Source organism: Streptomyces sp. NPDC058678, assembly GCF_042714835.1.
Classification (GTDB): Bacteria; Actinomycetota; Actinomycetes; order Streptomycetales; family Streptomycetaceae; genus Streptomyces.
Map to the genome: position 1 here is coordinate 116910 of NZ_JBHXSG010000008.1, position 57671 is coordinate 174580.

49 protein-coding genes and 1 tRNA gene (2 of these 50 cut by a window edge) are annotated in these 57671 nt (G+C 68.2%); 27 read left to right on the forward strand and 23 right to left on the reverse strand.

The window, feature by feature from the left end:
- Positions 1–88 carry the 5' portion of an HAD family hydrolase gene (locus ACFWWR_RS10800; RefSeq protein ID WP_383862359.1) on the reverse strand. Its footprint begins 545 nt before the window's first position, so only the first 88 of its 633 coding nucleotides appear in the window; the start codon lies at positions 86–88; the stop codon falls past the left edge of the window.
- A 193-nt stretch (positions 89–281) separates the two neighbouring features.
- On the opposite strand from ACFWWR_RS10800, the gene ACFWWR_RS10805 reads away from it, so the two are divergent.
- The gene (locus ACFWWR_RS10805; RefSeq protein ID WP_383862356.1) at positions 282–1148 is read left to right on the forward strand and encodes a GNAT family N-acetyltransferase; all 867 of its coding nucleotides are present in this window, start codon (positions 282–284) and stop codon (positions 1146–1148) included.
- Positions 1149–1250: 102 nt separating this feature from the next.
- Here the strand turns inward: ACFWWR_RS10805 and ACFWWR_RS10810 are convergent, their stop codons facing one another.
- Positions 1251–2459, reverse strand: a complete 1209-nt coding sequence (locus ACFWWR_RS10810) for an MFS transporter (RefSeq protein ID WP_383862353.1) — start codon at positions 2457–2459, stop codon at positions 1251–1253.
- Positions 2460–2582: 123 nt separating this feature from the next.
- Between ACFWWR_RS10810 and ACFWWR_RS10815 the strand changes: the two genes are divergently transcribed.
- Positions 2583–3035, forward strand: coding sequence for a GNAT family N-acetyltransferase (locus tag ACFWWR_RS10815; RefSeq protein WP_383862350.1), 453 nt, complete (start codon positions 2583–2585; stop codon positions 3033–3035).
- A gap of 90 nt (positions 3036–3125) precedes the next feature.
- On the opposite strand, the gene ACFWWR_RS10820 is transcribed toward ACFWWR_RS10815, so the two are convergent.
- Entirely contained in the window at positions 3126–4511 is a 1386-nt protein-coding gene (locus ACFWWR_RS10820) for a serine hydrolase domain-containing protein (protein WP_384302867.1), read from the reverse strand.
- 150 nt (positions 4512–4661) lie between these two features.
- Positions 4662–6140 carry a replicative DNA helicase gene (gene dnaB / locus ACFWWR_RS10825; RefSeq protein ID WP_383862344.1) on the reverse strand — a complete coding sequence of 493 codons (1479 nt, stop codon included), beginning with the start codon at positions 6138–6140 and terminating at the stop codon, positions 4662–4664.
- Between the two features lie 460 nt (positions 6141–6600).
- On the opposite strand from dnaB, the gene ACFWWR_RS10830 reads away from it, so the two are divergent.
- Positions 6601–7938, forward strand: a complete 1338-nt coding sequence (locus ACFWWR_RS10830) for an MATE family efflux transporter (RefSeq protein WP_383862341.1) — start codon at positions 6601–6603, stop codon at positions 7936–7938.
- 125 nt (positions 7939–8063) lie between these two features.
- On the opposite strand, the gene rplI is transcribed toward ACFWWR_RS10830, so the two are convergent.
- The 4 genes from rplI to rpsF form a co-directional block, all read right to left on the reverse strand.
- The gene (rplI, locus tag ACFWWR_RS10835) at positions 8064–8510 is read right to left on the reverse strand and encodes a 50S ribosomal protein L9 (protein WP_175433548.1); all 447 of its coding nucleotides are present in this window, start codon (positions 8508–8510) and stop codon (positions 8064–8066) included.
- Positions 8511–8528: 18 nt separating this feature from the next.
- Positions 8529–8765 carry a 30S ribosomal protein S18 gene (rpsR, locus tag ACFWWR_RS10840; RefSeq protein ID WP_003949403.1) on the reverse strand — a complete coding sequence of 79 codons (237 nt, stop codon included), beginning with the start codon at positions 8763–8765 and terminating at the stop codon, positions 8529–8531.
- Between the two features lie 57 nt (positions 8766–8822).
- On the reverse strand, positions 8823–9434 hold the full coding sequence (locus tag ACFWWR_RS10845; protein ID WP_384302869.1) for a single-stranded DNA-binding protein: 612 nt from the start codon (positions 9432–9434) through the stop codon (positions 8823–8825).
- A 77-nt stretch (positions 9435–9511) separates the two neighbouring features.
- Positions 9512–9802: a 30S ribosomal protein S6 gene (gene rpsF / locus ACFWWR_RS10850; RefSeq protein ID WP_005482942.1), complete on the reverse strand. Its 291-nt coding sequence runs from the start codon at positions 9800–9802 to the stop codon at positions 9512–9514.
- A 265-nt stretch (positions 9803–10067) separates the two neighbouring features.
- Between rpsF and ACFWWR_RS10855 the strand changes: the two genes are divergently transcribed.
- The 3 genes from ACFWWR_RS10855 (at position 10068) to ACFWWR_RS10865 (ending at position 12788) form a co-directional block, all read left to right on the forward strand.
- Positions 10068–10382, forward strand: coding sequence for a hypothetical protein (locus ACFWWR_RS10855; protein WP_383862335.1), 315 nt, complete (start codon positions 10068–10070; stop codon positions 10380–10382).
- A 178-nt stretch (positions 10383–10560) separates the two neighbouring features.
- On the forward strand, positions 10561–11682 hold the full coding sequence (gene femX / locus ACFWWR_RS10860; protein ID WP_384302871.1) for a peptidoglycan bridge formation glycyltransferase FemX: 1122 nt from the start codon (positions 10561–10563) through the stop codon (positions 11680–11682).
- Positions 11683–11756: 74 nt separating this feature from the next.
- On the forward strand, positions 11757–12788 hold the full coding sequence (locus ACFWWR_RS10865) for an alanine racemase (protein ID WP_383862329.1): 1032 nt from the start codon (positions 11757–11759) through the stop codon (positions 12786–12788).
- A gap of 102 nt (positions 12789–12890) precedes the next feature.
- Here the strand turns inward: ACFWWR_RS10865 and ACFWWR_RS10870 are convergent, their stop codons facing one another.
- Positions 12891–14420, reverse strand: a complete 1530-nt coding sequence (locus ACFWWR_RS10870; RefSeq protein ID WP_384302932.1) for a glycosyltransferase family 87 protein — start codon at positions 14418–14420, stop codon at positions 12891–12893.
- Between the two features lie 99 nt (positions 14421–14519).
- Entirely contained in the window at positions 14520–17222 is a 2703-nt protein-coding gene (locus ACFWWR_RS10875) for a transglycosylase domain-containing protein (RefSeq protein WP_383862326.1), read from the reverse strand.
- Between the two features lie 386 nt (positions 17223–17608).
- Here ACFWWR_RS10875 and ACFWWR_RS10880 point away from each other — a divergent pair, with 386 nt between their 5' ends.
- The 3 genes from ACFWWR_RS10880 (at position 17609) to ACFWWR_RS10890 (ending at position 20778) form a co-directional block, all read left to right on the forward strand.
- Positions 17609–18289: a PadR family transcriptional regulator gene (locus ACFWWR_RS10880; RefSeq protein WP_383862324.1), complete on the forward strand. Its 681-nt coding sequence runs from the start codon at positions 17609–17611 to the stop codon at positions 18287–18289.
- Positions 18290–18333: 44 nt separating this feature from the next.
- Positions 18334–19416, forward strand: a complete 1083-nt coding sequence (locus tag ACFWWR_RS10885; RefSeq protein ID WP_383862321.1) for an inositol-3-phosphate synthase — start codon at positions 18334–18336, stop codon at positions 19414–19416.
- A 102-nt stretch (positions 19417–19518) separates the two neighbouring features.
- Complete coding sequence (locus ACFWWR_RS10890; protein ID WP_384302873.1) at positions 19519–20778, forward strand: MFS transporter; 1260 nt, start codon at positions 19519–19521, stop codon at positions 20776–20778.
- A gap of 110 nt (positions 20779–20888) precedes the next feature.
- Here the strand turns inward: ACFWWR_RS10890 and ACFWWR_RS10895 are convergent, their stop codons facing one another.
- Entirely contained in the window at positions 20889–22331 is a 1443-nt protein-coding gene (locus ACFWWR_RS10895) for a CCA tRNA nucleotidyltransferase (RefSeq protein ID WP_383862316.1), read from the reverse strand.
- A 257-nt stretch (positions 22332–22588) separates the two neighbouring features.
- On the opposite strand from ACFWWR_RS10895, the gene ACFWWR_RS10900 reads away from it, so the two are divergent.
- The 7 genes from ACFWWR_RS10900 to trxA all read left to right on the forward strand — a co-directional run bounded on the left by ACFWWR_RS10900 (position 22589) and on the right by trxA (position 32295).
- Positions 22589–24982, forward strand: coding sequence for a DUF6049 family protein (locus tag ACFWWR_RS10900; protein ID WP_384302875.1), 2394 nt, complete (start codon positions 22589–22591; stop codon positions 24980–24982).
- A gap of 44 nt (positions 24983–25026) precedes the next feature.
- Positions 25027–27294 carry a murein biosynthesis integral membrane protein MurJ gene (gene murJ / locus ACFWWR_RS10905; protein ID WP_384302877.1) on the forward strand — a complete coding sequence of 756 codons (2268 nt, stop codon included), beginning with the start codon at positions 25027–25029 and terminating at the stop codon, positions 27292–27294.
- Positions 27295–27412: 118 nt separating this feature from the next.
- Positions 27413–29104: a protein kinase family protein gene (locus ACFWWR_RS10910; protein WP_383862307.1), complete on the forward strand. Its 1692-nt coding sequence runs from the start codon at positions 27413–27415 to the stop codon at positions 29102–29104.
- Positions 29105–29125: 21 nt separating this feature from the next.
- Positions 29126–29851, forward strand: a complete 726-nt coding sequence (gene sigM, locus ACFWWR_RS10915) for an RNA polymerase sigma factor SigM (protein WP_383862304.1) — start codon at positions 29126–29128, stop codon at positions 29849–29851.
- Positions 29848–30783 carry an anti-sigma factor family protein gene (locus ACFWWR_RS10920; RefSeq protein WP_383862301.1) on the forward strand — a complete coding sequence of 312 codons (936 nt, stop codon included), beginning with the start codon at positions 29848–29850 and terminating at the stop codon, positions 30781–30783. The genes sigM and ACFWWR_RS10920 overlap by 4 nt, the downstream gene beginning before the upstream one ends.
- 168 nt (positions 30784–30951) lie before the next feature.
- On the forward strand, positions 30952–31920 hold the full coding sequence (trxB, locus tag ACFWWR_RS10925; RefSeq protein WP_383862299.1) for a thioredoxin-disulfide reductase: 969 nt from the start codon (positions 30952–30954) through the stop codon (positions 31918–31920).
- Between the two features lie 42 nt (positions 31921–31962).
- Positions 31963–32295: a thioredoxin gene (gene trxA, locus ACFWWR_RS10930; protein WP_143641354.1), complete on the forward strand. Its 333-nt coding sequence runs from the start codon at positions 31963–31965 to the stop codon at positions 32293–32295.
- A 55-nt stretch (positions 32296–32350) separates the two neighbouring features.
- Here the strand turns inward: trxA and ACFWWR_RS10935 are convergent, their stop codons facing one another.
- The 9 genes from ACFWWR_RS10935 to rpmH all read right to left on the reverse strand — a co-directional run bounded on the left by ACFWWR_RS10935 (position 32351) and on the right by rpmH (position 39251).
- Positions 32351–32968: a GNAT family N-acetyltransferase gene (locus ACFWWR_RS10935; protein WP_383862295.1), complete on the reverse strand. Its 618-nt coding sequence runs from the start codon at positions 32966–32968 to the stop codon at positions 32351–32353.
- A gap of 321 nt (positions 32969–33289) precedes the next feature.
- Complete coding sequence (locus tag ACFWWR_RS10940) at positions 33290–34390, reverse strand: ParB/RepB/Spo0J family partition protein (RefSeq protein ID WP_383862292.1); 1101 nt, start codon at positions 34388–34390, stop codon at positions 33290–33292.
- Positions 34387–35460 (reverse strand): ParA family protein, encoded by a 1074-nt coding sequence (locus ACFWWR_RS10945; protein WP_217234975.1) that lies wholly within the window; start codon positions 35458–35460, stop codon positions 34387–34389. Before ACFWWR_RS10945 ends, ACFWWR_RS10940 begins: the two co-directional genes overlap by 4 nt.
- Positions 35461–35745: 285 nt before the next feature.
- Positions 35746–36462: a 16S rRNA (guanine(527)-N(7))-methyltransferase RsmG gene (rsmG, locus tag ACFWWR_RS10950; RefSeq protein ID WP_383862289.1), complete on the reverse strand. Its 717-nt coding sequence runs from the start codon at positions 36460–36462 to the stop codon at positions 35746–35748.
- A gap of 126 nt (positions 36463–36588) precedes the next feature.
- Positions 36589–37101: a protein jag gene (locus ACFWWR_RS10955; protein WP_383862286.1), complete on the reverse strand. Its 513-nt coding sequence runs from the start codon at positions 37099–37101 to the stop codon at positions 36589–36591.
- A gap of 15 nt (positions 37102–37116) precedes the next feature.
- Positions 37117–38367: a membrane protein insertase YidC gene (gene yidC, locus ACFWWR_RS10960; protein WP_383862283.1), complete on the reverse strand. Its 1251-nt coding sequence runs from the start codon at positions 38365–38367 to the stop codon at positions 37117–37119.
- A gap of 3 nt (positions 38368–38370) precedes the next feature.
- The gene (gene yidD / locus ACFWWR_RS10965) at positions 38371–38724 is read right to left on the reverse strand and encodes a membrane protein insertion efficiency factor YidD (RefSeq protein WP_383862280.1); all 354 of its coding nucleotides are present in this window, start codon (positions 38722–38724) and stop codon (positions 38371–38373) included.
- Entirely contained in the window at positions 38721–39092 is a 372-nt protein-coding gene (gene rnpA / locus ACFWWR_RS10970) for a ribonuclease P protein component (RefSeq protein WP_383862277.1), read from the reverse strand. The genes yidD and rnpA overlap by 4 nt, the downstream gene beginning before the upstream one ends.
- Before the next feature lie 21 nt (positions 39093–39113).
- Entirely contained in the window at positions 39114–39251 is a 138-nt protein-coding gene (gene rpmH / locus ACFWWR_RS10975; RefSeq protein WP_006381191.1) for a 50S ribosomal protein L34, read from the reverse strand.
- 372 nt (positions 39252–39623) lie between these two features.
- Between rpmH and dnaA the strand changes: the two genes are divergently transcribed.
- From dnaA to ACFWWR_RS11020, 9 genes are all read left to right on the forward strand, one after another.
- On the forward strand, positions 39624–41576 hold the full coding sequence (gene dnaA, locus ACFWWR_RS10980) for a chromosomal replication initiator protein DnaA (protein ID WP_383862274.1): 1953 nt from the start codon (positions 39624–39626) through the stop codon (positions 41574–41576).
- A gap of 943 nt (positions 41577–42519) precedes the next feature.
- Complete coding sequence (dnaN, locus tag ACFWWR_RS10985) at positions 42520–43650, forward strand: DNA polymerase III subunit beta (RefSeq protein WP_383862271.1); 1131 nt, start codon at positions 42520–42522, stop codon at positions 43648–43650.
- A 157-nt stretch (positions 43651–43807) separates the two neighbouring features.
- Positions 43808–44683 (forward strand): phosphogluconate dehydrogenase (NAD(+)-dependent, decarboxylating), encoded by an 876-nt coding sequence (gene gnd / locus ACFWWR_RS10990; protein ID WP_383862268.1) that lies wholly within the window; start codon positions 43808–43810, stop codon positions 44681–44683.
- Positions 44684–44774: 91 nt separating this feature from the next.
- Entirely contained in the window at positions 44775–45896 is a 1122-nt protein-coding gene (gene recF, locus ACFWWR_RS10995) for a DNA replication/repair protein RecF (protein ID WP_383862265.1), read from the forward strand.
- A complete protein-coding gene (locus ACFWWR_RS11000; RefSeq protein WP_384302879.1) occupies positions 45893–46429 on the forward strand; it encodes a DUF721 domain-containing protein in 537 nt (178 codons plus the stop codon). The genes recF and ACFWWR_RS11000 overlap by 4 nt, the downstream gene beginning before the upstream one ends.
- Before the next feature lie 409 nt (positions 46430–46838).
- Positions 46839–48914, forward strand: a complete 2076-nt coding sequence (gene gyrB / locus ACFWWR_RS11005; protein WP_383862260.1) for a DNA topoisomerase (ATP-hydrolyzing) subunit B — start codon at positions 46839–46841, stop codon at positions 48912–48914.
- 42 nt (positions 48915–48956) lie between these two features.
- On the forward strand, positions 48957–51551 hold the full coding sequence (gene gyrA / locus ACFWWR_RS11010) for a DNA gyrase subunit A (RefSeq protein ID WP_383862258.1): 2595 nt from the start codon (positions 48957–48959) through the stop codon (positions 51549–51551).
- A gap of 18 nt (positions 51552–51569) precedes the next feature.
- On the forward strand, positions 51570–52403 hold the full coding sequence (locus ACFWWR_RS11015) for a DUF3566 domain-containing protein (RefSeq protein ID WP_384302881.1): 834 nt from the start codon (positions 51570–51572) through the stop codon (positions 52401–52403).
- A gap of 111 nt (positions 52404–52514) precedes the next feature.
- Positions 52515–52591: transfer RNA gene (locus ACFWWR_RS11020), tRNA-Ile, on the forward strand.
- A gap of 79 nt (positions 52592–52670) precedes the next feature.
- On the opposite strand, the gene ACFWWR_RS11025 is transcribed toward ACFWWR_RS11020, so the two are convergent.
- Positions 52671–52892: a hypothetical protein gene (locus ACFWWR_RS11025; RefSeq protein WP_383862252.1), complete on the reverse strand. Its 222-nt coding sequence runs from the start codon at positions 52890–52892 to the stop codon at positions 52671–52673.
- 133 nt (positions 52893–53025) lie between these two features.
- On the reverse strand, positions 53026–53385 hold the full coding sequence (locus tag ACFWWR_RS11030; protein WP_383862249.1) for a DUF6344 domain-containing protein: 360 nt from the start codon (positions 53383–53385) through the stop codon (positions 53026–53028).
- A gap of 338 nt (positions 53386–53723) precedes the next feature.
- On the opposite strand from ACFWWR_RS11030, the gene ACFWWR_RS11035 reads away from it, so the two are divergent.
- Positions 53724–53852, forward strand: a complete 129-nt coding sequence (locus ACFWWR_RS11035) for a DLW-39 family protein (protein ID WP_003999697.1) — start codon at positions 53724–53726, stop codon at positions 53850–53852.
- A 223-nt stretch (positions 53853–54075) separates the two neighbouring features.
- Complete coding sequence (locus ACFWWR_RS11040) at positions 54076–55365, forward strand: hypothetical protein (protein ID WP_384302883.1); 1290 nt, start codon at positions 54076–54078, stop codon at positions 55363–55365.
- Between the two features lie 195 nt (positions 55366–55560).
- Here the strand turns inward: ACFWWR_RS11040 and ACFWWR_RS11045 are convergent, their stop codons facing one another.
- Positions 55561–57671: the 3' portion of a protein kinase gene (locus ACFWWR_RS11045; RefSeq protein WP_384302885.1), read on the reverse strand. The gene runs 28 nt beyond the window's last position; the window shows 2111 of its 2139 coding nt (coding positions 29–2139); its start codon lies off the right edge, out of view; its stop codon occupies positions 55561–55563.

Sequence of the window (57671 nt, forward strand, 5' to 3'; positions counted from 1 at the left end):
CCAGTCCGAGCTGCCGGGAGATCTCCACGGGCGCGGTGCTTCCGTGCAACAACGTGCCGTCGAGGTCGAACAGATGAAGTCTGGCCATGCCGCTGAGGCTAGCGGGATGCCTTTCCGGCTTGCGAAGTGGCCGCGGGACAGTCGCCGTTCGCCGATGTTTCACGTGAAACACCCAGCGCCTGCTCCCGAGCTGTGCAGTTGGCTATGACATGGCCAAAAGCTCGTTCCTCATCCCGGAAACGGGTGGACGTCGAGGGCGCCGGTCCGACAGCCTGACCTGCGTGCCGACTCCTTCCAACACCGCTCCGGCCATCCGCCGTCTGACGCGTCGCGACCTCACCGCCTGCGCCGACTTGTCCGAGGACCGGGGGTGGCCGCGCGAGGAGCACAAGTGGGGCTTCCTGCTCACGGCCGGGACGGGTTACGGCATCGACGACCCCGACGGCGGACTCGTCAGCGCCTGCGTGGTCACCGAATACGGACCGCAGGAGCAACCCGATCTCGGGGCCATCGGCATGGTGCTGGTCGCTGAACGGCATGCCCGTCGGGGCATCGGACGCCGGCTGATGCGCCACGTCGTCTCGGCGATGGGCACCACGCCCCTGACCCTGCACGCGACGCCGAACGGTCGACCCCTCTACGAGGAACTCGGCTTCAAGGCCACCGGCCGGGCCGAGATGCTGCGCGGACACTTCGCACCGGACAGCTCGCTTCCCGAGGTCGCCACCCGGGCGGCCACTGCCGAGGACCTCACTGCCATCCTCCGGCTCGACGAGGAGGTGTTCGGCGCCGATCGCACGCACATCATCGCCCGACTGCCTGCCTTCGCCGACCAGTTGCGCGTCGCCGAGGAGCACGGCCGGATCATCGGCTACGCAGCCGCCTGGCCCAACATGGACACGCACGTCGTGGGTCCGCTGATCGCCCGCGACACACGGACGGCGAAGGCGCTGATCGCCTCCCTGGCCGCCCACACCTCTCGCCCGCTGCGCACCGACATCGACGTACGGCACGAGGAACTGCTGGCATGGGCGAAGGATCGTGGTCTGACATCCGTCGCCTTCAACGCCGTCATGACGTACGGCATCGCGGAACTCCCCGGGGATTGGAGCCGACGGTTCGCGCCACTGACGGTGGCGGCGGGCTGAGGCCGGGCGGGGGCCGAGCTCCGATACCGCGACGCCGGCTCCCGGTGGGCCCGGGGACCGGCGTCGCCGTGTACAGCTGGTGGTCAGGGGCAGCCGTCCGACTCAGTGGGGAACGGCAGCCCGCTGGTCCGTCGGCACGCCCTCCGCGACCACCGTGCTGGGCGCGCTGCCTCGGCGTTCCAGAGCGGCCGACAGGAAGGCGAGGAGCAGCGCGGCCGCGGCGAGGGCGGCGCCGACCCAGTTGGGGGCGGTGTACCCGAGACCGGCCGAGATGACGAGACCGCCGAGCCAGGCGGACAGCGCGTTGCCGAGGTTGAAGGCACCGATGTTCACGGCCGACGCCAGTGTCGGGGCTCCGTGTGCCTGGTCGAGGACGCGCTTCTGCAGCGGCGGGACGGTGGCAAAGCCCAGGGCACCGATCAGCGCGATCGTGACGGCCGCCAGGGTCTTGTGGTGGGCGGTGAGCGTGAAGAGGGCGAGCACGACGGCCAGGGCGCCCAAGGAGACGCAGAGCATGGGCATCAGGGCGCGGTCGGCGTACTTGCCGCCGACGAGGTTGCCGCCGACCATGCCGAGGCCGAAGAGGACCAGGAGCCAGGTGACCGAGCCGTCGGCGAAGCCGGCCACCTTGGTCATCATCGGCGCGATGTAGGTGATGGCCGCGAAGACACCGCCGAATCCGAGGACGGTCATCGCCATCGCGAGCAGGACCTGCGCGTTCTTGAAGGCGGCCACTTCGTGGCGCAGGCTCACACCCTCCGTCCTCGGTATGTCGGGGACGAGCTTGGCGATGCCGAACAGACCGATCACGCCCAGAGCGGCGACGATCCAGAAGGTGACACGCCAGCCGACGGACTGCCCGACAAGCGTGCCGAGCGGGACACCGACCACGTTGGCGACAGTCAGTCCGGTGAACATCATCGCGATGGCTCCGGCCTTCTTGTCGGGGGCGACCAGGTCGGCCGCGACGACCGAGCCGATGCCGAAGAAGGCCCCGTGGGCGAGTGAGGCGATCACGCGGCCGATCAGCATGACGGCGAAGGCGGGTGCGAGGGCGGACAGCAGGTTGCCGACAATGAACAGGCCCATCAGCAGCATCAGCATCCGCTTGCGGGAAATCTTGGTACCGAGCACGGTCATCAGCGGGGCACCGAACATGACACCGAGCGCGTAGCCGGTCACCAGGAAGCCGGCGGTGGGGATGGAGACCCCGAAGTCGCCCGCGACCTCGGGCAGCAAGCCCATGATCACGAACTCCGTGGTGCCGATTCCGAAGGCCCCGATCGCGAGGGCGAGAAGCGCGAGCGGCATGGGGATGACACCTTCCCAGACGGTTGCAGGAGCGCGTTACACATCAACACATTAATTGCATACGCTCTATACATGCAAACGCCGACTATTTGGGGCCGCCTCGTCTCTGCATAGGGTTCGGCCATGGGAGATCTTGAGATACGGCCCGCCAAGGCGGAGGACATCCCGGCGATCGTCGCCATGCTCGCCGACGACCCCTTGGGTGCCCAACGTGAGTCGCCGGACGACCCGACCCCGTACCTGACGGCGCTGGAACGCCTCTCGGCCGACCCCAACCAGCATCTGATGGTCGCCGTTCGGGAAGGTCGCGTCGTGGGGACTCTCCAGCTCACGATCATTCCCGGGCTGTCCCGGCGCGGCTCCACGAGGTCGATCGTCGAAGGCGTACGCATCCACGCCGACGAGCGCGGCAGTGGCCTGGGGACGCAGCTCATCGAGTGGGCCATCGAGGAATCCCGCCGTCAAGGCTGCCAGTTGGTCCAGCTGACTTCGGACAACACCCGCACTGAGGCCCACCGCTTCTACGAGCGGCTCGGCTTCACGGCCTCGCACGTGGGCTTCAAGCTCCAGTTGTGACGTGACGCCCGGAGCGACATGCCGATCCGGGCGTGACATCACGAGGGGGCCTGTTTCACGTGAAACAGGCCGCCTCGCCGCGAGCGACGGTCAGCCGATGCCCCGCCAACCCTCGGCGTCCACCCCGCCGGGCAGGGAAGCCCCCTCGTCGTACGGCTGGCGCGTGAAGACGAACGACCCGAGGTCTAGATGGCTCACAGACCCGTCCGGGCGTCGTACGGCCTTCAGGAGCTCCCCTGCGTAGTAGCCCTCCAAGCCCGTCCAGGTTGCGTCACCGTTCGCCCGGAACCGCGAACGACGGCCGTTGCCCGAGAGAGGACCCAGCGTAACGAGCCCGTCGGCCGTCAGCCGCAGGGCGAAGGCATGCGTTCCCCAGTACCACTGGCCCACCAACTCGAGCTCGGCCGCATCGACTTCACGCAGGGGCTGCCATGGGTCGGGGAAGCGCGGCTCGGACTCGGCGACGATGCGTACGAGGTCTGCACCCACGGCCGACAGCAGCGGGCCGGAGGTGCAGTTGGCGAGCACCACCGCCGCGACGTCGTCCGCCACGCTGATGGTGAGGTTCGCGAGGAAGCCCGGCAGCGAACCGGAATGCCCCACGAGCAGCCGCCCGTCCCGGTGCTGGATATGCAGACCGAGCCCATAGGTGTCACCGTCCACGACATCCGCGGCCTCGGCAGGCGCCGCGGGTGTCCGCATCTCCAGCACGGTCGCGGCGCTCAGCACCTGATCGTCCCCCTTCGCCAGGAAGACGGCGAACTTCGCCAAGTCGCCAGTGGTGGACCAGAGTTGACCGGCCGGAGCCATCAGTCCAAGGTCCTCCGTGGGTTCGGGCAACATCACGTCGGCCCATGGGTGCACCGCCCAGCCACCGGCATGAGGAGCCAGGGGCCCCGTGCTCGTACGGTCGAGGCCAAGAGGCTCGAGCACCTCGCTGCGCAGCACCTCCTCCCACGGAGCCCCGCGCAGCTTCTCGACGAGCGCGCCCAGGAGGCTGTAGCCGGGGTTGGAGTAGTGGAAGCGACGGCCGGCCGGATGCCGGAAGGGCTGCTCCCCCAGTACGTCGGCGAGTTCGGGACGCAGGGACCCCGGGGTGCGCTCCCACCACGGCGCGGGGGACTCGGCCGCCAGCCCACTCGTGTGGGCGAGCAGTTCGGCGATCGTGGCCTCTCCCGCACCGGTCCCCGGCAGGTGCTTCTCCAGCGGGTCACTGAGGTCGAGCATGCCCTCGTCGCGCAGCCGCAGCACCAGAACGGCGGTGAAGGTCTTGGTGATCGACCCGATCCGGTACTGCACGTTCTCGTCGGGGCCGTGCCCCTCCACCGAGGTCCGCGAGCCGTGCCACACGGCCCGCCCATCCCGTACGACCGCCGCAACCAGCGAAGGCGCACGTCCTTCCGCCTGCGCCACGGCGATCCGGTGCGACAGTGCCCGGCGCGTGCCGGGAAGCAACTCTTCCTGAGATGTCGTCATGGCCCCAGTCCACCCCGCGGGGCACTCAGACGTCGAGCCTGAAGATTGCCGAGGCAGAGGGTTCTCATCATGCCGCCGTGGATGAACCGATCGGCGTCAGTGACGTTGTCGGCCACGTGCTCGACACATCAGGCTGGGCGCCCCCTGGGATCAGGTCTGCGCCATGTCCACGAAACGCGAGTAATGGCCCTGGAAGGCGACCGTGATCGTCGCCGTAGGTCCGTTACGGTGCTTGGCCACGATCAGATCGGCCTCGCCCGCGCGCGGGGATTCCTTCTCGTAGGCGTCCTCGCGATGCAGCAGGATGACCATGTCGGCGTCCTGCTCGATGGAACCGGACTCACGCAGGTCGGAGACCATGGGCTTCTTGTCCGTGCGCTGCTCGGGACCACGGTTCAGCTGGGACAGCGCGATGACCGGGACCTCCAGCTCCTTGGCCAGCAGCTTCAGGTTTCGCGACATGTCCGAGACCTCCTGCTGGCGGTTCTCCGCACGCTTCGAGCCGCCGGACTGCATGAGCTGGAGGTAGTCGATGACGACGAGCCTGATGTCGTTGCGCTGCTTGAGGCGACGGCACTTGGCGCGGATCTCCATCATCGACAGGTTCGGGGAGTCGTCGATGAAGAGCGGCGCGGCCGAGACGTCCGGCATCCGCCGGGCCAGGCGCGTCCAGTCCTCGTCCGTCATCGTGCCGGATCTCATGTGGTGCAGGGCAACGCGGGCCTCGGCGGACAGCAGGCGCATCGCGATCTCGTTGCGGCCCATTTCGAGGGAGAAGATGACGCTCGGCAGGTTGTTCTTGATCGACGCGGCCCTCGCGAAGTCCAGTGCGAGGGTGGACTTACCCATGGCGGGACGAGCAGCGATGACGATCATCTGCCCCGGGTGCAGGCCGTTGGTGAGTGAGTCGAAGTCCGTGAAGCCGGTGGGCACTCCGGTCATCTCACCGCTGCGCGAGCCGATCGCCTCGATCTCGTCGAGCGCACCCTCCATGATGTCGCCGAGGGGCAGGTAGTCCTCGCTGGTGCGCTGCTCCGTGACCGCGTAGATCTCCGCCTGGGCCCGGTTGACGATCTCGTCGACGTCGTCGTCGGCCGCGTATCCCATCTGCGTGATGCGGGTACCGGCCTCGACCAGGCGGCGCAGGACGGCGCGCTCGTGGACGATCTCCGCGTAGTACTCGGCGTTCGCCGCCGTCGGCACGGTCTGGACGAGGGTGTGCAGATACGACGCCCCGCCGACCTTGTTGATCTCGCCGCGCTTGGTGAGCTCGGCGGCGATCGTGATGGGGTCGGCCGGCTCCCCCTTGGCGTAGACGTCGAGGATCGCCTGGTAGATCGTCTCGTGCGCGGGCTTGTAGAAGTCGTGGCCCTTGAGGACCTCGACGACATCAGCGATGGCGTCCTTGGAAAGGAGCATGCCGCCCAGCACGGACTGCTCGGCGTCGAGATCCTGCGGCGGAACACGCTCGAAGGACGAACCGCCGCCCTCCCAAGCCCCGTTCTCCCCGCCTCGGTCGTGCTGCTCGTCACGGCTGCGGCCTACGTCGCCGCGACGTCGGGAGGCGGGCAGACGATCACTGGGACCGCTGTCGGCCCAGGGGTCGTCCAAGGGCTCGGAAATACTCACCGAGCCACCTCCTCCCGTCCGCAGAGCGGACCTTCGCCGTGCCCCTCTTTTCTACGGCACGCCACTGACAAATAAGACGCCCAACTCCGGTTCTGGCGCGTCGGCTTTGTGAGGGTTTCCAGGCCGACGGACGGAGTGGGCGCCGGTCCACGGTAGGCCCGCGGGCACCGTCAGCCAATCTGGTTATCCACAGGCCATGTGGACGACGGCCCGGATGCTGTGGAGAAGTCGGCAAAACCTGTGCACGACCCGGTGGACAGCCCTGTGAACAAGCTTCGGAACCTCGCACGGCGACTGTCCTGACCTGCCCTTTTTCCGTCCACCGGCTGTGCAGAAGAAAAACTTTCCCCGTCAGACCAAGATCACAGCGAACGGTGCACAGAAGAGCGCACGGAGCGACGGTGAGTAAGGGTCATATAGCGATTGCATCTCTTACCTGTGGACGATTAGATTGGTGCTCATGACACAGGCTCCCGCGACCCCCAAGGCCACCCGCCGCCGGCACGACCGAGAGATCGTCGCGCTGGCTGTACCGGCCTTCGGCGCGCTCGTCGCCGAGCCCCTCTTCGTCATGGCTGACAGCGCGATCGTGGGGCATCTGGGCACGGCCCAACTCGCCGGACTGGGCATCGCCTCAGCCCTCCTCGTGACCGCCGTCAGCATCTTCGTCTTCCTCGCCTACGCCACCACGGCCGCCGTCGCGCGCCGCGTCGGCGCGGGCGACCTCCAGGCCGCCATCCGCCAGGGCATGGACGGCATCTGGCTGGCGCTACTGCTCGGCGCTGCCGTCATCGCCACCGTCCTGCCCACGGCCCCGTCCGTCGTGGAACTCTTCGGCGCCTCCGACACCGCCGCCCCGTACGCGACCACCTATCTGCGGATCTCGGCCCTGGGCATTCCGGCCATGCTCGTCGTGCTCGCTGCCACCGGCGTCCTGCGCGGACTGCAGGACACGAAGACACCCCTTTACGTCGCCATCGCGGGCTTCATCGCCAACGCTGCCCTCAATGTGGGCCTCGTCTACGGCGCCGGCCTCGGCATCGCGGGCTCGGCCTGGGGCACCGTCATCGCGCAGTGTGGCATGGCCACCGCCTATCTCATGGTGGTGGTCCGCGGCGCCCGTAGGCACGGGGCGTCGCTGAGACCCGACGCCGCCGGGATCCGGTCCTCAGCACAGGCCGGCGTCCCCCTCCTGGTCCGCACGCTCTCTTTGCGGGCGATCCTGATGATCGCCACCGCTGTGGCAGCCCGCCTCGGCGACGCCGACATCGCGGCGCACCAGATCATCCTGTCGCTGTGGAGCCTGCTCGCGTTCGGGCTCGATGCCATCGCCATCGCCGGACAGGCCATCATCGGACGCTATCTCGGTGCCGACGACCCGGAAGGCGCCCGCAACGTCTGTCGTCGCATGGTGCAGTGGGGCATCGCAGTCGGCGTCCTGCTCGGCATACTGGTCGTGATCAGCCGCCCGGTGTTCCTTCCCCTGTTCACCAGCGACTCCGTGGTGAAGGACGCGGCCCTGCCCGCTCTGGTGATCGTCGCCCTTTCGCAGCCGATCTGCGGTGTCGTCTTCGTCCTGGACGGAGTTCTCATGGGCGCGGGCGACGGTCCATACCTGGCGTGGGCCATGTTGGTCACTCTCGCGGTCTTCATCCCGGCCGCCATCCTGGTTCCCGCTCTCGGTGGCGGGCTCACCGCCCTCTGGGCGGCCATGACACTGATGATGGCCGTGCGCATGCTGACGCTGTGGCTGCGCACCCGCTCCGGGCGGTGGCTGGTGACGGGTGCGACGCGCTGACTGTTTCACGTGAAACCGGCGTTTCACGTGAAACATGGACGCCCATGCCGGCCTGGACACGCGGAAGGGGCCGCACCCGGCTGGGTGCGGCCCCTTCTCTCAGCAGTGCAAGCCGAGTGCGGCGATCAGGCCGCGACGACCTCGATGTTGACCTTGGCGGCAACCTCGGGGTGCAGACGCACGGACGTCTCGTGGGCGCCCAGCGTCTTGATCGGCGAGCCGAGCTCGATGCGGCGCTTGTCGACCTCGGGGCCACCGGAAGCCTTGATCGCCGAAGCGACGTCGGCCGGGGTGACGGAACCGAAGAGACGACCGGCGTCGCCTGAGCGGACGGCCAGGCGAACCTTGACACCCTCGAGCTGGGCCTTCACAGCGTTGGCCTGCTCGATGGTCTGAATCTCGTGGATCTTGCGAGCACGACGAATCTGCTCGACGTCCTTCTCGCCACCCTTGGTCCAGCGAATCGCGAAGTTCCGCGGGATCAGGTAGTTGCGAGCGTAACCGTCCTTGACGTCGACGACGTCGCCCGCGGCACCGAGGCCGGAGACCTCGTGGGTGAGGATGATCTTCATGTTTCGGTCACCCTTCCCTTATCGCGCAGTGGAGGTGTAGGGCAGCAGCGCCATCTCACGGCTGTTCTTCACGGCCGTGGCGACGTCACGCTGATGCTGCGTGCAGTTGCCGGTCACGCGGCGGGCACGGATCTTGCCGCGGTCGGAAATGAACTTCCGCAGCATGTTCGTGTCCTTGTAGTCCACGTACGTGACCTTGTCCTTGCAGAATGCGCAGACCTTCTTCTTCGGCTTGCGCACAGGCGGCTTCGCCATGGTGTATCTCCTGTGTGATCAAGAAGTGTGGGTACGACCCACCCTCGGCCCGAAGGCCTAGAAGGGGGGCTCGTCCGAGTAGCCGCCGCCGGCGCCGCCGCCGCCGCCGCCGCCGGAGTTTCCACCCCAGCCGCCGCCACCGCCACCGCCCTGCTGGCCGCCGGCGGGAGCGCCGGTCGCCCACGGGTCGTCGGCAGGAGCACTGCCGCCGCCCTGCTGGCCGCCGCCGGAGCCACCGCCCCAGCTGCCACCACCCTGGGCGCCGCCACCGCCACCGCCGCTGAAACCACCCTGGCCACCGCGGCCGGCGGTCTTGGTGACCTTGGCCGTGGCACTGCGCAGGCTGGCGCCGACTTCCTCGACGTCCAGCTCGTAGACCGTGCGCTTGACGCCCTCACGGTCCTCGTAGGACCGCTGCTTCAGTCGGCCCTGCACGATGACGCGCATGCCTCGCTGGAGCGACTCGGCGACGTTCTCAGCCGCCTGACGCCAGACCGAGCAGGTCAGGAACAGGCTCTCGCCGTCCTTCCACTCGTTCGTCTGACGGTCGAAGGTGCGGGGGGTGGACGCGACACGGAACTTCGCGACCGCCGCACCGGAAGGGGTGAAGCGCAGCTCGGGGTCATCGACAAGATTGCCGACGACCGTGATGACGGTCTCGCCTGCCATGGGGGAACCTCTCGGCGGGTTTGCTGCTGGCTGCTGGTGCTGCTACTCGGAATCCGAGATCAGCTGAGCGGGAGAGCTCAGTGGGTCTCGGGACGGAGGACCTTGGTCCGGAGGACCGACTCGTTCAGGTTCATCTGGCGGTCGAGCTCCTTGACGACCGCAGGCTCGGCCTGCAGGTCGATGACCGAGTAGATGCCCTCAGGCTTCTTCTTGATCTCGTACGAGAGACGACGACGGCCCCAGGTGTCGACCTTCTCGACCTTTCCGTTGCCCTCACGGACGACGGAGAGGAAGTTCTCGATCAGGGGGGCGACAGCGCGCTCCTCCAGATCGGGGTCGAGGATGACCATCACCTCGTAGTGACGCATGTAGAACCCACCTCCTTTGGACTCAACGGCCACGGCAGTTCCGTGGCAGGAGGGTTGTGATGCGTACGCAACGGTATCGGCCGCCACTGACAATCGGGGGTCCCGAAGGGGAGTCCTTTGTCATGACGTGGGCAGACACCGGTACAGACGCTACAGACTACCCGTACAGCGGCTTCTGGTTGAAATCCGGCCGCCAGGACGGTCAATCTGTACACATCGGGTGTGTATGGCGCTACGATGCGCCGTCTTCCGCAGGAGGTGCCCTATGGCACAGGCAATGCGACCCAACACCGTCGGAGGCCTTTTCGCCACGGACGGCAAGCCCCATCCGCTCCAGGACACACTGCTCGCGGTGACTCTGGTGCTGGGCTTCACCTCGTTCGTCACGGCGATGTTCCACAGCCTGCATCTGCTCAGCTCCTGGACCGGCCTGGTGGGGATCCTCACCGGTGCGTACGGGCAGTGGATCTCGGAGACGACCCGGGAACGCTTCGGGCTGATCCTCGGCCTGGGCGCGGCAGCGGTCGGCTTCTTCCTCGGCATGGCGCACGGCGGTCTCTTCGGTGGGATTTTTGACTGACGCCACGAACACCGTCTGCTGAACCCTCACAAAACGCGGCGGAACGCCTCGGCGGCCGACAGGCCGAGGCGAAGGTTCCATACGCCCAGTCAGGGCGCTCGAAAGGCGCAGTAGGCTTCGGCGCGAGAGCCGGAGCCCCCTTACCCATGGGGCCACACCAGCCCGAGGAGCGCCCCGAATGAGCCTGACCCTGAGGACGATCAGTCGCGAGCAGCATCTGGCATACATCCAGAGCCTGCCGTCGGCGAGCCACATGCAGGTTCCGGCCTGGGCCGACGTCAAGGCGGAGTGGCGCTCCGAGAGCCTCGGCTGGTTCGACGACCGCAGTGGCGAACTGGTCGGCGCGGGTCTCGTCCTCTACCGCCAGCTGCCCAAGATCAAGCGCTACCTCGCCTATCTGCCCGAGGGCCCGGTCATCAACTGGTTCGCGCCGAATCTCACCGAGTGGCTTGAACCGATGCTCGCGCACCTCAAGCACCAGGGCGCCTTCTCCGTGAAGATGGGGCCGCCGGTGATCATCCGGCGCTGGGAGGCCGCCTCCATCAAGCAGGGCATCCAGAACCCTGACGTGAAGCGGCTGCGTGACATCGAGGCCGACTTCATCGAACCGCGCGCCTTCGAGGTCGCCGACAAGTTGCGCCGCATGGGCTGGCAGCAGGGCGAGGACGGGGGTGCCGGCTTCGGTGACGTGCAGCCCCGTTACGTCTTCCAGGTTCCGCTGGCGAACCGCTCCCTGGAAGAGGTCCACAAGAACTTCAACCAGCTGTGGCGCCGCAACATCAAGAAGGCCGAGAAGGCCGGCGTCGAGGTCGTCCAGGGCGGCTATCACGACCTCGAGGAATGGCAGCGCCTGTACGAGATCACGGCTGTGCGCGACCACTTCCGGCCCCGCCCGCTGTCGTACTTCCAGCGCATGTGGACGGCCCTCAACACCGAGGACCCCAACCGCATGCGGCTGTACTTCGCCCGGCACAACGGCGTGAACCTGTCGGCGGCGACGATGCTGATCGTCGGCGGACACGTCTGGTACTCCTACGGCGCCTCCGACAACATCGGCCGCGAGGTCCGGCCCTCGAACGCGATGCAGTGGCGCATGCTGCGCGACGCCTACGCGCTCGGCGGCACGGTCTACGACCTGCGGGGCATCTCCGACTCGCTGGACGAGACCGACCATCTCTTCGGCCTGATCCAGTTCAAGGTGGGCACGGGCGGCCAGGCCGCCGAGTACCTCGGCGAGTGGGACTTCCCACTGAACAAGCTGCTCCACAAGGCGCTCGACATCTACATGTCGCGCCGCTGAGGTCGCGTTCTTCGCTTCAATAGCTCCCATACCTCTGATACACCGCAGCCACGAGAAAGGTTCCAGGTCCGGCCATGGCGCTCACGCTCTACGTCGACACCGCGCGCTGGCGGGCGCACCACAAGCACGTGCAGGAGCAGTTCCCGGGACTCGTCCCGGTCTGCAAGGGCAACGGCTACGGCTTCGGACACGAGCGGTTGGCGGAGGAGGCAACGCGACTCGGCTCGGACGTCCTCGCCGTCGGCACGACGTACGAGGCCGCCCGCATCAAGGACTGGTTCGGCGGTGACCTGCTGGTGCTGACGCCGTACCGGCGCGGCGAGGAGCCCGTCCCGCTGCCCGACCGGGTCGTCCGCTCGGTGTCGTCGATCGACGGGGTGTACGGCCTCGTGGGCGCCCGCGTCGTCATCGAGGTGATGTCCTCGATGAAGCGGCACGGCATCAGCGAGCAGGACCTGCCGCAGCTGCACGCCGCCATAGAGAACGTCCGTCTCGAGGGCTTCGCGATCCACCTGCCGCTGGACCGTACCGACGGCTCGGACGCCGTCGAGGAGGTCATCGGCTGGATGGACCGGCTGCGCGCGGCCCGCCTGCCGCTGCACACGATGTTCGTCAGCCACCTCAAGGCCGAGGACCTGGCCCGGCTGCAGCAGCAGTTCCCCCAGACCCGCTTCCGCGCCCGTATCGGCACGCGACTCTGGCTGGGCGACCACGAGGCCACCGAGTACCGCGGGGCGGTCCTGGACGTCACACGCGTCGCCAAGGGTGACCGTTTCGGCTACCGCCAGCAGAAGGCGGCCTCGGACGGCTTCCTGGTGGTCGTGGCGGGTGGTACGTCCCACGGGGTGGGTCTGGAGGCTCCCAAGGCGCTGCACGGCGTCATGCCGCGCGCCAAGGGCGTGGCCCGCGCCGGCCTCGCCACGGTCAACCGGAACCTTTCTCCGTTCGTCTGGGACGGCAAACAGCGCTGGTTCGCCGAGCCGCCGCACATGCAGGTCTCCATCCTGTTCGTGCCTGCCGAGGCCTCGGAGCCGAAGGTCGGCGAGGAGCTGGTGGCCCATCTGCGCCACACCACCACGCAGTTCGACCGGATCGTCGACCGCTGAGACGCAGCTCCTCCGCCGACTGTGCGGTCCAGGAACAGCCGAAAGGCCGTACACGGAAGCCCGTGTACGGCCTTTAGCGTGGGTCACCCACGTCGTGTTCGCTCAGAGCGAACCACCCGTGGACGGCTCGGAGGAGGACACCGCGCGCTGGGTGCCCCACTTCACCTGAGGCACGTCGAAGTGGGCCGCGTGCCGCGGCGGATGGGCTGCCGGGCCGAGGACGAAGACGTCCTCCGCGCCGTCGAGCACGCCACCCGAGGGGTCGTCGTCACCTGCCCGGCGCACCACGTCCCGCTCCGGCATGAGGATGTCGCGCACGACCAACGCACACAGGTACAGCGTGCCCAGCAGGTGCAGGGCGATGGCCCAGTGATACCCGTCGGTCGGCAGGCCCTTGTGGGCGTCTCCGCTGGTCGTGTACGCCAGGTACATCCAGATGCCCAGGAAGTACGCCACCTCGCACGCCTGCCAGATGAGGAAGTCCCGCCACTTGGGCCGGGCCAGCGCGGCCAGCGGCACCAACCAGAGGACGTACTGCGGCGAGTAGACCTTGTTGGTGAGGATGAACGCCGCGACGATCAGGAAAGCGAGCTGGGCGAAGCGGGGACGGCGCGGGGCGGTCAGGACCAGCGCCGCGATGCCACCGCAGCACAGCAGCATCAACAGCGTGGCCATCGTGTTCACGGTCTCCGTGCTGGGCGGATTGCTCGTGTTCTGGGACCAGATCAGCCAGAAGGAGCCGAAGTCGATGCCTCGCTCCTGGCTGAACGTGTAGAACTTCGACCAGCCGTCGAAGGCGAAGAACATCACCGGCAGGTTCACGACCAGCCAGGCGACGATCGCCCCGACCAGGGCCGTCCCATACTCCCGCCATTTGCCGGCGCGCCAGCACAGCAGGAGCAATGGGCCGAGCAGGAGGAAGGGATAGAGCTTGGCGGCCGTGGCGAGCCCCAGCAGGACGCCGAAGGCGAGTGAGCGGCCCCGGGCCCACATCAGCATCGCCGCGGCTGTCAGAGCGACAGCGAGGAGGTCCCAGTTGATGGTGGCGGTGAGCGCGGCGGCGGGGGCGAGGGCGATCAGCAGCCCGTCCCAGGGGCGCCGGGCGTGTGTACGGGTCACACCGACGGCGATGACGGCGGCGCACGCCATCAGCATCCCGGCGTTGACCATCCAGTACCACTGTTCCTGGTCCTGGATGCTGCCGCTGCCGGGGGTGAGCCAGCTGGCGACCTCCATGAACACACCGGTCAGCACCGGGTATTCGAGGTACTGCATGTCACCGGGGAGCTTGTCGAAGTACGGAACGAGCCCGTCGGCGAAGCCGCGCCCCTGATAGAGGTGCGGGATGTCCGAGTAGCACGCATGCGTGTACTGCGAGCTGGCGCCGAAGAACCAGGCGCCGTTGTAGCAGGGCGCCTTCTGGACCAGGCCGAGGGCGAACATACCGATCGCCACGAGAGCGATGATCCGGACGGGGGTCCACCAGGTCGTCCCGAGCAGGGCACGTCGTCCGATGGGGCCACCGATCAGCTCGCTGCCGCTCCTGGCGACCTCGTCGTCCTTGGTCGGCCGCACCACGTCCGGCTCGTGCACGCTCGCTGGCGTCGATTCTGCACTGGGCATGCCGCACATCCTGCCGTACTCGCCCAGGACTACGCCGAGGGCCGCCGCACCTGATGAGTGCGGCGGCCCATGTTTCACGTGAAACACCCTCTGTGGGCGATTTGACGGCTAACCGGCTGGGCCTCCGAAGATGCCGCCGTTGTTGTTTCCGTTGTTGCCGTTCTCGTCTGTCGCCGACACGGAGGGCGAGGGGGTCACACCTCCGTCGGTGCCTCCGTTGTCCGTCCCGCCGGTGTTGTCACCGGTGCACTGCCAGTCGAACTGGCAGCTCTCGGTCGGCGTGGGCGACGGAGAGCTCGACGTCAGGCTGGGCGACGGGCTCGGCGTCGGACTGGCGGACTCGGTCTCACTGACCGTGGGAGTGGGCGTCGGGGTCGGGACGTCGTTGATGATCTCGCCGATGGGCTCGGGAGTCGGGAACGGCTCCGCCTTCATGCCCTTCAGGGCCTGTTCCATGTAGTCGTGCCAGATCTCGGACGGGAACGAGGCACCGTGGATCTTCTCCTGGCCACCCGTTCCGAACATCTTCAGGAACTCGCGGTTCTTCTTGGACTCGTCGTCGTCCATCCGGAACATGGTGATCGACGTGGACAGCTGCGGGGTATAGCCCACGAACCAGGCGGACTTGTTGCCGTCGGTGGTACCGGTCTTGCCCGCCACCTCACGGCCGGTCAGCTTGGCATTGGTACCCGTGCCCTTGTCGACCACGGTCTTGAGCACGTCCGTGACGTTGTCGGCGACCTTCGCCTCGAACGCGTCCTTCGCCTCGTCCTTGTGCGTGTAGACCTGGCCGTCCTTGCTCGTGACCTTCTGAACCGAGAACGGCTCGCGCTGCTTGCCGCTGGCCGCGAACGTGGCGTACGCACCCGCCATGCGGATCGCACTGGGGTCGGAAATGCCGATGGAGAAGGACGGGAAACTCGTGCCCGCAAGGCTGTTCTCCTTGAGGCCGGCGTCCATGGCCGACTCCTTCACCTTGTCCAGCCCGACATCCATGCCGAGCTGCACGAAGGCGGAGTTCACCGACTCCCGCATGGCCTCACGCAGGTCGATCTGGTACTTCGGCGGACTGCCGTACGACTCCTGGCCGTCGTTCTCCTGGAGCCACTCCTTGCCCTTCTCGTTCTTCCAGATCGACCCGTCGTAGTTCTTGATCTTGAGATCGTTCTCGCCGCTGTACAGACTCTTCGGGGAGACGACCGTGCGCTCGTCCTGCGCCTGGCTCGCGCCCAGGTCCGGATCGCGCACACCCCACTTCATCGCCGCCGCGAGCACGAACGGCTTGAACGTCGAACCGACCTGGGCACCGGTCGCGTCGGCGTTGTTGGTGAAGTGCTTTGTCGCGTCCTCACCGCCGTAGATGGCCTTGATGGCGCCGGTCGTCGGATCCACGGAAGCTCCGCCGAACTGAACGTGGGTGTCCGTCTTCGGGCGTTCCTTGGGCTTGATGTTCGCCTTCTGGACCTTCTGGACCGACTTCTCGAGCTCGTCGACCTTCTTCTTGTCGAAGGTCGTGTAGATCGAGTAGCCACCCTGCTGCAGCTTGTCGGCACTGATGATGTCGTTGTTGATCAGGTACGCCTTGGCGAGGTCGACGAGGTAGCCCACCTGGCCGCTCAGCTCGTTGTTCGAGCGCGGGTTCTTCCAGTCGGGGAGCGTGGTGTACCTGGCCCGCACCGTGGGGTCCAGATGGCCGTACTCGACCATCTTGTCGAGCGTGTCCTGCATCTGTGCCAGGACCCGCTTTTGGTTGGCCGCGGGACTGGCGCCGGTCGGGTCGATGGAAGTCGAGCCTGCCGGGTCGTAGTACGTGGCGCCCTTGAGTGTCGCGGCGAGGAAGGCACACTCTCCCTCGTTCAGGTCGACGGCGTCCTTGTTGAAGTACGCGCGGGCAGCCGCCTGGATGCCGTAAGCCGAACGTCCGTAGTACGCGGAGTTCAGGTAGCCCGCCATGATGTCGTTCTTCGACTTGGTGGCACCCACCTTGACGGAGACGAAGATCTCCTTGAACTTTCGCGAGACCGTCTGGGACTGGTCGTTCAGCATCGCGTTCTTCACGTACTGCTGGGTGATGGTCGAGCCACCCTGCGTCTCACCGCCACGGGCCATGTTGAACACCGCGCGGGCGATGCCCTTGGGGTCGATGCCGCTGTCGGTCTCGAAGGTCTTGTTCTCCTGTGAGATGACGGCGTACTGCATCGCCTTGGGGATCTGCGAGAGGTTGACGTTCTGGCGGTTCGTCTCACCGCCCGTGGCGACCATCTCGGTCCCGTTGGCCCAGTAGTAGACGTTGTTCTGCGCCGTCGCGGTCTGGTCGACGTTCGGGACGCTCACCAGCGCGTACCCGACACCCGCGACCGCGACCAGACCTCCGAAGAAGCCGATGAACAGGCCCGTCACCAGCTTCCACGACGGCACCCAGCGCGCCACGCCGTACTTGCCGGCGCGCGGGTAGTCGATGAGCCGCTTCTTACCGGAAGCCGCCGCACGCCCCCGGCCCCGACCAGGGCCGTCCGGGCCGCCGGGACCCCCACGCCGGCCACGGCCGGCGGGTTCGGCCGCTCTGCGTCGGCTTCCACCACTTCTCTGTGCCGCCCGGCGGGCCTCGGCGCGGCTGCCGAACTGACGTTCCTCGCCTCCCGGGCCATAGGAATCCGACTCATGGGAGCTCTCCCCATAGGAGTCAGAAAGAGACCCGGTGGCGCCTCGCGGAGCCGCGCGGCGGCCGGAGGACGAACCGGACTGGCCGCGTCGGGCCGCGGCACGTCCGCCTCCCTGCGGCTGCGGCGGTTTGCGACGGTGCTCGCTCATCGAACGACTACTCCTCGGGCAGGCGCACCTTTGCGCGCCTGGAAACGGCGGCTGGTTTCCGGTCCCCCCGAAGTACGGATGTGGTCGATGACGCATTCACCCGTACTGCACCGAGGACGAAGACGCCCCCCAGGCGTCACTCGGTTCCCGGTGGTGTGCATGGCGCACAGACTACGCACCGTCAAAACCCGCCTAGCCCAGAAGTTCACCCCAAACCAGGCAACTCGCTTCCCATGAATCAGTGATGTGATCCCGTTCACCGTCCCCGCCCTTGCCGCAACCGGAAGGCCGTTCTATCGTCTGGATGTATCGAGTCGATACATCAGCTCGGCATAACGACCGTCACGGCACCCGTTCCGACGGGTCGCGGCAGGGAGGAGGCGACCATGAGCCGGCGTTCCGGGATCCTTGAGTTCGCCGTACTCGGCCTGCTCCGCGAGTCCCCGATGCACGGATACGAGCTGCGCAAACGACTCAACACGTCACTGGGTGTGTTCCGTGCGTTCAGCTACGGAACCCTGTACCCCTGCCTCAAGACGCTGCTCGCGAACGGCTGGCTGATCGAAGAGCCGGGGAACACCGCCGAAGACGCCCTCGCCGCACCACTCGCAGGGCGTCGTGCCAAGATCGTCTATCGGTTGACGGCGGAAGGTAAGGAGCACTTCGAGGAGCTCCTTTCACAGACCGGGCCCGACGCGTACGAGGACGAGACCTTCGCCGCTCGCTTCGCCTTCTTCGGGCAGACCTCTCGCGATGTGCGCATGCGCGTCCTTGAGGGCCGTCGCAGCCGGCTCGAGGAGCGCCTGGAGAAGATGCGCGCCTCGCTGGCGCGCACCCGGGAGCGCCTCGACGACTACACGCTTGAGCTCCAGCGCCACGGAATGGAGTCCGTGGAGCGCGAAGTGCGCTGGCTGAACGAGCTCATCGAGAGCGAGCGGGCCGGACGGGACATGAAGGGTTCCGCCCACGAAGCACCCGCTCGTGACAACACAGAGGGAGCGCCGGGCGTTCTGCCCCGGACCAGGGACGTCCCCGGTCCGGATACGCCCGGCGACACCACCACGTGAGACCCCTGCCAGGGCCTCACTCGTACACACAGGGAGCAACCGGAATGGGTTCGGTTCGCGTAGCCATCGTCGGCGTGGGCAACTGCGCCGCGTCGCTGGTGCAGGGAGTCGAGTACTACAAGGACGCCGACCCGGCGACCAAGGTGCCCGGCCTGATGCACGTCCAGTTCGGCGACTACCACGTCGGCGACGTCGAGTTCGTCGCCGCCTTCGACGTCGACGCGAAGAAGGTCGGCCTCGACCTCTCGGACGCCATCGGTGCCAGCGAGAACAACACCATCAAGATCTGCGACGTCCCGAACAAGGGCGTCACGGTCCAGCGTGGCCACACGCTCGATGGTCTCGGCAAGTACTACCGCGAGACCATCGAGGAGTCCGACGAGACCCCGGTCGACGTCGTCCAGGTCCTCAAGGACAAGCAGGTCGACGTCCTCGTCTGCTACCTGCCCGTCGGCTCCGAGGACGCGGCGAAGTTCTACGCCCAGGCCGCCATCGACGCCAAGGTCGCGTTCGTCAACGCCCTCCCGGTCTTCATCGCCGGCACCAAGGAGTGGGCGGACAAGTTCACCGAGGCGGGCGTCCCGATCGTCGGTGACGACATCAAGTCGCAGGTCGGCGCCACCATCACGCACCGTGTGATGGCGAAGCTGTTCGAGGACCGCGGTGTCCGTCTTGAGCGCACCATGCAGCTCAACGTCGGCGGCAACATGGACTTCAAGAACATGCTCGAGCGTGACCGCCTCGAGTCCAAGAAGATCTCGAAGACGCAGTCCGTCACCTCGCAGATCCGCGACCGCGACATGGGCGCCGACAACGTCCACATCGGCCCGTCCGACTACGTCGCCTGGCTGGACGACCGCAAGTGGGCGTACGTCCGTCTCGAGGGTCGTGCCTTCGGTGACGTCCCGCTGAACCTGGAGTACAAGCTCGAGGTCTGGGACTCCCCGAACTCGGCGGGTGTCATCATCGACGCCCTGCGAGCCGCGAAGATCGCAAAGGACCGCGGCATCGGCGGCCCGATCCTGTCGGCGTCCTCGTACTTCATGAAGTCCCCGCCGGTCCAGTACTTCGACGACGAGGCCTACGACAACGTCGAGAAGTTCATCAAGGGCGAGGTCGAGCGCTAGCAAGGCAGAACGCAGCGCGCCAAGACCTCCGGTCTGCTCGCCTGTTGAGGGTCCCCGAGGCATTGCGCCCGGGGGCCCTCCCCTTGTGTGAGGCTGTGCACCATGGCCGTCGTCCGTGACCTGCGCGTCCTCCTCCGCTTCCGGAACTTCCGACGCCTCCTCGCCGTACGTCTGCTCTCGCAGGGCGCCGACGGCGTCTACCAGGTCGCTCTCGCCGCCTACGTCGTCTTCTCGCCGGAGAAGCAGACCTCGGCCACCGCGATCGCCTCCGCGATGGCCATCCTGCTGCTCCCGTACTCCCTGGTGGGCCCCTTCGCCGGCGTCCTGCTGGACCGATGGCGGCGCCGCCAGGTCTTTCTGTACGGCAACCTGCTGCGTGCCCTGATGGCATCGGTGACCGCTGTCCTGATCGTCAGCCAGGTCCCCGACTGGCTCTTCTACGCCTCCGCGCTGTGCGTCACCGCCGTCAACCGCTTCGTCCTGTCCGGCCTGTCCGCCGCGCTGCCCCGTGTCGTGGACGCGGAGCGCCTGGTGATCGCCAACTCCCTTTCCCCGACCGCCGGAACGCTCGCCGCGACGGCGGGCGGCGGTCTCGCCTTCGTCGTACGGCTGGTGGTCGCGGACTCCGACGCGGCCGTGGTGCTGGTGGGAGCGGCGCTGTACCTGTGCGGGGCACTCGCATCGCTGCGTATGGCGCCGGAACTGCTGGGTCCCGACCGCGTGGCGCCACATCGGCTCGCCACGGCGCTGGCCGGCACGGCCCGCGACCTGATGGCGGGCGTTCGGTATCTCGCCGCACCTTCGCGCCGGGAAGCCGCCCGGGCACTCGGCGCGATGGCGTTGATGCGGTTCTGCTACGGCGCCCTGCTGGTCATGCTGCTGATGCTCTGCCGGTACGAGTTCTCCTCGAACATCGACGACGGACTCGCCCTGCTCGGCCTGGCCTTGGGGATCTCCGGCGCGGGCTTCTTCGCGGCAGCCGTCGTGACCCCCTGGGCGGCCGGGCGACTCGGCCCCGGCAAGTGGATCCTCGCGTGCGCCGCGGCAGCCGCGGTTCTGGAACCCGCCCTGGGCCTGCCGTTCGCCACCGCCCCCATGCTCGCCGCAGCTTTCGTGCTGGGCCTGACGACCCAGGGCGCGAAAATCTCCACGGACACGATCGTCCAGTCCTCGGTCGAGGACGGCTTCCGGGGAAGGGTCTTCTCCGTCTACGACGTGCTGTTCAACGTCGCCTTCGTCAGTGCCGCCGCGGTCGCCGCCCTGATGCTGCCTCCGGACGGCCGGTCGGTGCCACTGGTGGTCACGATCGCCGTCATCTACGGAGCAGTCGCCGTTGCTCTGGCCCGCTTTGAACGCCGGTGAGCTCCACCGAGCGATGTTTCACGTGAAACACGCCCCTGAGTGCACCTGAGATGGCCCGCGGGTGCGTCCGGGGTCATGTTTCACGTGAAACATGACCCCGTTTCACGGCATCAACTCTGCCCGGCCCACCACTCCTTGAGCGCGGCCACCGCCTCGTCGTGCTCCATCGGCCCGTTCTCCAGCCGAAGCTCCAACATGTGCTTGTAGGCGCGGCCGACTGCGGGACCGGGCCCTACGCCGAGGCTCTCCATGATCTGGTTGCCGTCGAGATCGGGACGGATCGCGTCCAGCTCCTCCTGCTCCTGGAGCTGGGCGATCCGCTCCTCCAGGCCGTCGTACGCCCGCGACAGCGCGGCCGCCTTTCGCTTGTTCCTGGTCGTGCAGTCCGACCGGGTCAGCTTGTGGAGACGGTCGAGGAGCGGCCCCGCGTCCCTGACATAGCGGCGGACCGCGGAGTCGGTCCATTCCCCGGCGCCGTACCCATGGAAACGCAGGTGGAGTTCGACCAGGTGCGAGACGTCCTTCACCAGATCATTGGAGTACTTCAGCTCGGTCATGCGCTTCTTGGTCATCTTGGCTCCGACCACCTCGTGGTGGTGGAACGAGACCCGGCCGTCCTTCTCGAAACGGCGTGTGCGCGGCTTGCCGATGTCGTGCAGCAGAGCGGCCAGGCGAAGGACGAGGTCGGGACCGTTCTCCTCCAATGCGATCGCCTGCTCCAGAACGATCAGTGTGTGTTCGTAGACATCCTTGTGCCGGTGGTGCTCGTCGCTCTCCAACCGCAGAGCGGGCAGCTCCGGCAGGACGTGGTCGGCGATCCCGGTGTCGACGAGCAGCGTCAGGCCCTTGCGCGGGAGCGCGGAAAGGATCAGCTTGTTGAGCTCGTCCCGTACCCGCTCGGACGAGACGATCTCGATGCGCCCGGACATCTCCTTCATGGCCGTGACGACCTCGGGAGCCACCTCGAAGTCGAGCTGCGCGGCGAAGCGCGCGGCCCGCATCATCCGCAGTGGATCGTCCGAGAAGGACTCTTCGGGGGTCCCGGGGGTGCGCAGAACGCGCGCCGCGAGGTCGTCGAGGCCGCCGTGCGGATCGATGAACTCCTTTTCCGGCAGCGCGACAGCCATCGCATTCACGGTGAAGTCCCGTCGGACGAGGTCCTCCTCGATGGAGTCGCCGTACGACACCTCGGGCTTGCGCGAGGTCCGGTCGTACGCCTCCGACCGGTAGGTGGTGACCTCGACCTGATAGCCGTCCTTCTGAGCTCCGACCGTGCCGAAGGCGATCCCGACCTCCCAGACCGCGTCCGCCCACGGCCGCACGATCTTCAGTACGTCCTCGGGGCGGGCGTCGGTCGTGAAGTCCAGGTCGTTGCCGAGCCGGCCGAGCAGCGCATCCCGGACGGAGCCGCCGACCAGGGCGAGCGAGAACCCGGCCTCCTGGAATCGGCGGGCGAGGTCGTCGGCGACAGGGGCTACCCGCAGCAATTCACTGACCGCGCGGTGCTGCACCTGACTCAGGGCACTGGGGTTGTCTTCGTTGGCATTCGGCACAACAGAAGAGGGTACGTGGCTCGGGCGACCCCGAGCTCCTCCATTAAACGCGCACAGACTCTCCACTCCGACCTGCACAAGGCCTGCCCGTGAGCCCCACGGAGGTGGCCCCCTCTATACGTGCACAATCGGGACAGCGCGGCCGCGTTCCCCGATCTTGTGGAGCAGACCGCGGCACTTCCCCGCAGCGCGCATCGTTACCATGCGTGGACGCACATTCCGACGACCACTGACGACGACGAGGGACGGGCGAGCGCGTGGCCGAGGCGGCAGACTTCCAGGGGACCAGTCCCTCACCTGCCCGCCGCTGGCTGCGGCGCACTGGAGCACTGCTCGCCGGGGCGCCTCTGCTTGCCGGACTGTGCCAGCTGCCCTCGGCCACGTCCGCGCACGCCGCCGGACAGTCCTCCGCCCAGGCCGCCGCCGACTCGGGCACGGTGTCCGTGGCCGTCGACACGCTCAGCCCCAGCACCCCCACGGACGGCGACACGCTGACCGTGTCCGGCACGGTGACCAACAACGGCAAGCAGGCCGTCACCGACGCACATGTGGGCCTGAGGGTGGGGAACGAGGTGACGACCCGCTCGGGCATCGACACCGCCGCCAGGAACAGCAGCGACACCCAGGCCGCCACCGGGCCGGAGGTCGGCGGCAAGTACGTCGAGAAGTTCTCCAAGCTGACCCCGGGCGTCGCCGAGCCCTTCTCCATCTCGGTACCGGTGGACGAGCTCGACCTCGGCGACAGCGGGGTCTATCCGTTCGCCGTCTCGCTCTCCGGCGAGACCTCGGCGCAGCCCTGGGAGCAGGTGCTCGGCACGCGGAGCACGTTCCTGCCGTGGCAGTCCGGCGAGGCGGACACGAAGACGAAGACGACCTACCTGTGGCCGCTCCTCTCCACCGTCCACATGACGGCGGAGACGGGATCGAACGAACAGCAGACGCCGGTCTTCCGCAACGACGACCTCGCCAAGGAGATCTCCCCCGGGGGCCGCCTGGACCAGCTGGTGTCACTGGGCAAGGACCTCGACGTCACCTGGGTCGTCGACCCCGACCTGCTGGCCTCGGTCGACGCGATGACGAACACCTACCGCGTGAAGTCGGGCGGCACCACCAGGCCGGGCTCCCAGCAGAATCAGACGCTGGCCAACCACTGGCTCGCCGAGCTGCAGCAGGCGGTGGCCGGCAAGGAAGTCGTCGCCCTGCCCTTCTCCGACCCGGACCTCGCCTCCCTCGCCCACAACGGCACGAGCGTCACCGGCTCCCTCAGCCAGCTCAAGAACGCCACGGATGTCGTCGCCAACACGGTGGAGACGATCCTCCACGTGAAACCGGTCACCGACTTCGCCTGGCCCGTGGAGGGGGCCGTCGACCCCTCGATCGTCAAGGTCGCCACCTCCGCCGGCGCCGACAAGGTCATCGCACGCAGCGACAACCTGCAGGAGACCGGCGGTCTGACGTACACGCCCTCCGCGGCCCGGCCCATCGGCGGCGGCACCACGGCCGTGGTCGCGGACGCTCGGCTGTCGACGGCCTTCCAGGGCGATCTGACAAGGGCCTCCGTCTCCACGCTCGCCGTACAGCAGTTCCTGGCCCAGAGCCTCGCCCTCAACCTGCAGACCGACAAGCAGCGCAGCATCGTCATCGCCCCGCAGCGCATGCCGTCGTCGCGCCAGGCCCTGGCCATGGCCGAGGCAGTGACGGCTCTGCAAGGCGGGAACTGGTCCGAGCCCCAGGACCTCACGGCGGCGGCCGCCGCCAAGCCGGACCCGGAGGCCACCACAAAGGTGCCGTCGACATCCAGGTACCCCTCCTCGCTGCGCAAGCAGGAGCTGCCGCGGTCGGCCTTCGTGCAGATCGCCGGCACGCAGGAGAAGCTCGACAACTTCAAGGTGATCCTCGCCAACCAGTCCAGGGTGGTGACCCCCTTCGGGCGGGCCATGAACCGTGAGATGTCCACGTCGTGGCGCGGTCGGACCGCGGAGGCCACCAGCTTCCGCAACGACGTGGAGGAGTACCTCGATGAACTGAAGGACCAGGTCAAGCTGATCGACAAGTCCGAGACCAAGCTCTCCGGACGCAGCGCCACGATCCCGGTGACCGCGCAGAACAACCTGGTGCAGGGCGTGGAGCACCTGGTGCTGCGGCTCACCTCGCTGAGCCCGAAGCGTCTCGAGATCCGCGGCAAGTCGTACTCCGAGCAGTCGGTCGAGGTCTCCGGCGGACACAGCCAGACGGTGAAGTTCCCCACGACGGCCAAGGCCAACGGCAAGGCCACGGTGATCGCCCAGCTGTACACGGAGGACGGCCAGGCGTACGGCGAACCCGTCACCTTCGACGTGAAGGTCACCGAGTTCACGGCCACCGTGATGCTGGTCATCGGCGGCGGCTTCCTCCTGCTCGTCCTCGCCGGCTTCCGGATGTACACGCAGCGCAAGCGTGCGGCCGCCCGTGAAGCCGAGGAGGACGGCCCCGACGGAGCGGAGGAGGCCGAGGGTGAAACGGAGAACCTGGAGGGCCCCGAGGACCGTCTCGAAGAGGAGTCCGGCACCCCGGCCCGGGCAGACGCCCCGGAGCAGCCGAGTGACCCGACGCCGGACACCCCAGCGGAAAACGCAGACCCGTCCGGCGCGGGTGAGAGAGTGGACCGTTGAGGATGTCGTGGCCGGTGGGCCCGGGACGATGAGGTGGGGTAACCATGAACGCGCCGTACGACGGTGACCGCGGCCAGGCCGCGGGCAGCTCGGGCGACCCCGAGGGCCCGCCGCCCGAGCACGGCCAGGTACCGCCGCAGCCCCCCGCGGACATGTACCTCCAGGACGCCTACGACCAGGACCCCTACCGGGCGCAGGAGCTCTACGCCCAGGACCCGGTCGCCGAGGCGCTCTACGACCGCTCGGCCCACCCTCCGCCGCCCCCGGGCGCATATCAGCCTCAGCAGCCGCTTTACTCCCAGCCGCCGCAGTCGTCGTACGCCCCGGACCCGCGAGTGTGGGCACAGACCCCGGCGCCGGAGCCGGAGGGGCCGACCCAGTACCTGCCGTACGGCGACGATCCCCGGACCACGCAGTTCGTGGGCGTCGACGACCTGGTGACCCAGGCTGGCGAGCAGCGCCACGAGCCGGACGCCTTCGCCCACCTCTTCCGTGACCAGCAGCAGGGCGGCGGCCAGTCGCCGTACGACCCTCCGTCGGTACCGAATCCGTCCCCCGCACCACCCGCAGGTCAGTACCCGGCGGCGACACCACCCGCCCAGGCTCAGTACCAGGCACCTCCGGCCCCTCCCGTCGCCGAGGCTCCCCCTCCGGCGGCGCCGGCTCCCGCCGCGAAGAAGGGCGGCCGGGCCACGGGTCTGCTGAAGTCCAGTGCCGTGATGGCGGCGGGCACGATGGTCTCCCGCCTCACCGGCTTCGTCCGCTCCGCGCTGATCGTCTCGGCGCTGGGCACCGCGTTCCTGGGTGACTCCTTCCAGGTGGCGTACACGCTGCCGACCATGATCTACATCCTTACCGTCGGCGGCGGCCTGAACTCCGTCTTCGTGCCGCAGCTCGTGCGCGCCATGAAGGACGACGACGACGGCGGTGAGGCGTTCGCGAACCGGCTGCTGACGCTCGTCATGGTGGCGCTCGCCGCGCTCACCGCGATCGCGGTGTTCGCGGCGCCGCTCCTTGTGCGGGCGCTGTCGAACTCCGTCGCGAGCGACCCCGCGGCCAACGAGGTCGCCGTCACCTTCACCCGCTACTTCCTGCCCTCGATCTTCTTCATGGGCGTCCACGTGGTGATGGGGCAGATCCTCAACGCCCGTGGCAGGTTCGGCGCGATGATGTGGACCCCGGTCCTGAACAACATCGTCATCATCGTGACGCTCGGGATGTTCCTCTGGGTGTACGGCACCGCCGAGCACTCCGGCATGAGCGTCACGAACATCCCGCCGCAAGGCCAGCGACTGCTCGGCATCGGCATCCTGCTCGGACTCGTGGTGCAGGCCCTCGCGATGATCCCGTATCTGCGCGAGACCGGCTTCCGGCTGAGGCTGCGCTTCGACTGGAAGGGTCACGGCCTGGGCAAGGCCGCGATGCTCGCCAAGTGGACCATCCTGTTCGTCCTCGCCAACCAGGCGGGCGCGCTCGTGGTCACCCAGCTTGCCACCGCGGCGGTCGCCGACACGGCGATCCCCGGCACCGGCTTCAGCGCCTACGCGAACGCCCAGCTGATCTGGGGCCTTCCGCAGGCCATCATCACCGTCTCCCTCATGGCCGCCCTGCTGCCGCGCATCTCGCGCTCGGCCGCGGAGGACGACGGCGGAGCGGTGCGCGACGACATCTCCCAGGGCCTGCGCACGACAGCGGTCGCGATCGTGCCCCTCGCCTTCGGCTTCGTCGCACTCGGCATCCCGATGTGCACCCTGATCTTCGGCTCCTCCGGCACCAGCGCCGCCACCAACATGGGGTACATGCTGATGGCCTTCGGCCTCGGCCTCATCCCGTACTCGGTGCAGTACGTCGTCCTGCGCGCCTTCTACGCGTACGAGGACACCCGCACCCCCTTCTACAACACGGTCATCGTGGCGGCCGTCAACGCCGCCGCCTCCGCCGTCTGCTACATCGTGCTGCCGGCCCGCTGGGCCGTGGTCGGCATGGCCGCCGCGTACGGCCTGGCGTACTCGATCGGTGTCGGGGTCGCCTGGCGCCGGCTGCGCAAGCGGCTCGGCGGAGACCTCGACGGCGGACGCGTCCTGCGGACGTACGCCCGGCTCTGCATCGCCTCGGTACCGGCGGCCCTGCTCAGCGGAGCCGCCTGCTATGGCATCGGCCACACGCTCGGCCAGGGCGTCCTCGGCTCGTTCGCCGCGCTGATCGCCGGCGGGGCGGTACTGCTCGGAGTCTTCTTCGTCGCCGCCCGCAAGATGCGTATCGAGGAGTTGAACTCACTGGTCGGCATGGTCCGCGGGCGCCTGGGGCGCTGAGGCGGGGGTACGCGCACAACCATCTTCCGCCACCGTGTGTCGTGCATAGCGGCGGACTGTGGGCACAATTGGTTTCGGCGTCACACGACGCGCAATGGATGGGGAGGCAGGAACGACGGTGGCAGAACGGAGCACGGCTGCCGTCGACGTGGCAGACAACAGCGGTGACGAGCCGCTGACCGCCAAGGCGGACCAGTCCACGGCCGACGGGGTGGCCAAGAACCGGGAGCGGGACACGGAAGACGTCGAGGCACAGGGGAGTGGCGGGACCGAGAGTCCCGGGAAGGCCTCACCACCGGAGCTGCACAGCGGACACAAGCTCGCCAGACGCTACCGGCTCGAGGAGTGCGTCACCCGTCTGGACGGATTCAGCAGTTGGCGTGCCGTGGACGAGAAGCTGCGTCGCGCCGTCGGCGTCCATCTTTTGCCCGCGGACCACGCGCGGGCCCGTTCGGTGCTGGCCGCGGCCCGCTCCTCCGCGCTGCTGGGTGATCCGCGTTTCGTCCAAGTCCTCGACGCCGTCGAGGAGAACGACCTCGTCTACGTCGTTCACGAGTGGCTGCCCGATGCCACCGAGCTGAGCGCGCTTCTCGCCGCCGGCCCGCTGGAGGTGTACGACGCCTACCAGTTGGTCAGCCAGATCGCCTCGGCCATGGCCGCCGCCCACCGTGAGGGCCTCGCCCATCTGCGTCTGAATCCCAACGCCGTGCTGCGCACGTCGAGCGGCCAGTGGCGCATCCGCGGTCTCGCCGTGAACGCCGCCCTGCGCGGCATCAGTTCCGAGACCCCGTTGCGCACCGACACCGAGGCGATCGGCGCCCTGCTGTACGCGGCGCTCACCCAGCGCTGGCCGTACGAGGACGACGCCTACGGACTGTCGGGCCTGCCCAAGGACATCGGCCTCATCGCCCCCGACCAGGTGCGTGCCGGCGTCCACCGAGGCCTGTCCGAGCTGGCCATGCGGGCGCTCGCCAACGACGGCGCGACCGCTTCCCGTCATGAGTCCCCGTGCACCACGCCCGAGGAGCTGGTGAAGGCCATCGGCGAGATGCCCCGCATCCGCCCGCCGGAGCCGACGTTCACCGCCCCACCGAACTACCAGCGCACGACGTACCAGCAGGGCTCGTACGGCCGCCAGGCGCCGCATCCGGGCGTCACCCAGCCGGTGCAGACCCCGCCGCCTCCGCTGCAGAGCCGTACCGGCAGGGCGCTGAAGTGGGCCGTCTCGGCCCTTCTCATCGCCGCGCTCGGCCTGGGCAGCTGGCAGTTGGCGGACGCGCTCATGGACCGGGGCCCCAAGTCCGAGGACACGAACCAGACTCAGACGACGGACGGGGACGACAAGACCCCGACGAAGCCGGCCAGCGCTCCGATCTCCATCAGCAGTGCTCACGACTTCGACCCGTTCGGCGCGGACGGCTCGGAGAAGCCGGGCGACATAGACAAGGTCTACGACAACTCGCCCAGCACGTACTGGCAGACGGACTACTACCTCAGTTCCGACTTCGGCCGACTGAAGCCCGGCGTCGGCGTCATCCTCGATCTCGGCAAGGTCCAAGAGGTCGGGAAGGTGACCGTTTCCTTCGTGGGTAACACCTCCGTCGAGCTCCGCGCCGCCTCGAGTGACGCGAGTTCGGAACCCACCTCCTTCGATGCCTACACCAAGGTCACGGAGGGCTCCGGCACGACCGTGACCCTTACCCCCGACAAGTCCCTCAAGTCCCGCTACCTTCTGGTCTGGCTTACCAAGCTGCCGCAGATCGACGGTGAGTGGCGGGGCCGGGTGGCGGACGTCAAGGTGACCAGCTAAAGACGAAGGGGAGGGGGCCCGATGGCAGATGACACCGCGTACGGCGACACGAGCGATCGGGACCTCCTGACCCGCCACGTGGAGGGCGATCCCGACGCCTTCGGTGAGCTCGTACGCCGACACCGGGACCGGCTCTGGGCGGTTGCCCTGCGGACCCTGGGGGACCGCGAGGAGGCCGCTGACGCCGTACAGGACGCCCTCGTGTCCGCCTACCGGGCTGCCCACACCTTCCGGGGCCAGTCCGCGGTCACGACGTGGCTGCACCGGATCACGGTCAACGCCTGCCTGGATCGAGCCCGTAAGGCGGCATCCCGCAAGACGTCCCCGGTCGACGACACCGAGCGCCTGGAGCAACTGCTGGAGCCGCACGAGTCGGCCTCGGCGCCCGCGGAGCGCAACGACCTCCATCGTCAGCTCCTGGAAGCACTCGGCACCCTGCCCCCCGACCAGCGGGCCGCGCTCGTCCTGGTGGACATGCAGGGTTACCCGGTCGCCGAGGCCGCCCGCATGCTCGATGTGCCGACAGGGACGGTGAAGAGCCGCTGTGCCCGCGGCCGAGCCAGACTCCTGCCCCTGCTCAAGCATCTGCGGCCGGAAAACACCAGTGCCGACAGAGAAGCGGGCGCGGGGCGGAACCGGACGCAGGGGACATCCGTCCCACCCGCAGCGGGACCGCGTCAAGCGGGGCCGCCGGACACAGGACCAAGCGATCCAGCTGCAGTGAAGGGCGGAGGTGGGCGAGCGTGACATCCACGACGGATACAGCCGGGCACCCGGACGTCGCGGAGATCTCCGACCTCACCGAAGGCCTGCTCCCGCCGTCCCGAACCGAGGACGTACGTCAGCATCTGGACGAATGCGAACTCTGCGCGGACGTCCACGCCTCGCTGGAGGAGATCCGGGGACTGCTGGGAAGCCTGCCGGGTCCCCCGCGTATGCCCGCCGATGTCGCCGGCCGCATCGATGCCGCCCTCGCCGCGGAGGCCCTGCTGCACGCCACCGCGCCCGATGCCGTGGACGCGCCCGCCACCGCCAGCACTCAGCCCGGGTCCGATGCGTCGCCCGCCTCCGAATCCCCTTCGGACGACAGCACGCACGTTTCACGTGAAACAACGGCGGACCGCCCCGCGGGCCGGGCTCGATCCTCGACCACCGGTCCGGGGCGCAAGGACCCCAGGCGGAGCGGTCGACGCCGGGCTGTCGTCCTCGGCGCCGTGTTCACCGCCGCCGCCCTCGGATTCGGGTCGGTGCTGCTGTCCTCCCTGAACGACGGCAAGCCGTCCAGCCCCGCGGCCAAGTCCACCTCCGCGGACACCTTCTCCGAGGCCAAGTTGGAGAAGCAGGTCTCCGATCTCCTTGCCAAGAGCCAGAGCGCCGGCAGTGGGTCCCCCGCTCCGCACAGCCTGGGCGCTGAATCCGTCACCGGCAACAACTCGCCCAGGGTGTTCAAGGCCCCCGTGGTTCCTGATTGCATCCAGAAGGGCCTCGGCCGCAGCGACAGCGCGCTCGCGACCGAGGAGGGGATCTACAAGGGGACGGACACACTCCTCGTCGTGCTGCCCGACACGCCGGACGGCACCCGGGTCACCGCCTACCTCATGGATGCGACCTGCGTGAGTCAGCCGTCGTCGTCAGCCACGGCCAAGGTCTTGCTGAAGCAGTCCTACACCGACTCCTGAGCGCGCAAGCTCCGTCTCTGTCCTGCGTGGTGTCCCGTACGGTGTCCCATCCTCGTGTGCCCGGACACAGTGGGAATGCGCGACCCTTAGGATCCGTTGGGTGGGGTGAGAGTTCCGAGAGGAACTCCCCCGGACATACGACGTAGTCCAGAGACGAGGAATCAAGCCGTGAGCGACGTCCGAAACGTGATCATCATCGGCTCCGGGCCCGCCGGCTACACGGCGGCGCTCTACACCGCGCGCGCGTCGCTGAAGCCGCTGGTGTTCGAGGGCGCCGTCACCGCGGGTGGTGCGCTGATGAACACCACTGAGGTGGAGAACTTCCCCGGCTTCCAGGACGGCATCATGGGCCCCGAGCTCATGGACAGCATGCGCGCCCAGGCCGAGCGTTTCGGTGCCGAGCTCATTCCGGACGATGTCGTCTCCGTCGACCTGTCCGGTGAGATCAAGACCGTCACCGACACTGCCGGCACCGTCCACCAGGCGAAGGCCGTCATCGTCACCACGGGCTCGCAGCACCGCAAGCTCGGCCTGCCGAACGAGGACGCCCTCTCCGGCCGTGGTGTCTCCTGGTGTGCCACCTGCGACGGGTTCTTCTTCAAGGACCAGGACATCGCCGTGATCGGCGGCGGCGACACCGCGATGGAGGAGGCCACCTTCCTCTCCCGCTTCGCCAGGTCCGTGACGATCGTCCACCGCCGCGACACCCTGCGCGCCTCCAAGGCGATGCAGGAGCGTGCCTTCGCCGACCCGAAGATCAAGTTCGTGTGGGACAGCGAGGTCGCCGAGGTCCAGGGTGACCAGAAGCTCTCGGGCCTGAAGCTGCGCAACCTCAAGACCGGCGAGCTCTCGGATCTCCCAGTCACCGGGCTGTTCATCGCCATCGGCCACGACCCGCGCACCGAGCTGTTCAAGGGCCAGCTGGAGCTGGACGAGGAGGGCTACCTGAAGGTGGACGCGCCCTCCACGCGGACGAACCTCACCGGTGTCTTCGGCGCCGGTGACGTGGTCGACCACACCTACCGCCAGGCGATCACCGCGGCCGGCACCGGCTGCTCCGCCGCCCTCGACGCCGAGCGCTTCCTCGCCGCCCTCGCGGACGAGGAGAAGGCGGAGCCCGAGAAGACCTCCGTCTGACCCCCATCCGCCCCACCGCACCAACCAGTTAAGGAGCCCGCCGTGGCCGGCACCCTCAAGCATGTGACCGACGATTCCTTCGAGCAGGACGTCCTCAAGAGCGACAAGCCCGTCCTGGTGGACTTCTGGGCCGCTTGGTGCGGCCCCTGCCGCCAGATCGCGCCGTCCCTCGAGGCGATCGCCGCCGAGTACGGCGACAAGATCGAGGTCGTCAAGCTGAACATCGACGAGAACCCGGGTACGGCCGCCAAGTATGGCGTCATGTCCATCCCGACCCTGAACGTGTACCAGGGTGGCGAGGTCGCCAAGACCATCGTCGGCGCCAAGCCGAAGGCCGCGATCGTCCGCGACCTCGAGGACTTCATCGCCGAGTGACGTTTCACGTGAAACACGAAGGGGCCGACCTCCAGGGGTCGGCCCCTTCGTTTGTCTAGAGCGGCCTGAGCACCGGCTCCTTCTGTACAGCCCCGAGAAGCCGGTCCAGGGCCATCTCCACGTCTTCCTTCCAGGAGAGCGTGGTGCGCAGCTCCAGCCTCAACCGCGGGTACGTGGGGTGAGGCCGGACCGTTTTGAAGCCCACTGCGAGGAGATGGTCGGCGGGCAGCAGGCAGGCAGGCTCCTTCCAGCGCGCGTCCCCGAAAGCCTCGATCGCCTTGAAGCCCCGCCGCAGCAGATCCTTGGCAACCGTCTGAACCATCACCCGGCCCAGCCCTTGCCCCTGATATCCCGGCAGGATGAAGGCCGTCATCAGCTGCACGGAGTCGGGCGAGACGGGGCTCGTGGGGAATGCCGTCGAGCGGGGCACATAGGCCGGGGGAGCGTAGAGCACGAAGCCCACCGGTACGTCGTCGACGTACACGACCCTGCCGCAGGATCCCCAGTCCAGTAGGACGGCGGAGATCCACGCTTCCTTCTCCAGGGCGGGTGTTCCGGCCTTTACCGCGGCTTCGCCGCTGACGGGGTCCAACTCCCAGAAGACACACGCGCGACAGCGCTGGGGAAGGTCCTGAAGGTTGTCCAGCGTGAGCGGTACGAGCCGACGCCCCATGAAGGCTGTTCCTCGCTTCCTTCGCCCGCCGCGTCGCGGGCGGCCGTAAGAGCGCTTCGTTCCCTGAGCAGGCTGCCGACGAACCCGCCGACCGCGCCCAACCCCAGGCCCGCGCTCACCAATCCGCTGCGGCTCACCGTTCGCATGGCCCCTGCCTCTCCCCTCAGAGGTGCTGCCGGGTGGATGCGCCATACCCGAACGCATCGTATCCACGATGAGATTCCACCGATACCGCCTGAAAGCAAAGAGCGGGCTGTGTCCAGTACACACCGGACACAGCCCGCCACGGCCGAGCGGGATCTCGCCCCGCCGGCGGGAGCCTCAGTCCTCCGACTCCTCGGAGTCGTCGTCCAGAAGGCTCTTCTGCAGAACCGGTCCCTCTCCGGGAGCGAGGCTGCTGAGGATCCGCTCAAGGTCCTCCATCGACGCGAACTCGACGGTGATCTTGCCCTTCTTCTGGCCCAGGTCGACCTTCACCCGCGTCTCGAAACGGTCCGAGAGACGGGTTGCAAGGTCGGTCAAGGCCGGCGAGAGCCGAGTACCGGCCCGCGGACCCTTGGAGCGCTGTGCCGTCTGGGGCCGAGACCCCATCAGGGTCACGATCTCCTCAACGGCGCGCACCGAGAGGCCCTCGGCCACGATCCGGTGGGCCAGTCGGTCCTGCTCCTCCGAGTCGTCGACGGAGAGCAGCGCCCTCGCGTGTCCGGCCGAGAGAACTCCGGCGGCCACCCGCCGCTGGACAGCCGGCGAGAGCTTCAGCAGACGCAGAGTATTGGAGACCTGCGGACGGGAACGACCGATACGGTCGGCCAGCTGGTCGTGCGTGCAGTTGAAGTCCTTCAGCAGCTGGTCGTAGGCGGCTGCCTCTTCCAGTGGGTTCAGCTGGGCACGGTGAAGGTTCTCTAGAAGGGCGTCCAGGAGGAGTTTCTCGTCGTCCGTGGCCCGGACGATCGCCGGGATCGCCTCAAGACCCGCCTCGCGGCAGGCCCGCCAACGTCGCTCGCCCATGATGAGCTCGTACCGCGCAGGGCCGAGCTGCCGTACGACGACGGGCTGAAGGAGGCCGACTTCCTTGATGGAGGTGACGAGCTCCTGCAGGGCGTCCTCGTCGAAGACCTCACGCGGCTGCCGCGGGTTCGGCTTGATGGAGTCGAGGGGGAGCTCCGCGAAGTGGACTCCCATGGGCGGCGCAGGCGCCTCCAGGGCATCGCTCGACGACGCGTCCTCGGTTTCATGTGAAACAGGCGGCAGCATGGCCACCTTCGCCGCAGCCACCCCGCGGTCGGTGGACAGCACCGGTACGGCTGCCGGGGACGTCGCCGCGCCGCTGCCCATCGAGGCCGAAGCCACCGTCTTCTCCGTCGGGGCAGCAGGGATCAGTGCGCCGAGCCCACGACCCAAACCCCTCCGTCGCTCACTCACTGAATCCCCTCCACCATGTTCAGGTCGCTCTGTGCGCCGATGTGCGCGTGTGTCGCGTCGTAGGAGACGCCGACACCCTTCAGCGCGATTTCTCGTGCCGCCTCAAGATAGGACAGGGCCCCACTCGATCCTGGATCGTAGGTCAACACCGTCTGTCCGTAGCTCGGCGCCTCGGAGATGCGGACCGAGCGGGGAATGCTCGTCCGCAGCACCTCGTCGCCGAAGTGACTGCGCACCTCGTCCGCGACCTGGGACGCGAGACGTGTCCGGCCGTCGTACATGGTGAGCAGGATCGTCGATACGTGCAGGTCGCGGTTGAGGTGCCCCCGCACCAGATCGACGTTGCGCAGCAGCTGCCCCAGCCCCTCCAGTGCGTAGTACTCGCACTGAATCGGGATGAGGACCTCCTGGCCGGCGACCAGCGCATTGACCGTCAGCAGGCCGAGCGAGGGCGGGCAGTCGATGAGGATGTAGTCCAGCGGCTGCTCGTAGGCCTGGATCGCCCGCTGCAGTCGGCTCTCCCGCGCCACCAGGGACACCAGCTCGATCTCCGCACCGGCGAGATCGATCGTGGCGGGGGCGCAGAAGAGACCCTCGACGTCGGGGACCGGCTGGACAACCTCGGAGAGAGGCCTGCTGTCGACCAGCACGTCGTAGATGGAAGGGACGTCGGCGTGGTGGTCGATCCCCAACGCTGTGGACGCGTTGCCCTGCGGGTCGAGGTCGACCACCAGGACTCGGTTGCCATGCAGCGCCAGCGAAGCGGCAAGATTGACGGTCGTCGTCGTCTTGCCCACTCCGCCCTTCTGGTTGGCGACCACCATGACGCGGGTCTCCTCGGGACGCGGCAGGCCCTCGCCTGCGCGCCCCAGAGCCTCTACCGCCAGTTGGGCAGCACGACCGATCGGGGTGTCGTCCATCGGGGGCGGTGTTTCACGTGAAACATCCTCCCCCATCGACTCGGTACGGGGACCGGGGACCGGATCGGTCATCGGTCCCGCAATGTTGGCGTCGGACCGCAAGGATTCACTCTCCTCGACTTCAGGCTCGCAATGCACAGAGCCTCCCATGTCTTCGGGGTCGTGAACCAGCGAGGGCCGGTCTTCTGTGGATGAATCCACACCTGTGGACAACTCTGTACCCCCCGCGAAGGGCCTGCGGTCACGCGGAGTCACAGAACGGCCACGACTGATGATCCCATGCAGCAGTGAGCGACGTTTCACGTGAAACACGATGCCGAGCACCCTTCGCAGGATGCGCACGACACTCCGAAGTGCGTACTTTTGACAGCCTTAATACGTGCCGCTGGTCATCACAACGGATCAATAAACGGAGGAGCGTGGCGCCGCCCTGGATCAACGACGTCGACGCGCTCGCCCTGTCCGGGCCGCCTTCGCCCGCTTCGCAGCGAAGCGCACACCGCCCGGGCTCTCGCCGACCTCGACCCGTACGACCGTGGACAACGGATCCACGACGCCCTCACCGACGTGCAGGATGGACGTCTCCACAGCACCGAGCTTGCTCAGTGCCGTCGACGCACTCTTGAGCTCCTCCTCAGCGGTGTCACCCTTGAGGGCGAGCATCTCCCCGTAGGGACGCAGCAGGGGAATGCCCCAGGTCGCCAGCCGGTCCAGCGGAGCCACGGCCCGTGCCGTCACCACATGCACGGGTGTGAGCTTTCCCATGACCTCCTCGGCCCGTCCACGGACGACGGTCACATGGTCCAGGCCCAGCAGCTCCACGACCTCCGCCAGGAAGTTCGTACGCCGTAGCAGGGGCTCCAGCAGCGTGATCTTGAGGTCTTCCCTGACCAGCGCCAGGGGGATGCCGGGCAGGCCGGCGCCCGAGCCGACATCGCACACCGTCACCCCCTCGGGGACGACCTCCGAGAGCACCGCGCAGTTCAGCAGGTGCCGCTCCCACAGGCGAGGCACCTCGCGCGGACCGATCAGACCGCGCTGCACGCCCGCCTCGGCGAGCAGCTCCGCGTATCGCACCGCGTCGGCGAAGCGATCACCGAACACCTCGCGGGCACGCTCGGGCGCGGGGGGAAGCTCCGCTGCCTCCGTCACGGGGGACCGTCCTTCCGTACCGCGTGGGCGCACCGGGCGCCGACGCCAGAACCACCAGAACTATCAGGCTGACAAAGTCCGGCCCCGTCTGCGCAACAGACGGGGCCGGAGGAACGTACGGACCGATCAGGCGGGAAGCACGACGACGAAGCGCTGCGGCTCCTCGCCCTCGGACTCGCTGCGCAGGCCGGCGGTCTTGATCGCGTCGTGCACGACCTTGCGCTCGAACGGCGTCATCGGCTTCAGCTTCACGGGCTCGCCCGAGCTCCTGACCTCGGCCGCGGCCTTGGCACCCAGCTCGGAGAGTTCCTCACGCTTCCTGGCGCGGTAGCCCGCGATGTCCAGCATCAGTCGGCTGCGGTCCCCGGTCTCCCGGTGCACGGCCAGGCGGGTGAGCTCCTGCAGGGCTTCCAGCACCTCGCCGTCGCGGCCGACCAGCTTCTGCAGGTCGCGGCCGCCCGCGTCACTGATGATCGATACAGCGGCGCGGTCGGCCTCGACGTCCATGTCGATGTCACCGTCGAGGTCGGCGATGTCGAGCAGACCCTCGAGGTAGTCCGCCGCGATCTCGCCCTCCTGCTCGAGGCGGGTCAGGGTGTCTGCACCCTCGGCAGCGGCGGAGGTGGTGCCTTCCGTCACGGGATGGACTCCTTCTTACTTCTTGGACGGGGACTTGGGCCGCTGCGGGCCCTTGCGCTGTCCGGACTGGGCCTTGCTGCGGGTACCGCCGGGCTTCTTGGCCGCGGCGGGCTTGGCGTCCTCGGGCTCGTCGGACTTGATCAGCGACGGGCCCTCGCCGGCCGCCTTGGCAGTGCCGGACTGGCGCTGCGACTTGCTCTGCCGCTTCGGCTGCTGCCGCTTGGGAGCGGCGGCGCTCGTCGAGGTACCGTCCTCGGTCTGTTCGGCGACCTGGGTCTCGCCCTTCACCACCGTGCCGTCGGCCTGGGCCGAGAAGCCCGCCTTGTTCAGGCCGTTGATGAACTTGCGCTCGAACTCGTTGCGGTCGCGGCCCTTGGCCACGATGGCCTTGACGATGGCCTTCTCACCGCGGCCACGCGTCTTGCCGTGGTGCGTGACGTGCTTGTACAGGCGCTCCAGGTACGCGGCCTGTGCCTTCGAACCCGGAGTCGGGTTGTTGCGGATGACGTACATCTGCTGGCCCATGGTCCACACGTTGGTGGTCAGCCAGTAGACGAGGACACCGACCGGGAAGTTGATGCCGAAGACGGCGAACATGACGGGGAAGACGTACATCAGCATCTTCTGCTGCTGCATGAACGGTGTCTTCACCGTGGTGTCGACGTTCTTCGTCATGAGCTGGCGCTGCGTGTAGAACTGCGACGCCGACATCAGGACGATCATGATCGCGGTGACGACACGGACGTCGGTCAGCGTGGCACCGAGCGCCTGCACCTTGTCCGCGCTGTCGGTGAACTTCGCGGCCAGCGGGGCGCCGACGATGTGCGCCTTACGGGCACTGGCGAGCAGCGGCTCATCGATGAAGCCGATCGTCTTGCCCGTCGCGATGCTGTTCAGCACGTGGTACAGAGCGAAGAAGAACGGGGACTGCGCCAGGATGGGAAGGCACGAGGAGAGCGGGTTGGTGCCCGTCTCCTTGTACAGCTTCATCATCTCTTCGGACTGGCGCTGCTTGTCGTTCTTGTAGCGCTCCTGGATCTTCTTCATCTCGGGCTGCAGCGTCTGCATCGCCCGGGTCGCCTTGATCTGCTTCACGAAGAGCGGGATCAGGCAGATACGGATCAGGATCACCAGGGACACGATGGACAGGCCCCAGGCCCACCCGGTGTCATCGCCGAAGAGGGCGCCGTACACCTTGTGGAACTGGACGATGACCCAGGAGACAGGTGTCGTGATGAAGCTGAAGAAGCTGGCAATCGTGTCCACTAATCATGCTCCTTGGGCATGGGACGGGGTCTCTGCGGCCGGGCTCGTAAGAGCCTGCCCCTCGGTGGCCGGTTCGGCGGAGGAGGGCCCGCCCTTGCGTGGACGCCAGGCGCCACGCAGCATTTCGTGCCACCGCGGACGCTTGCGCGGCGGGACATGGTCCACACCGCCCAGCGACCACGGATTGCACCGCAGGATGCGCCAGGCCGTGAGTCCTGTGCCCTTGATCGCACCATGCCGGTCGATGGCCTGGTACCCGTAGTGGGAGCACGACGGGTAGTACTTGCACACCGGCCCGAGCAGCGGGCTGATGGTCCACTGGTACAGCTTGATCAGCGCCAGCAGCGGGTACTTCATCGCGCGCCCCCTCCCAGCAGCCGCTCCAGGGCGGCATCCAGGTCTTGGGCCAGTTGTGCATGATCGACGTCGCCCGCACCGGGCAACGCTCGTACGACTACCAGGCTACCGGGGGGCAGGAGGGCGACTCGATCGCGCATCAGGTGGCGAAGCCTGCGCTTCACCTTGTTACGCACCACCGCACCGCCCACGGCTTTGCTCACGACGAAACCCGCACGCGTCGGGGGAGCGCTCTCCCCAGGCGCGTGCGGGTTCGTTGCACCGCTACGAAGATGGACGACGAGAGTCGGGCGTCCTGCCCGACGGCCCCGTCGTACTGCGGTCGCGAAGTCCTCGCGCCGCCTCAGCCGGTTCTCGGTGGGCAGCACGATGTCATGACCTGACCGGGATCAGGCGGACAGGCTGGCGCGACCCTTGCCACGACGGTTCGCGAGAATCGCGCGGCCGGCACGGGTACGCATCCGCAGGCGGAAGCCGTGGGTCTTGGCGCGGCGACGGTTGTTCGGCTGGAAGGTGCGCTTGCTCACTCGGGGGCTCCAGAAATAAATCGGGGTTTTCGGGGTGCCGTCCTGGCTGTCACCGTGCGCCCACGAGTAGCTCGCGTCACGCCCGAGTGCACCGCTGACCGATCACCCAAATGATCTGTGCCCATCGGAGGCAGGCGGCAGCAGCCATCGACAACTCGACCTCGTTACGGTACGCGCGGCTGCGCCATCCGGTCAAACCAGCGGTCACCAGGAGACACTATCCACAGGCTGGGGACAACAACTTGAACCGCAGCCGTCGCCCTGACTACCGTGGCTGGACTCCGATTCGTTCCCTTGTAACTGCCCCACCCCATTTGAATCCCGACCCGTCCCGAACCACACGTTCGTGGGACCCGTGAGAGAGCGTGCCCTGTGGCTGACGTACCTGCCGATCTTGCCGCAGTGTGGCCACGAGTACTGGAGCAGCTCCTCGGTGAAGGGCGCGGGCAGGGGGTCGAAAGCAAGGACGAACACTGGATCCGACGCTGCCAGCCGCTCGCGCTCGTGGCGGACACCGCCCTGCTCGCCGTACCGAACGAATTTGCGAAGGGCGTGCTCGAAGGCCGCCTCGCTCCTGTCGTCAGCGAAACGCTGAGCCGCGAGTGCGGGCGTCCGATCCGCATCGCGATCACCGTCGACGACTCCGCCGGCGAACCCCCGCCGAGCCCTCCGCCCCGGCCCCAGCCTCGCTACGAGGAGTCCGAACTCCCCTCCGGCCAGTACGAGAGCTACGGCCGCCACCGCGCCGACGACCAAAGGCCGGGCCGCTCCGAGCAGCACGGCCCCCAGGGCGACCACAATTCCCGGCCGGACCAGCTCCCGACCGCTCGCCCCGCCTATCCGTCGGAGTACCAGCGCCCCGAGCCCGGCGCCTGGCCGCGCCCACAGCAGGACGAGTACAGCTGGCAGCAGCAGCGACTCGGCTTCCCCGAGCGCGACCCGTACGCCTCGCCGTCCCAGGACAACTACGGCCCGCCGTCACAGGACTCGTACGGCGCTCCTTCCCAGGACTCCTACGGGGCCCCCTCCACGGACTCGTACTCCCAGGACTACCGCCCGCAGTCCATGGAGCGCCCGCCGTACGACACCCACCGCCCCGACTACGACCAGCGACCGGACTACGGTCGCCACCGCGCCGACGAGGACCAGCGCGACGCCCGCCGAGAACGGCCGGAGCCGTCCGGTTCCGGGCATGTGCACCGCGGCGGTCCCGTCGGTTCGCGTCTGCCCACCACCGGTGCCCCCGGCCCGCTGGCCGCACAGCCCGCGCCCGCGACCGGTCCGGGCGAGCCGACCGCACGACTGAACCCGAAGTACCTCTTCGACACGTTCGTCATCGGCGCCTCCAACCGCTTCGCGCACGCGGCAGCGGTGGCCGTCGCCGAGGCGCCCGCGAAGGCGTACAACCCCCTCTTCATCTACGGGGAGTCGGGACTCGGCAAAACGCATCTGCTGCACGCGATCGGGCACTATGCCCGCAGCCTCTACCCGGGCACGCGCGTCCGCTATGTGAGCTCGGAGGAGTTCACCAACGAGTTCATCAACTCCATCCGCGACGGCAAGGGCGACAGCTTCCGCAAGCGCTACCGCGAGATGGACATCCTGCTCGTCGACGACATCCAGTTCCTGGCGGACAAGGAGTCGACGCAGGAGGAGTTCTTCCACACCTTCAACACGCTCCACAACGCCAACAAGCAGATCGTCCTGTCCAGCGACCGGCCGCCCAAGCAGCTGGTGACCCTGGAGGACCGGCTGAGGAACCGTTTCGAGTGGGGCCTGATCACCGACGTCCAGCCGCCCGAGCTGGAGACCCGTATCGCCATCCTTCGTAAGAAGGCGGTCCAGGAGCAGCTCAACGCCCCGCCGGAGGTGCTGGAGTTCATCGCCTCCCGGATCTCGCGCAACATCCGCGAACTGGAGGGCGCGCTGATCCGGGTGACGGCGTTCGCGTCGCTCAACCGGCAGCCCGTGGACCTGGGCCTCACGGAGATCGTCCTCAAGGACCTCATCCCCGGCGGCGAGGACTCCGCCCCCGAGATCACCTCCACGGCCATCATGGGCGCGACCGCCGACTACTTCGGCCTCACGGTCGAGGACCTGTGCGGCACCTCGCGCGGGCGCGCGCTGGTGACCGCCCGCCAGATCGCCATGTACCTGTGCCGCGAGCTGACGGATCTCTCCCTGCCGAAGATCGGCGCGCTGTTCGGCGGCCGCGACCACACGACGGTCATGCACGCGGACCGCAAGATCCGTAATCTCATGGCCGAACGCCGCTCCATCTACAACCAGGTCACCGAGCTGACGAACCGCATCAAGAACGGCTGACAGAGCCGCTCGTACGCCTCTGAGGGCGCCCCGGGACGTGTTCCCGAGGGCGCCCTCGGTCGTTTCAGAGTCCTGAGCCGGGTCTGACGGACTCCGAGCCGGGGCTTATCGGAGTCCGAGCTGGGTCCGACCGGAGTCCGAGCGCGTCCGGAGCGAGATCCGCTGTTCGAATACCTGCCGAGTTACGGTCTCTCTCCACAGATCCGGCGACTTTCTTCCGTCCACATCCTGGGGACTGGGAAGTTGTCCAGATCGTGTCCACAGGGGACTCCGGTGAAAGACCATCAGGCCAGGTCAGGTGCCTGTGGATTGGTGGACGAACGATCTCCACAGACTGTGGACGGCGAAATGATCCACAGCCTGTGCATCGAGTTGTCCACCGGCCGCCCACAGGCTGAGGCCGGTTGTCCCCAGCGATCCCCAGCTTCTCCACACCGCTGTCCACTGTTCGGCAACGTGACGCGCCTCCTCACCGTGTCGAGTGAAAGGCGTCACACGAAGGTGCCGGGTTGGCCTGTGGGAAACGTGGGTAAAGCTGGGGACGGTGCTGGGGAGAAGTAGCCCGAGGCTGTGCATGGAGTGTGCAGAACTTTCCGTTCTCCACAGAACAGCCCGGTTGTCCACCGCCGTCACCCACAGGGCCAGTGGACAAAATTCCTGCCCTGAGCTGGGAAAACGGGGTTATCCACGGTATCCACAGGCCCTACTACTACTCCCAACTAGAGAGAGCTGGGAATCCGTTTCGAAGTGGGTCCTGTGCACAACTCGCTGTCCGGCTCCCGACTGCCCCTCGTCACGACTTGACCCCGAGAGGCACCTACTGTCAGTGCCGTGCGTCAGACTGTTCCCCGGTGTCCTTCCCGTCACAGGGACCGACGACACCGAGACAGACGACGAAGCCAGGCAGGCCGAGAAGCGCCGGCAACAGCAGGAGGCGGCAACAGTGAAGATCCGGGTGGAACGCGACGTACTCGCGGAGGCAGTGGCCTGGGCGGCACGCAGCCTCCCGGCCCGGCCGCCGGCGCCTGTCCTCGCCGGCCTTCTCCTGAAGGCCGAGAACGGCCAGCTGAGCCTGTCCAGCTTCGACTACGAGGTCTCGGCACGGGTGTCCGTGGAGACGGAGGTCGAGGAGGAGGGCACGGTGCTGGTCTCCGGCCGTCTCCTCGCCGACATCTGCCGCGCTCTCCCCAACCGCCCGGTGGAGATTTCCACAGACGGTGTACGGGCCACGGTGGTCTGCGGCTCCTCCCGGTTCACACTCCACACACTGCCTGTGGAGGAGTACCCGGCCCTGCCGCAGATGCCGAATGCCACGGGCACCGTCCCCGGCGAGGTCTTCGCCGCGGCCGCCGCCCAGGTCGCCATCGCCGCCGGCCGTGACGACACGCTGCCCGTCCTCACCGGTGTCCGCATCGAGATCGAGGGCGACACGGTCACGCTGGCGTCCACCGACCGCTACCGCTTCGCGGTCCGTGAGTTCCTGTGGAAGCCGGAGAACCCGGAGGCGTCCGCGGTCGCCCTGGTGCCCGCCAAGACGCTCCTGGACACCGCCAAGGCCCTCACGAGCGGCGACAGCGTCATCCTGGCGCTGTCCGGCGGGGGCTCCGGCGAGGGGCTGATCGGTTTCGAGGGCGCAGGCCGTCGCACGACCACGCGTCTGCTGGAGGGCGACCTCCCGAAGTACCGCTCGCTGTTCCCGACCGAGTTCAACAGCGTCGCCGTGATCGAGACCGCCCCCTTCGTGGAGGCCGTCAAGCGTGTGGCCCTCGTCGCGGAGCGCAACACTCCGGTGCGGCTCAGCTTCGAGCAGGGCGTGCTGATCCTGGAGGCCGGTTCCAGCGACGACGCACAGGCTGTGGAGCGGGTCGACGCCCAGCTGGAGGGCGACGACGTGTCGATCGCCTTCAACCCGACCTTCCTCCTGGACGGCCTGAGCGCCATCGACTCCCCCGTGGCCCAGCTGTCCTTCACCACGTCCACGAAGCCGGCGCTGCTCAGCGGCAAGCCGGCCCTGGACGCCGAGGCGGACGAGGCCTACAAGTACCTGATCATGCCGGTGCGCCTCAGCGGCTGACCGGGCCCGTCAGAGAACCGCAGGTCGGGGTATGCGTCTGAGCGCGTATGCCCACAGATGTGCGCGAGCGTCCGGGTTTAGGCTCGGACACAGGTACGAAAGTGCCGCGGTACGTATGTGCCGTCACGTCACGTCGCAAAAACCTAAGGAACAACTGATGGAGCTCGGTCTCGTCGGCCTCGGCAAGATGGGCGGCAACATGCGCGAGCGGATCCGCCGCGCAGGCCACACCGTCATCGGATACGACCGCAACCCGGACGTCGCCGATGTCCACAGCCTCTCCGAGCTTGTGGGCAAGCTCAAGGGCCCGCGGGTGGTCTGGGTGATGGTTCCGGCCGGTGCCGCGACCCAGTCGACCGTCGACGAGCTCGCGGAGCTGCTGGAGCCCGGTGACGTCGTCGTGGACGGCGGGAACTCCCGCTGGACGGACGACGAGAAGCACGCTGAGGAGCTGGCCGCCAAGGGCATCGGTTTCGTCGACTGCGGTGTCTCCGGCGGCGTCTGGGGCCTGGAGAACGGCTACGCGCTGATGTACGGCGGCGACGCGGAGAACGTCGCCAAGGTGCGGCCGGTCTTCGACGCCCTCAAGCCGGAGGGCGACCTGGGCGCGGTGCACGCCGGCAAGGTCGGTGCAGGCCACTTCGCGAAGATGGTCCACAACGGCATCGAGTACGCGATGATGCAGGCCTATGCCGAGGGCTGGGAGCTCCTGGAGAAGGTCGACTCCGTGACCGACGTACGGGAGGTCTTCCGCTCCTGGCAGGAGGGCACGGTCATTCGCTCCTGGCTCCTCGACCTCGCGGTGAACGCCCTCGACGAGGACGAGCACCTGGACAGGCTGAAGGGTTTTGCACAGGACTCCGGCGAGGGACGCTGGACTGTGGAAGCCGCCATCGACAACGCCGTGCCGCTGCCCGCGATCACGGCCTCCCTCTTCGCGCGGTTCGCGTCGCGCCAGGAGGACTCGCCGCAGATGAAGATGGTCGCCGCGCTGCGGAACCAGTTCGGCGGCCACGCGGTCGAGAAGAAGTAATCCACAGGGCTGCACAGCAGTCCACAGCTGCAGTCCACGAGCTGCGGTCCGGAAGTCGCAGTCCACGAGTTGGGGGAGGTCGCGCACGACCATGCACGTCACGCATCTGTCGCTGGCCGACTTCCGCTCGTACGCCCGGGTCGAACTTCCGCTCGACCCGGGCGTCACCGCTCTCGTCGGCCCGAACGGGCAGGGCAAGACGAACCTGGTCGAGGCCATCGGCTACCTCGCCACCCTCGGCAGCCACCGGGTTTCCTCGGACGCCCCCCTGGTCCGCATGGGCGCCGACCGCGCGGTGATCCGGGCGCAGGTCAAGCAGGGCGAGCGGCAGCAGCTGGTCGAACTGGAGCTGAACCCGGGCCGGGCCAATCGGGCCCGTATCAACAGGTCCTCGCAGGTCAGACCTCGTGACGTGCTCGGGATCGTACGGACTGTGCTGTTCGCGCCCGAGGACCTTGCGTTGGTCAAGGGTGATCCCGGTGAGCGGCGCCGGTTCCTCGACGAGCTGATCACGGCCCGCTCGCCGCGTATGGGCGGCGTCCGTTCCGATTACGAACGCGTTCTCAGGCAGCGCAACACGCTGCTGAAGTCGGCCGCGCTCGCCCGTCGGCACGGCGGCCGTTCCATGGACCTGTCCACCCTCGACGTCTGGGACCAGCATCTCGCGCGCGTGGGTGCCGAGCTGCTCGCGCAGCGCCTCGACCTGATCGCGGCGATCCAGCCGCTCGCCGACAAGGCGTACGAGCAGCTGGCCCCCGGCGGCGGCCCGGTCGCCCTGGAGTACAAGCCCTCCGCGCCGGGTGAGGCGCACACGCGCGAAAACCTCTACGAACAGCTCATGGCCGCGCTGGCCGAGGCGCGCAAGCAGGAGATCGAGCGCGGGGTGACCCTCGTGGGGCCGCACCGGGACGAACTGCTGCTCAAGCTCGGCCAGTTGCCCGCGAAGGGGTACGCCTCGCACGGCGAGTCGTGGTCGTACGCGCTGGCGTTGCGGCTGGCGTCGTACGACCTGCTCAGGGCGGAGGGCAACGAGCCCGTGCTCGTCCTGGACGACGTGTTCGCCGAGTTGGACACCCGTCGCCGTGAACGCCTGGCCGAGTTGGTCGCGCCGGGCGAGCAGGTCCTGGTGACGGCCGCGGTCGACGACGACGTACCGCACGTTTTGGCGGGGACGCGGTACACCGTGTCGGACGGGACGGTGGAGCGCGCATGAGCACCGAAAACGGGCCGGCCCCCGGCAAGCAGCCCGAACCCTCCGGCGTCGACCTCGCGCGCGTGGCGTTGCGCGCGGCGAAAGAGCAGGCACGCGCGCGTGGGGACGCGGTACAGCAGAAGAAGCAGGCGCGTCGCGGCGGTCTGCGCTCCGGCGCTCGCGCCGATGGACGCGACCCCATGGCGCTGGGCGCAGCGATCAACCGTCTGATCACCGAACGCGGCTGGGAGGCGCCGGCCGCGGTGGGCGGGGTGATGGGCCGCTGGCCGCAGATCGTCGGCGAGGACCTGGCCAAACACTGCGAACCGGAGAAGTACGACGAGGACGAGCGGGTCCTGATCGTCCGCTGCGACTCCACGGCGTGGGCGACGAACCTGCGCCTGCTCGCCCCGCAGCTGGTCGCGCGGCTGAACGAGGACCTGGGCCAGGGCGCGGTGAAGCTGATCAAGGTGCAGGGCCCCGGCGGTCCCCCGCGCCGCTACGGCCCGCTGCGCGCCCCCGGCAGCACGGGACCGGGCGACACCTACGGGTGACGGACGCGCCCTCGGACCACCGGCCGCACCCTCGGCGAGCGGCCGTATCCAAGAGTGATTGACCTCACAACCGCAGGTCCCACGTGATCCCTCCGCGTCGCTGCACGCGGATGCGAATCCCGACCTGACTCCCAAGTAGCCACGGGTTGACAGCCCGAAGCGCTGAGTGCCTGCGTGAGCCTCTTTGAGCCCCGTTCCGTATATGGGGACCCGGCGGAGACCGGTTGAGGGCGGCACATGCGGACTCAGGTACCGGCAAACCCCCATCACCGTCGGCGCTACCGGTAGACTGGAAGCTAATCCCGCCCCGAACGTGGGGACCGTCCGGGAAAAGCTGAGCAACGCTGAACAAGGCTTACCAACGCAACATGCCGCAGCCGCTCCGGCAACCCGCCGACGAGCCCGGCTCGTGCTGTGCCAGAAAGGGCGCTTCGTGGCCGATTCCGGCAACCCCAACGAGAACATCCTGTCCACCGAGGCCCCGGCCACAGGCGCCGAGGCCTCAGCAGTGGCCACGGCGTACGACGCCAGCGCCATCACCGTCCTCGAGGGCCTGGACGCGGTCCGCAAGCGACCCGGTATGTACATCGGCTCGACCGGCGAGCGCGGACTTCACCACCTCGTGTACGAGGTCGTCGACAACTCGGTCGACGAGGCGCTGGCCGGCCACGCGGACACCATCGACGTGACGATCCTCGCCGACGGCGGCGTCCGTGTCGTCGACAACGGCCGCGGCATCCCGGTGGGCATCGTCGCCTCCGAGGGCAAGCCGGCCCTCGAGGTCGTGCTGACCGTGCTGCACGCGGGCGGCAAGTTCGGCGGCGGCGGCTACGCGGTCTCCGGTGGTCTGCACGGCGTGGGTGTCTCCGTCGTGAACGCGCTGTCCTCGAAGGTCGCCGTCGAGGTCAAGACCGACGGGTTCCGCCACACGCAGGACTACAAGATGGGCGTCCCCACGGCGCCGTTGGTCAAGCACGAGGCCACCGCGGAGACCGGCACATCGGTCACCTTCTGGGCCGACAGCGACATCTTCGAGACCACGGAGTACTCCTTCGAGACGCTCTCGCGGCGTTTCCAGGAGATGGCGTTCCTCAACAAGGGCTTGACGATCAAGCTCACCGACGAGCGCGAGTCGGCGAAGGCGACCTCCGGGGCGGACGAGGCGGGCGCGGACGAGACCGCCGACGTCAAGACCGTCACGTACCACTACGAGGGCGGCATCGTCGACTTCGTGAAGTACCTCAACTCCCGCAAGGGAGAGGCGGTGCACCCGACGGTGATCGACCTCGAGGCCGAGGACAAGGACAAGAGCCTCTCCCTCGAAGTCGCGATGCAGTGGAACAGCGGTTACACGGAGGGCGTCTACTCCTTCGCGAACATCATCCACACGCACGAGGGCGGTACGCACGAAGAGGGCTTCCGCTCGGCGCTCACCAACCTGATCAACAAGTACGCGCGCGACAAGAAGCTGCTGCGCGAGAAGGACGACAACCTCACGGGTGACGACATCCGCGAGGGTCTGACGGCGATCATCTCGGTGAAGCTCAGCGAGCCGCAGTTCGAGGGCCAGACCAAGACCAAGCTGGGCAACACGGAGGCCAAGACCTTCGTCCAGAAGGCGGTCTACGAGCACCTGAACGACTGGCTGGACCGCAACCCGAACGAGGCGGCGGACATCGTCCGCAAGGGCATTCAGGCGGCCACCGCGCGCGTGGCGGCCCGCAAGGCCCGGGATCTCACTCGGCGCAAGGGCCTCCTCGAGACGGCCTCCCTGCCGGGCAAGCTCTCCGACTGCCAGTCGAACGACCCCATCAAGTGCGAGATCTTCATCGTCGAGGGTGACTCCGCCGGTGGCTCGGCCAAGTCCGGCCGCAACCCGGAGTACCAGGCGATCCTCCCGATCCGCGGCAAGATCCTGAACGTGGAGAAGGCCAGGATCGACAAGATCCTGCAGAACCAGGAGATCCAGGCGCTGATCTCGGCGTTCGGTACCGGAGTCCACGAGGACTTCGACATCGAGAAGCTGCGCTATCACAAGATCATCCTGATGGCGGACGCCGACGTCGACGGCCAGCACATCAACACCCTGCTGCTGACCTTCCTGTTCCGCTTCATGCGGCCGCTGGTCGAGGCCGGGCACGTGTTCCTGTCGCGTCCCCCGCTCTACAAGATCAAGTGGGGCAAGGACGACTTCGAGTACGCGTACTCCGACCGTGAGCGCGACGCCCTGATCGAACTCGGCCGCCAGAACGGCAAGCGCATCAGGGACGACTCGGTGCAGCGCTTCAAGGGTCTCGGTGAGATGAACGCCGAGGAGCTGCGCATCACGACGATGGACCAGGAGCACCGCGTCCTCGGCCAGGTCACCCTCGACGACGCCGCCCAGGCCGACGACCTGTTCTCGGTCCTCATGGGCGAGGACGTGGAGGCGCGCCGCCAGTTCATCCAGCGCAACGCCAAGGACGTCCGCTTCCTCGACATCTGAGTCGGTCTCAGCTGACCGCACCAGGAAGGATCTTCACCAGCAATGGCCGACGAGAACACCCCCCTCATCCCCGAAGCGGGCGGCGAGATCGCCCAGCGTGTCGAGCCCGTCGGGCTCGAGACGGAGATGCAGCGCTCGTACCTCGACTACGCGATGTCCGTCATCGTCTCGCGTGCGCTTCCCGACGTCCGGGACGGTCTCAAGCCCGTCCACCGCCGCGTCCTGTACGCCATGTACGACGGCGGCTACCGGCCCGAGAAGGGCTTCTACAAGTGCGCCCGTGTCGTCGGCGACGTCATGGGCAACTACCACCCGCACGGTGACTCCTCGATCTATGACGCGCTGGTCCGCCTGGCGCAGCCGTGGTCGATGCGGATGCCGCTGGTGGACTCCAACGGCAACTTCGGCTCACCGGGCAACGACCCCGCGGCCGCCATGCGGTACACCGAGTGCAAGCTGGCGCCGCTGTCGATGGAGATGGTCCGTGACATCGACGAGGAGACCGTCGACTTCACGGACAACTACGACGGCCGCTCCCAGGAGCCGACCGTCCTGCCGGCCCGCTTCCCGAACCTGCTGATCAACGGCTCGGCCGGTATCGCGGTGGGCATGGCGACCAACATTCCGCCGCACAACCTGCGGGAGGTGGCGGCCGGCGCCCAGTGGTGCCTGGAGAACCCGGAGGCCACGCACGAGGAGCTGCTCGACGCCCTGATCGAGCGCATCAAGGGTCCCGACTTCCCGACCGGCGCCCTGGTGGTGGGCCGTAAGGGCATCGAGGAGGCCTACCGCACGGGCCGCGGCTCGATCACCATGCGCGCGGTCGTCGAGGTCGAGGAGATCCAGAACCGCCAGTGCCTGGTGATCACGGAGCTGCCCTTCCAGGTCAACCCCGACAACCTCGCGCAGAAGATCGCCGACCTGGTGAAGGACGGCAAGGTCGGCGGCATCGCGGACGTCCGCGACGAGACGTCGTCCCGTACGGGCCAGCGTCTGGTCATCGTCCTGAAGAGGGACGCGGTCGCCAAGGTCGTACTGAACAACCTCTACAAGCACACCGAACTGCAGTCGAACTTCAGCGCCAACATGCTGGCGCTGGTCGACGGTGTGCCGCGCACGCTCTCGCTGGACGCGTTCATCCGTCACTGGGTGACGCACCAGATCGAGGTCATCGTCCGGCGTACGAAGTTCCGGCTGCGCAAGGCCGAGGAGCGGGCGCACATCCTGCGCGGTCTGCTGAAGGCCCTGGACGCCATCGACGAGGTCATCGCGCTGATCCGGCGCAGTGACACCGTCGAGATCGCGCGCACGGGCCTGATGGAGCTCCTGGAGATCGACGAGATCCAGGCGAACGCCATCCTGGAGATGCAGCTGCGCCGACTGGCCGCCCTGGAGCGCCAGAAGATCATCCAGGAGCACGACGAGCTCCTCGCGAAGATCACCGAGTACAACGCGATCCTCGCCTCCCCGGTCCGCCAGCGCGGCATCGTCAGCGCGGAACTCGCCGCGATCGTCGAGAAGTTCGGCGACGACCGCAAGACCATGCTGGTGCCCTACGACGGCGACATGTCCATGGAGGACCTGATCGCCGAGGAGGACATCGTCGTCACGGTCACGCGCGGCGGCTACGTCAAGCGCACCAAGACCGTCGACTACCGCGCCCAGAAGCGCGGCGGCAAGGGCGTGCGCGGCGCGAAGCTCAAGGAAGACGACATCGTCGACCACTTCTTCGTGTCGACCACCCACCACTGGCTGCTGTTCTTCACCAACAAGGGCCGGGTCTACCGGGCGAAGGCGTACGAGCTTCCCGACGCCGGGCGTGACGCGCGTGGACAGCACGTGGCCAACCTGCTGGCCTTCCAGCCGGACGAGGCGATCGCCGAGATTCTCGCGATCCGCACCTACGAGGTGGCGCCGTACCTGGTGCTGGCCACGAAGGGCGGCCTGGTGAAGAAGACGCCTCTGAAGGATTACGATTCGCCGCGTTCCGGTGGCGTCATCGCGATCAACCTCCGTGAGACAGAGGCCGGTTCGGACGACGAACTGATCGGAGCCGAACTCGTTTCGGCAGAGGACGATCTGCTTCTGATCAGCAAGAAGGCCCAGTCGATCAGGTTCACCGCGACGGACGACGCACTGCGTCCGATGGGGCGTGCCACCTCGGGTGTCAAGGGCATGAGCTTCCGCGAGGGCGACGAGCTGCTCTCGATGAATGTTGTTCGACCCGGTACGTTCGTGTTCACTGCTACAGACGGTGGGTACGCGAAGCGGACCGCCGTCGACGAGTACCGCGTCCAGGGTCGCGGCGGCCTCGGCATCAAGGCCGCCAAGATCGTCGAGGATCGTGGATCGCTCGTCGGTGCGCTGGTGGTCGAGGAGACCGACGAGATCCTCGCCATCACACTGTCGGGCGGCGTGATTCGTACGCGAGTCAGCGGAGTCAGGGAGACGGGCCGTGACACCATGGGCGTCCAACTGATCAACCTGGGCAAGCGCGATGCCGTGGTCGGTATCGCACGTAACGCCGAGGCGGGGCGCGAGGCGGAGGAAGTCGACGGCGACGTGGCCGTGGACGAGACCGCCGAGGTTGCCGCGGTCATCGGCACGGACGAGGGTGAGGCGCCCTCGGCCGAGTAGCACGAGGAGTGAGTCATCGTGAGCGGAGCCACGGGCGCCGGTTCGGTCGGTAGTACCTCTGCCGGTAAGAAAACGGACAGCGGCGGTCGTGGCTCCGCCACGAATGCGACAGAGTCGCACACGACGGGCGCGGGCACGACAGACCCGCACACGACCAACCTGCAGGCGATCAAGTCCCCCGGGACCGATTCGCCCTCGCCCGACACGCATGGATCCCAGGGGGGAACTGTGACGGACACCCGAGGTCCGCAGGCCCAGCGGCCCGCCACCGGCGCGGGCCAGGCCACGGCCGCTCCGGGCGCCCAGCCTCAGCCGCATCCTTCGGCCCAGCCGGCGCCGCCCGAGGCGACCTCCCCGCTGCCCGGGGAGCGGCAGCCGCAGCAGCCCGCCGGGCCGTACCACCCGCCGCAGGCCTACGCCTCGCAGGCCGGTCCGGCAAGTGCCGTACGCCGCCCCCGCACCGGCGCGCGCACCACGCCCCGCATCCGCAAGGCACGCCTGCGGGTGTCCAAGGCCGACCCGTGGTCCGTGATGAAGGTCAGCTTCCTGCTCTCCATCGCGCTGGGCGTCTGCACGATCGTCGCGGCCGCCGTGCTGTGGATGGTCATGGACGCGATGGGCGTCTTCTCGACGGTCGGCGGCACGATCTCGGAGGCCACCGGCTCGAACGAGTCGAACGGCTTCGACCTCCAGTCGTTCCTGTCCCTCCCGAACGTCCTGACGTTCACGACGATCATCGCGGTCATCGACGTCGTCCTGGCGACCGCCCTCGCGACCCTCGGCGCGTTCATCTACAACCTGTCCGCCGGCTTCGTCGGTGGCGTCGAGCTGACGCTGGCGGAGGACGAGTGAGCGGGCCGTCCGGCGCCTGCTGACGGTCACCGGATACCGATTTTGGGACTGCCCGCGTCGTGCGCTAATCTTCAGGGGTCAGCGCGCGGGACACACACCGCAGAGCGCGGCGGGGCTATAGCTCAGTTGGTTAGAGCGCATCCCTGATAAGGATGAGGCCACAGGTTCAAATCCTGTTAGCCCCACCAGTACTAAGGCCCCCAACCGGTCACGGTTGGGGGCCTTTGGCATTGACCGGAGCATTGACCGGATCCGCGCTGGTCAGAGTCAGGGCAGCTTCCTCATCGCGCGCAGTCCGACCCGGTACGCGAGGGACGCGACGGCCAAGCTGGCGAGAGTGGCGGTCACGTGGGCGTACGGCGACAGGTTCAGCTCGTTCGTCGCTTCGCGAGCCGGCTCGGAAGTGAAGAAGAAACCTGTGGTGGCGGCCAGGGTGGCTCCGGCCTTGTCCTTGGTCCACCGTGCCTTCGGCCCGGAGTCGCTTGTCACCAGATGGTTGTATCGGGGGACTCGGACGGTGCGCAAGCAGTCGAGCCCCGACCGCGGTGCGGTCGGGGCTCGGTGTGTGCTTCGGGCGTACGCAAGTTCGCCGTTACGTCAGTGTGCTGGGTCGTGTGTGCGGTCAGCGTCGGAGAGGGGCTGCCAGGGCCGCGTCCGGACTCGTCCCGGTACTCGACTCCGCGCTCGCGTCCGCTTCCGCCTCCGTGTCCGCCGACGGGCGGTGGCGGCAGCCGGGGGTCTTGCCGTGGGCTTCGGCGCGGATGCGCTGTTTCATCGTGGGGGGAAGGGCCCTGATGCAGGACCAGGACCAGAGGGGCGTCGCCGGTGTCGTCGTCGTGGGTGCGGTGCTGTTGCGGGTCTTCTCGGACTGCGGTACGGCCGCGGAGGCGGTCGTCGTGATCAGGCCGAGCGTCGTGCACAGCGCCAGGAAGGCGGTGACGATGGCGGTCCACAGCTTCATGACCTTGTTGTTCCGGGCCATGGCCCCTCACTTTCGGGTTGGGCGATTTGCGTACTTTCCTCATCATGTGTATGGGGGCCGCGAAGTGGTGGACCGACGCCCGTGGCGCGGCGATGTTCAGACGAACACCACTCGGATGGGCGCAAGAGGGTCGAAAATGATGGAATACGGGATGAGTGGGGTCAAAATCACCGTTCGTGAGGGTGTGATCACCCTCTGATCGGAGCGTCCGGGTCCGCATCTATTGCGGTGTTCCGGACGGGAGTTGAGAGCCCGACGTAGGTCACCGATCGGTCTCGGTCGGTGTGTATAGTCGGGCGCCAGAAGTCCCCTACGTCAAGGAAAGACGAGGTCGCGCGGTGAAGAAGCTTCTCCTGGTCGCACTGGCCGCCATCGGCGGGCTCCTCGTGTACCGCCAGATCCAGGCGGATCGCGCCGAGCAGGATCTGTGGACGGAGGCGACTGACTCCGTGCCCACGGGTTCCTGAGTACCGACAAGCGATTCTGAGCAGACCCCGGCCGCCTCGCGGTCGGGGTTTTGTGTTGCGAGTGGGGTGTTTCGGACGCTCGTACGGATTGCGTGGATGGCGCGCCGCGCGGCGGGGCAGGATGGGCCACGGTCCCGGTCCGGTGTACGACGAGGGGTGGCGCGTGATGGGGCGGCGTACGGCGTGGTGGCGGGCGGCGACACGGCGCGGTCGTGGAGCCGTCGTGCGGTCGGCCGCCGTGGGCGTGGCACTGGGAGTCGCGGCGGCGCTGAGCGGTCCGCCCGCGTGGGCGGCCGGGGCACCCGGCTCGTACGCCTTCGACGAAGACGCCCGGTCGGTGTCGGGTGAGACGAGCACGGCGGACGCCGAGCGCCTGGAACCCGGCACGACGTACCGCAGCTCCCTCCCCGCCACCGGCGAGCGGTACTACCGCCTCGAACTCGACGCCACGTCGAACGTGTACGTCTCGGTCACGGCCGTCCCTCCCCCGGGTACGGAGGTCTCGGCCGGCGACGGCGTCAAGGTGATGGTCCAGGACGCCGACAGCCACACCTGCTCCGTCGACACCGTCAGCATCGGTGCCGGCCGCAGCGCCCACCCCGTCACGGCGCTGGGCGAGCGCGAGGCCTCGCGCGGCGGGTCGGTGTGCAAGGAGGCCGGCACGTACTACGTGCTCGTCGAGCGCGTGCAGAGGTCGACGGGTTCCTCCCCGTTCTCCCTGGAGCAGTGGGGTCTGGAGCTCGCACCCGTGCTGGAACCGCGACTCGAGCAGGCTGGTGCGACGAGCGCCCCCGAGGTCTGGGACTCCGCCTCCCCAGCGCCCCCCGGCGGTGAACCCGAGCGCCGAGAGGGCGGTGCGGGCTTCGACGCGGCGACATCGCTGACACAGGGCGTCTGGCACGACGACGTCCGACCCGGGCAGACGCTCTTCTACGAGGTGCCCGTGGACTGGGGCCGGCAGCTCTACGCCACCGCCGAACTGGGCAGCGTGAGCAGCGACGCCGGATTCGTGCCCAGTGCGCTGACGCTGACCCTCTACAACCCCGTGCGTGGCCACGTCACCGACGACGGCGTCGGCTACGACGGCAGTCAGAAGTCGGCGGCGCTCAGGCCGTTGCCTCCGGTCGCGTACGCCAACCGCTTTGCCGTCTCCGACCATGTCAGCGGCATGCGGTTCGCCGGTTCGTACTACCTCGTCGTGCATCTCGCGGCACAAATGGCCGACGACTTCGGCGACGGCCCCTTCGACCTGACCCTGCGCGTGCGGGTCGCGCACACCGCGGAGGCGGGTCCCGCGTACGGGGCGCCGTCCCAGCCGCGGGACGTCTTCCAGGCCACGGCACGAGGGCGGGAGACGGTGGCGTCGGTGGGCGGGGAAACGGCTGCGGCTGGTGGGGACACCGTGATGAAGGTGGTTGCGGTGGCGGGTATCGGCGGCGGGACCGTGGTGCTGATGGTGCTTGGGGTGTGGATGGGGCTCGGTCGAAGGCGGGGGCGGGCCGGGGCCTGGTGAGGGCCGCGGCCGGAGTGGGGACCGGCGGGGCATGGCGCGCCCGGTGATACACGAGGCCCGGCCGGTGTGAGGGTGCACGGGCAGGGCACTGCCCCGTGAGTCGGCGGCCGGCCCGGCCGGTGTGAGGGCCCGGCTCGGTGCCGAGCAGCGATTGCCTGTGAGGGCTGTGAGGGCTCGATGCAGGGCCCAGGGAGCTCAGATGCGGGCCAGTGCCCAGAAGCCCACGGCGTAGCACGTCAGTGCGAGCAGCAGCAGCGGTATCGCCACCTTGGCGGGCGGCCGGGATCGGCGTGCGGAGCGGGCTGCTCGGTGGCGCGGCTGCGAAGTTGCCTGCGCGGGAGGTGGAACCTGCGGGGCTTGAGCGGTGTACGAAGCAGTAGAGGGTTCAGCGCGCTGGTGCAGGGCTGTGGCGGGCGTGTACGGGGTGTGGTGGGGGGCGGTGGCGTGAGGTCCGGGGGTGGAGAGGACGTGGGTGGGGTCGTGGGCGGAGACATGGAGGGATGCCACTGGGGCCGGGGGAGTCGGGTGTGGCTGAGCGTGGGGCTGTGGTTGGGGGTGTGCCTGCGGCTGTGGCTGGCCGTGAGGCCTCTGTGGGGTGGGTTCCGGGGTGGTCGGGGTAGTGGCGGTGGTCTGCGGGGGCGGCAGGTGGAAGCTGCCGGTGTCCGACATGGTGGGCGGCTGCGTCGGAGCGGACGACTGCGGGTGTACGGCACGCGGGGCGGGAGTGGGAGCGGACGACTGTGGGTGTACGGCACGCGGCGCAGGAGTGGAGGCGGGCCCCGACGGCATGACGCTGCCCGGGGCCGATGTCCAGCCGGTGCCCTGACGGAGATCAGGCGATACGGTCTCGGCCTCCTGGCCGACCGGGATGGCGCCGCTTGCCGCGTGCGGGGGAACGGGGTCCGCACCAGGGGCGGGGGGTATGTGCCCCGGGCCGACCTGGGCGGCCATGGAACCTGCGCCTGGGCCTGGCGCGAAGGAATCCGTGCCGGAGCGGGCGACCAGGGGGGCGCTGTTCTGCCCCGCGGCCGGAGCAGCGCCAGCAGATCCGGATCCCGAGTTCGCGTCCTCCCGTGGGGAAGTGGCGTGCCCTGGCTCCGGAGCGAGGGGCATGCCCGCGGCCCCTGACTGGGAGGGCGAACCCTCAAGGGGACGGAAAGGCGTACCCGTCCTCGGCGCGGACGGAACACCGCCGGCGGCCCTCTCCGCCGGTTCAGCCGCATCCTCCAGCGACCCGGCAGCGCTCTCCTCGGCTCGGGGTCCCTCCAGCCGCCCGGCAGCTCCTGTCACCGATCCGAGCCTCTCCACCCGCCCGGCAGGCCCCGTCGCCGACCAGTTCGCGTCTCCCGCCGGCGGCGCGCCTCCTGCCGACGAGGAAGCGCCTCCTCCCGACCGGGAAGCCCTCTCTGCCGGCCACCGCGACGTCGACCCCGTCTCCACCCCCGGTGCCCGCTCGAGCGGGCCGTTCGGGGCGAAACCCGCAGGGAGAGGGCCGAGTTGGTCGAAGATCTCGATGACTTCGTCGTCGGGGCCGGTTTCGGGAAGGAGTTCTACAGCCGAGGCGAGTGCCTTGCGCGCGCCCGTGGCCGTGCGGAAGCGGGCGTGCGGATCGGGCTGGAGGAGCGAGCCCACGACCTGCCACAGCGGGTCGGGGATGCCCTGGGGGGCGCTCGGTGTGCCGTGCGCGGTGAAGTACTGGATGAGGGCCTTGGCGTCGGGTTTGGCGCCCTCCAGGAGATAGAGCGCGGTCAGCCCCACGGCGAACAGGTCCGCGGGGAAGTCCGGTTCCGCGCCCATCATCTGCTCGGGCGCGAGATAACCGGGCGTTCCCACCACGAGGTTGGTCTCCGTCAGGCGCGGTTCTCCCAGCCGCATCGCGATGCCGAAGTCGGACAGGCGCAGCCGGGGCCGGCCCGTGCCGGTGGCTTCCAGGAGCACGTTGGCGGGCTTGACGTCGCGGTGGACGACGCCTTCCGCATGCACCGCGGCAAGGCCCGCCAGGAGCTGGTCGAGCAGGGTGCAGACGAAGGCGGGCGGCAGCGGACCGTAGTCGTTGACGAGGTGGACCAGTGAACCGCCGGCGACCAGATCCATGGTGAACAGGACCTTGTCGTCGTCGGCGGCCCAGCTGGCGGGCGCGAGCACATGAGGGTGGTCGATCCGCAACGCCTGCTCGCGGACGAAGCGCAACAGCGCGTGTGCGTCGCGTTGTTGGAGGACTTTGGCGGCGACGTACCGGCGGCGGCGGTGGTCCCAGGCACGCCAGACCGCGCCCACTCCTCCGCGCCCGATCGGATCGGCCAGTT

Excerpts from the sequence above, each read along its gene's own strand:
- ACFWWR_RS10810 (WP_383862353.1), bottom strand. The coding sequence starts at position 2,459 with ATGCCGCTCGCGCTTCTCGCCCTCGCGATCGGGGCCTTCGGAATCGGC.
- ACFWWR_RS10815 (WP_383862350.1), top strand. The coding sequence starts at position 2,583 with ATGGGAGATCTTGAGATACGGCCCGCCAAGGCGGAGGACATCCCGGCG.
- ACFWWR_RS10820 (WP_384302867.1), bottom strand. The coding sequence starts at position 4,511 with ATGACGACATCTCAGGAAGAGTTGCTTCCCGGCACGCGCCGGGCACTG.
- ACFWWR_RS10830 (WP_383862341.1), top strand. The coding sequence starts at position 6,601 with ATGACACAGGCTCCCGCGACCCCCAAGGCCACCCGCCGCCGGCACGAC.
- rplI (WP_175433548.1), bottom strand. The coding sequence starts at position 8,510 with ATGAAGATCATCCTCACCCACGAGGTCTCCGGCCTCGGTGCCGCGGGC.
- rpsR (WP_003949403.1), bottom strand. The coding sequence starts at position 8,765 with ATGGCGAAGCCGCCTGTGCGCAAGCCGAAGAAGAAGGTCTGCGCATTC.
- ACFWWR_RS10845 (WP_384302869.1), bottom strand. The coding sequence starts at position 9,434 with ATGGCAGGCGAGACCGTCATCACGGTCGTCGGCAATCTTGTCGATGAC.
- rpsF (WP_005482942.1), bottom strand. The coding sequence starts at position 9,802 with ATGCGTCACTACGAGGTGATGGTCATCCTCGACCCCGATCTGGAGGAG.
- ACFWWR_RS10855 (WP_383862335.1), top strand. The coding sequence starts at position 10,068 with ATGGCACAGGCAATGCGACCCAACACCGTCGGAGGCCTTTTCGCCACG.
- femX (WP_384302871.1), top strand. The coding sequence starts at position 10,561 with ATGAGCCTGACCCTGAGGACGATCAGTCGCGAGCAGCATCTGGCATAC.
- ACFWWR_RS10865 (WP_383862329.1), top strand. The coding sequence starts at position 11,757 with ATGGCGCTCACGCTCTACGTCGACACCGCGCGCTGGCGGGCGCACCAC.
- ACFWWR_RS10870 (WP_384302932.1), bottom strand. The coding sequence starts at position 14,420 with ATGTGCGGCATGCCCAGTGCAGAATCGACGCCAGCGAGCGTGCACGAG.
- ACFWWR_RS10875 (WP_383862326.1), bottom strand. The coding sequence starts at position 17,222 with ATGAGCGAGCACCGTCGCAAACCGCCGCAGCCGCAGGGAGGCGGACGT.
- ACFWWR_RS10880 (WP_383862324.1), top strand. The coding sequence starts at position 17,609 with ATGAGCCGGCGTTCCGGGATCCTTGAGTTCGCCGTACTCGGCCTGCTC.
- ACFWWR_RS10885 (WP_383862321.1), top strand. The coding sequence starts at position 18,334 with ATGGGTTCGGTTCGCGTAGCCATCGTCGGCGTGGGCAACTGCGCCGCG.
- ACFWWR_RS10890 (WP_384302873.1), top strand. The coding sequence starts at position 19,519 with ATGGCCGTCGTCCGTGACCTGCGCGTCCTCCTCCGCTTCCGGAACTTC.
- murJ (WP_384302877.1), top strand. The coding sequence starts at position 25,027 with ATGAACGCGCCGTACGACGGTGACCGCGGCCAGGCCGCGGGCAGCTCG.
- sigM (WP_383862304.1), top strand. The coding sequence starts at position 29,126 with ATGGCAGATGACACCGCGTACGGCGACACGAGCGATCGGGACCTCCTG.
- ACFWWR_RS10935 (WP_383862295.1), bottom strand. The coding sequence starts at position 32,968 with ATGGGGCGTCGGCTCGTACCGCTCACGCTGGACAACCTTCAGGACCTT.
- ACFWWR_RS10945 (WP_217234975.1), bottom strand. The coding sequence starts at position 35,460 with ATGGGAGGCTCTGTGCATTGCGAGCCTGAAGTCGAGGAGAGTGAATCC.
- yidD (WP_383862280.1), bottom strand. The coding sequence starts at position 38,724 with ATGAAGTACCCGCTGCTGGCGCTGATCAAGCTGTACCAGTGGACCATC.
- gnd (WP_383862268.1), top strand. The coding sequence starts at position 43,808 with ATGGAGCTCGGTCTCGTCGGCCTCGGCAAGATGGGCGGCAACATGCGC.
- recF (WP_383862265.1), top strand. The coding sequence starts at position 44,775 with ATGCACGTCACGCATCTGTCGCTGGCCGACTTCCGCTCGTACGCCCGG.
- ACFWWR_RS11000 (WP_384302879.1), top strand. The coding sequence starts at position 45,893 with ATGAGCACCGAAAACGGGCCGGCCCCCGGCAAGCAGCCCGAACCCTCC.
- gyrA (WP_383862258.1), top strand. The coding sequence starts at position 48,957 with ATGGCCGACGAGAACACCCCCCTCATCCCCGAAGCGGGCGGCGAGATC.
- ACFWWR_RS11030 (WP_383862249.1), bottom strand. The coding sequence starts at position 53,385 with ATGGCCCGGAACAACAAGGTCATGAAGCTGTGGACCGCCATCGTCACC.